Source organism: Brevundimonas sp. FV1ye28 (assembly GCF_058681135.1).
Window position 1 is genome coordinate 2,787,993 of the sequence record NZ_CM178731.1, and the last position, 55,759, is coordinate 2,843,751.

General features: G+C 67.4%; 55 protein-coding genes (2 of these 55 only partly in view). 37 read left to right on the forward strand and 18 right to left on the reverse strand.

Annotated elements, in window-relative coordinates; genetic code table 11:
• On the reverse strand, nt 1-397 hold the 5' portion of the coding sequence (locus ACW171_RS13725; protein WP_492093911.1) for a pyridoxamine 5'-phosphate oxidase family protein. Its footprint begins 35 nt before the window's first position; 397 of the gene's 432 nt are visible here — the first part of the coding sequence; its start codon is at nt 395-397; its stop codon lies off the left edge, out of view.
• 55 nt (nt 398-452) lie between these two features.
• On the reverse strand, nt 453-1,157 hold the full coding sequence (locus ACW171_RS13730) for a glutathione binding-like protein (protein ID WP_492093912.1): 705 nt from the start codon (nt 1,155-1,157) through the stop codon (nt 453-455).
• A 168-nt stretch (nt 1,158-1,325) separates the two neighbouring features.
• Between ACW171_RS13730 and ACW171_RS13735 the strand changes: the two genes are divergently transcribed.
• Together ACW171_RS13735 and ACW171_RS13740 are read left to right on the forward strand one after the other, a co-directional pair.
• Nucleotides 1,326-1,502: a YegP family protein gene (locus ACW171_RS13735; RefSeq protein WP_492093913.1), complete on the forward strand. Its 177-nt coding sequence runs from the start codon at nt 1,326-1,328 to the stop codon at nt 1,500-1,502.
• A gap of 176 nt (nt 1,503-1,678) precedes the next feature.
• Nucleotides 1,679-2,602 (forward strand): YHYH protein, encoded by a 924-nt coding sequence (locus tag ACW171_RS13740; RefSeq protein WP_492093914.1) that lies wholly within the window; start codon nt 1,679-1,681, stop codon nt 2,600-2,602.
• Between the two features lie 16 nt (nt 2,603-2,618).
• On the opposite strand, the gene rimM is transcribed toward ACW171_RS13740, so the two are convergent.
• The 3 genes from rimM to ffh all read right to left on the reverse strand — a co-directional run bounded on the left by rimM (nt 2,619) and on the right by ffh (nt 5,465).
• Entirely contained in the window at nt 2,619-3,152 is a 534-nt protein-coding gene (gene rimM, locus ACW171_RS13745; RefSeq protein WP_492096634.1) for a ribosome maturation factor RimM, read from the reverse strand.
• Between the two features lie 168 nt (nt 3,153-3,320).
• The gene (gene rpsP / locus ACW171_RS13750; RefSeq protein WP_492093915.1) at nt 3,321-3,905 is read right to left on the reverse strand and encodes a 30S ribosomal protein S16; all 585 of its coding nucleotides are present in this window, start codon (nt 3,903-3,905) and stop codon (nt 3,321-3,323) included.
• Between the two features lie 21 nt (nt 3,906-3,926).
• A complete protein-coding gene (gene ffh / locus ACW171_RS13755) occupies nt 3,927-5,465 on the reverse strand; it encodes a signal recognition particle protein (protein WP_492093916.1) in 1,539 nt (512 codons plus the stop codon).
• A gap of 287 nt (nt 5,466-5,752) precedes the next feature.
• On the opposite strand from ffh, the gene ppc reads away from it, so the two are divergent.
• The 3 genes from ppc (at nt 5,753) to ACW171_RS13770 (ending at nt 9,421) form a co-directional block, all read left to right on the forward strand.
• Nucleotides 5,753-8,452 (forward strand): phosphoenolpyruvate carboxylase, encoded by a 2,700-nt coding sequence (ppc, locus tag ACW171_RS13760; RefSeq protein WP_492093917.1) that lies wholly within the window; start codon nt 5,753-5,755, stop codon nt 8,450-8,452.
• Between the two features lie 170 nt (nt 8,453-8,622).
• Complete coding sequence (locus tag ACW171_RS13765; RefSeq protein ID WP_492093918.1) at nt 8,623-8,934, forward strand: UrcA family protein; 312 nt, start codon at nt 8,623-8,625, stop codon at nt 8,932-8,934.
• A gap of 172 nt (nt 8,935-9,106) precedes the next feature.
• Nucleotides 9,107-9,421, forward strand: coding sequence for a UrcA family protein (locus ACW171_RS13770; RefSeq protein ID WP_492093919.1), 315 nt, complete (start codon nt 9,107-9,109; stop codon nt 9,419-9,421).
• A gap of 116 nt (nt 9,422-9,537) precedes the next feature.
• On the opposite strand, the gene ACW171_RS13775 is transcribed toward ACW171_RS13770, so the two are convergent.
• Nucleotides 9,538-11,718, reverse strand: coding sequence for a M3 family metallopeptidase (locus tag ACW171_RS13775; protein WP_492093920.1), 2,181 nt, complete (start codon nt 11,716-11,718; stop codon nt 9,538-9,540).
• 120 nt (nt 11,719-11,838) lie between these two features.
• On the opposite strand from ACW171_RS13775, the gene ACW171_RS13780 reads away from it, so the two are divergent.
• A complete protein-coding gene (locus ACW171_RS13780) occupies nt 11,839-12,690 on the forward strand; it encodes a glutamate racemase (RefSeq protein WP_492093921.1) in 852 nt (283 codons plus the stop codon).
• Nucleotides 12,691-12,970: 280 nt separating this feature from the next.
• Here the strand turns inward: ACW171_RS13780 and ahpD are convergent, their stop codons facing one another.
• Entirely contained in the window at nt 12,971-13,504 is a 534-nt protein-coding gene (ahpD, locus tag ACW171_RS13785; RefSeq protein ID WP_492093922.1) for an alkylhydroperoxidase, AhpD family, read from the reverse strand.
• Nucleotides 13,505-13,640: 136 nt separating this feature from the next.
• Nucleotides 13,641-14,195 (reverse strand): peroxiredoxin, encoded by a 555-nt coding sequence (locus ACW171_RS13790; RefSeq protein ID WP_492093924.1) that lies wholly within the window; start codon nt 14,193-14,195, stop codon nt 13,641-13,643.
• Nucleotides 14,196-14,431: 236 nt separating this feature from the next.
• On the opposite strand from ACW171_RS13790, the gene katG reads away from it, so the two are divergent.
• The gene (gene katG, locus ACW171_RS13795; RefSeq protein ID WP_492093926.1) at nt 14,432-16,675 is read left to right on the forward strand and encodes a catalase/peroxidase HPI; all 2,244 of its coding nucleotides are present in this window, start codon (nt 14,432-14,434) and stop codon (nt 16,673-16,675) included.
• A 101-nt stretch (nt 16,676-16,776) separates the two neighbouring features.
• Nucleotides 16,777-17,664: a hydrogen peroxide-inducible genes activator gene (locus tag ACW171_RS13800; RefSeq protein ID WP_492096635.1), complete on the forward strand. Its 888-nt coding sequence runs from the start codon at nt 16,777-16,779 to the stop codon at nt 17,662-17,664.
• A 62-nt stretch (nt 17,665-17,726) separates the two neighbouring features.
• Here the strand turns inward: ACW171_RS13800 and acnA are convergent, their stop codons facing one another.
• The gene (acnA, locus tag ACW171_RS13805; protein ID WP_492093928.1) at nt 17,727-20,456 is read right to left on the reverse strand and encodes an aconitate hydratase AcnA; all 2,730 of its coding nucleotides are present in this window, start codon (nt 20,454-20,456) and stop codon (nt 17,727-17,729) included.
• A gap of 341 nt (nt 20,457-20,797) precedes the next feature.
• On the opposite strand from acnA, the gene ccmA reads away from it, so the two are divergent.
• On the forward strand, nt 20,798-21,421 hold the full coding sequence (gene ccmA, locus ACW171_RS13810) for a heme ABC exporter ATP-binding protein CcmA (protein ID WP_492093930.1): 624 nt from the start codon (nt 20,798-20,800) through the stop codon (nt 21,419-21,421).
• A complete protein-coding gene (ccmB, locus tag ACW171_RS13815) occupies nt 21,418-22,083 on the forward strand; it encodes a heme exporter protein CcmB (RefSeq protein ID WP_492093932.1) in 666 nt (221 codons plus the stop codon). The genes ccmA and ccmB overlap by 4 nt, the downstream gene beginning before the upstream one ends.
• A gap of 18 nt (nt 22,084-22,101) precedes the next feature.
• Here ccmB and ACW171_RS13820 read toward each other — a convergent pair whose 3' ends face one another.
• Nucleotides 22,102-22,416, reverse strand: a complete 315-nt coding sequence (locus ACW171_RS13820) for a hypothetical protein (protein ID WP_492093933.1) — start codon at nt 22,414-22,416, stop codon at nt 22,102-22,104.
• 178 nt (nt 22,417-22,594) lie between these two features.
• Here ACW171_RS13820 and ACW171_RS13825 point away from each other — a divergent pair, with 178 nt between their 5' ends.
• The 3 genes from ACW171_RS13825 to ACW171_RS13835 all read left to right on the forward strand — a co-directional run bounded on the left by ACW171_RS13825 (nt 22,595) and on the right by ACW171_RS13835 (nt 27,129).
• The gene (locus ACW171_RS13825) at nt 22,595-24,667 is read left to right on the forward strand and encodes an AsmA family protein (RefSeq protein ID WP_492093935.1); all 2,073 of its coding nucleotides are present in this window, start codon (nt 22,595-22,597) and stop codon (nt 24,665-24,667) included.
• Between the two features lie 59 nt (nt 24,668-24,726).
• Nucleotides 24,727-25,599 carry an alpha/beta hydrolase gene (locus ACW171_RS13830; RefSeq protein ID WP_492093936.1) on the forward strand — a complete coding sequence of 291 codons (873 nt, stop codon included), beginning with the start codon at nt 24,727-24,729 and terminating at the stop codon, nt 25,597-25,599.
• A gap of 75 nt (nt 25,600-25,674) precedes the next feature.
• Nucleotides 25,675-27,129, forward strand: a complete 1,455-nt coding sequence (locus ACW171_RS13835; protein ID WP_492093938.1) for an AMP nucleosidase — start codon at nt 25,675-25,677, stop codon at nt 27,127-27,129.
• A gap of 286 nt (nt 27,130-27,415) precedes the next feature.
• On the opposite strand, the gene ACW171_RS13840 is transcribed toward ACW171_RS13835, so the two are convergent.
• Nucleotides 27,416-28,162 (reverse strand): SAM-dependent methyltransferase, encoded by a 747-nt coding sequence (locus ACW171_RS13840; protein ID WP_492093940.1) that lies wholly within the window; start codon nt 28,160-28,162, stop codon nt 27,416-27,418.
• A 166-nt stretch (nt 28,163-28,328) separates the two neighbouring features.
• Here ACW171_RS13840 and ACW171_RS13845 point away from each other — a divergent pair, with 166 nt between their 5' ends.
• From ACW171_RS13845 to ACW171_RS13860, 4 genes are read left to right on the forward strand one after another with little or no spacing between them, the layout of a single operon-like run.
• A complete protein-coding gene (locus ACW171_RS13845; RefSeq protein ID WP_492093941.1) occupies nt 28,329-28,955 on the forward strand; it encodes a hypothetical protein in 627 nt (208 codons plus the stop codon).
• 2 nt (nt 28,956-28,957) lie between these two features.
• Nucleotides 28,958-29,260 (forward strand): winged helix-turn-helix domain-containing protein, encoded by a 303-nt coding sequence (locus ACW171_RS13850; protein ID WP_492093943.1) that lies wholly within the window; start codon nt 28,958-28,960, stop codon nt 29,258-29,260.
• A 19-nt stretch (nt 29,261-29,279) separates the two neighbouring features.
• Entirely contained in the window at nt 29,280-30,059 is a 780-nt protein-coding gene (locus tag ACW171_RS13855; protein WP_492093944.1) for a tyrosine-protein phosphatase, read from the forward strand.
• A complete protein-coding gene (locus ACW171_RS13860) occupies nt 30,056-31,354 on the forward strand; it encodes an anthranilate synthase component I family protein (RefSeq protein ID WP_492093946.1) in 1,299 nt (432 codons plus the stop codon). Before ACW171_RS13855 ends, ACW171_RS13860 begins: the two co-directional genes overlap by 4 nt.
• On the opposite strand, the gene ACW171_RS13865 is transcribed toward ACW171_RS13860, so the two are convergent.
• From ACW171_RS13865 to ACW171_RS13875, 3 genes are read right to left on the reverse strand one after another with little or no spacing between them, the layout of a single operon-like run.
• Complete coding sequence (locus ACW171_RS13865; RefSeq protein WP_492093948.1) at nt 31,351-31,899, reverse strand: TadE/TadG family type IV pilus assembly protein; 549 nt, start codon at nt 31,897-31,899, stop codon at nt 31,351-31,353. The genes ACW171_RS13860 and ACW171_RS13865 overlap by 4 nt on opposite strands.
• Nucleotides 31,896-32,447 (reverse strand): TadE/TadG family type IV pilus assembly protein, encoded by a 552-nt coding sequence (locus tag ACW171_RS13870; RefSeq protein WP_492093950.1) that lies wholly within the window; start codon nt 32,445-32,447, stop codon nt 31,896-31,898. Before ACW171_RS13870 ends, ACW171_RS13865 begins: the two co-directional genes overlap by 4 nt.
• A gap of 3 nt (nt 32,448-32,450) precedes the next feature.
• Nucleotides 32,451-32,873: a pilus assembly protein N-terminal domain-containing protein gene (locus ACW171_RS13875; protein WP_492093952.1), complete on the reverse strand. Its 423-nt coding sequence runs from the start codon at nt 32,871-32,873 to the stop codon at nt 32,451-32,453.
• Nucleotides 32,874-33,164: 291 nt separating this feature from the next.
• On the opposite strand from ACW171_RS13875, the gene ACW171_RS13880 reads away from it, so the two are divergent.
• From ACW171_RS13880 to ACW171_RS13920, 9 genes are all read left to right on the forward strand, one after another.
• Nucleotides 33,165-33,329 (forward strand): Flp family type IVb pilin, encoded by a 165-nt coding sequence (locus tag ACW171_RS13880; protein ID WP_492093954.1) that lies wholly within the window; start codon nt 33,165-33,167, stop codon nt 33,327-33,329.
• A gap of 131 nt (nt 33,330-33,460) precedes the next feature.
• Nucleotides 33,461-33,973 (forward strand): A24 family peptidase, encoded by a 513-nt coding sequence (locus ACW171_RS13885; RefSeq protein WP_492093956.1) that lies wholly within the window; start codon nt 33,461-33,463, stop codon nt 33,971-33,973.
• 103 nt (nt 33,974-34,076) lie between these two features.
• Nucleotides 34,077-35,012, forward strand: a complete 936-nt coding sequence (gene cpaB, locus ACW171_RS13890) for a Flp pilus assembly protein CpaB (RefSeq protein ID WP_492093958.1) — start codon at nt 34,077-34,079, stop codon at nt 35,010-35,012.
• Nucleotides 35,009-36,724 (forward strand): type II and III secretion system protein family protein, encoded by a 1,716-nt coding sequence (locus ACW171_RS13895; RefSeq protein WP_492093960.1) that lies wholly within the window; start codon nt 35,009-35,011, stop codon nt 36,722-36,724. The genes cpaB and ACW171_RS13895 overlap by 4 nt, the downstream gene beginning before the upstream one ends.
• Before the next feature lie 8 nt (nt 36,725-36,732).
• Nucleotides 36,733-37,410, forward strand: coding sequence for a CpaD family pilus assembly protein (locus ACW171_RS13900; RefSeq protein WP_492093962.1), 678 nt, complete (start codon nt 36,733-36,735; stop codon nt 37,408-37,410).
• A 6-nt stretch (nt 37,411-37,416) separates the two neighbouring features.
• The gene (locus tag ACW171_RS13905; RefSeq protein ID WP_492093964.1) at nt 37,417-38,934 is read left to right on the forward strand and encodes a CpaE/TadZ family protein; all 1,518 of its coding nucleotides are present in this window, start codon (nt 37,417-37,419) and stop codon (nt 38,932-38,934) included.
• Between the two features lie 3 nt (nt 38,935-38,937).
• Complete coding sequence (locus ACW171_RS13910; RefSeq protein ID WP_492093967.1) at nt 38,938-40,569, forward strand: TadA family conjugal transfer-associated ATPase; 1,632 nt, start codon at nt 38,938-38,940, stop codon at nt 40,567-40,569.
• A gap of 6 nt (nt 40,570-40,575) precedes the next feature.
• Nucleotides 40,576-41,556 carry a type II secretion system F family protein gene (locus ACW171_RS13915; protein ID WP_492093969.1) on the forward strand — a complete coding sequence of 327 codons (981 nt, stop codon included), beginning with the start codon at nt 40,576-40,578 and terminating at the stop codon, nt 41,554-41,556.
• 21 nt (nt 41,557-41,577) lie between these two features.
• On the forward strand, nt 41,578-42,573 hold the full coding sequence (locus ACW171_RS13920; RefSeq protein ID WP_492096636.1) for a type II secretion system F family protein: 996 nt from the start codon (nt 41,578-41,580) through the stop codon (nt 42,571-42,573).
• Between the two features lie 3 nt (nt 42,574-42,576).
• Here ACW171_RS13920 and ACW171_RS13925 read toward each other — a convergent pair whose 3' ends face one another.
• Together ACW171_RS13925 and ACW171_RS13930 are read right to left on the reverse strand one after the other, a co-directional pair.
• The gene (locus ACW171_RS13925) at nt 42,577-43,008 is read right to left on the reverse strand and encodes an SRPBCC family protein (protein ID WP_492093971.1); all 432 of its coding nucleotides are present in this window, start codon (nt 43,006-43,008) and stop codon (nt 42,577-42,579) included.
• 87 nt (nt 43,009-43,095) lie between these two features.
• Nucleotides 43,096-44,385, reverse strand: coding sequence for an MFS transporter (locus ACW171_RS13930; protein WP_492093973.1), 1,290 nt, complete (start codon nt 44,383-44,385; stop codon nt 43,096-43,098).
• Nucleotides 44,386-44,771: 386 nt separating this feature from the next.
• On the opposite strand from ACW171_RS13930, the gene ACW171_RS13935 reads away from it, so the two are divergent.
• From ACW171_RS13935 to ACW171_RS13975, 9 genes are all read left to right on the forward strand, one after another.
• Nucleotides 44,772-45,674, forward strand: a complete 903-nt coding sequence (locus ACW171_RS13935) for a class I SAM-dependent methyltransferase (protein WP_492093975.1) — start codon at nt 44,772-44,774, stop codon at nt 45,672-45,674.
• Between the two features lie 34 nt (nt 45,675-45,708).
• Entirely contained in the window at nt 45,709-46,443 is a 735-nt protein-coding gene (locus tag ACW171_RS13940) for a pseudouridine synthase (RefSeq protein ID WP_492093977.1), read from the forward strand.
• A gap of 27 nt (nt 46,444-46,470) precedes the next feature.
• Nucleotides 46,471-46,674: a type II toxin-antitoxin system Phd/YefM family antitoxin gene (locus ACW171_RS13945; protein ID WP_492093979.1), complete on the forward strand. Its 204-nt coding sequence runs from the start codon at nt 46,471-46,473 to the stop codon at nt 46,672-46,674.
• Nucleotides 46,671-47,303: a phosphoribosylanthranilate isomerase gene (locus tag ACW171_RS13950; RefSeq protein WP_492093981.1), complete on the forward strand. Its 633-nt coding sequence runs from the start codon at nt 46,671-46,673 to the stop codon at nt 47,301-47,303. Before ACW171_RS13945 ends, ACW171_RS13950 begins: the two co-directional genes overlap by 4 nt.
• 80 nt (nt 47,304-47,383) lie before the next feature.
• A complete protein-coding gene (trpB, locus tag ACW171_RS13955) occupies nt 47,384-48,568 on the forward strand; it encodes a tryptophan synthase subunit beta (protein WP_492096637.1) in 1,185 nt (394 codons plus the stop codon).
• Between the two features lie 2 nt (nt 48,569-48,570).
• Nucleotides 48,571-49,023: a hypothetical protein gene (locus tag ACW171_RS13960; RefSeq protein WP_492093983.1), complete on the forward strand. Its 453-nt coding sequence runs from the start codon at nt 48,571-48,573 to the stop codon at nt 49,021-49,023.
• Nucleotides 49,020-49,850, forward strand: a complete 831-nt coding sequence (gene trpA / locus ACW171_RS13965; RefSeq protein WP_492093985.1) for a tryptophan synthase subunit alpha — start codon at nt 49,020-49,022, stop codon at nt 49,848-49,850. The genes ACW171_RS13960 and trpA overlap by 4 nt, the downstream gene beginning before the upstream one ends.
• A gap of 10 nt (nt 49,851-49,860) precedes the next feature.
• Nucleotides 49,861-50,760 carry an acetyl-CoA carboxylase, carboxyltransferase subunit beta gene (gene accD / locus ACW171_RS13970; protein ID WP_492093987.1) on the forward strand — a complete coding sequence of 300 codons (900 nt, stop codon included), beginning with the start codon at nt 49,861-49,863 and terminating at the stop codon, nt 50,758-50,760.
• Nucleotides 50,761-50,769: 9 nt separating this feature from the next.
• On the forward strand, nt 50,770-52,047 hold the full coding sequence (locus ACW171_RS13975; protein ID WP_492093988.1) for a bifunctional folylpolyglutamate synthase/dihydrofolate synthase: 1,278 nt from the start codon (nt 50,770-50,772) through the stop codon (nt 52,045-52,047).
• 149 nt (nt 52,048-52,196) lie between these two features.
• On the opposite strand, the gene ACW171_RS13980 is transcribed toward ACW171_RS13975, so the two are convergent.
• Nucleotides 52,197-53,855, reverse strand: coding sequence for a thiamine pyrophosphate-binding protein (locus tag ACW171_RS13980; RefSeq protein ID WP_492093989.1), 1,659 nt, complete (start codon nt 53,853-53,855; stop codon nt 52,197-52,199).
• Between the two features lie 116 nt (nt 53,856-53,971).
• On the opposite strand from ACW171_RS13980, the gene ACW171_RS13985 reads away from it, so the two are divergent.
• Together ACW171_RS13985 and ACW171_RS13990 are read left to right on the forward strand one after the other, a co-directional pair.
• Nucleotides 53,972-54,109, forward strand: coding sequence for an entericidin A/B family lipoprotein (locus ACW171_RS13985; protein WP_428150727.1), 138 nt, complete (start codon nt 53,972-53,974; stop codon nt 54,107-54,109).
• 125 nt (nt 54,110-54,234) lie between these two features.
• Entirely contained in the window at nt 54,235-54,627 is a 393-nt protein-coding gene (locus ACW171_RS13990; protein WP_492093991.1) for a YidB family protein, read from the forward strand.
• Between the two features lie 4 nt (nt 54,628-54,631).
• Here ACW171_RS13990 and ACW171_RS13995 read toward each other — a convergent pair whose 3' ends face one another.
• Nucleotides 54,632-55,759, reverse strand: partial view of a glutamate--cysteine ligase gene (locus ACW171_RS13995; RefSeq protein ID WP_492093993.1) — the 3' portion only. The gene runs 234 nt beyond the window's last position; 1,128 of the gene's 1,362 nt are visible here — the last part of the coding sequence; its start codon lies off the right edge, out of view; it ends in the stop codon at nt 54,632-54,634.

The window sequence follows — 55,759 nt, forward strand, 5'->3', positions numbered from 1 at the left end:
AGTAGGCGATCCGGTTGGCGTGGGCCTTGATCAGGACCAGACCGGGCGTCTCGACGCCTTGGGGGAACCAGCGGTCGAGACCCTTGGTCCAGTGGGCCTGGAACTCGGCCTTGTCGCGGATCAGCTCGGCCGTGGCCTCGACGGCGATGAAGATGCCCGGCTTGCCCAGCAGTCCCTTGTCGCCGGTCAGGGTCAGACCCACGATCGGATCGGCAGCGATGTCGGTGACCATGCCTGCGTCCTCGGTGGTGAAGAACCAGCTCTCGCCGTCGTAATCGACCTCGCCGTTGTTGCTCATCGGCCGGGACGTCAGGGCACCGGAGGCGGTGCGGGTCGTCAGCATGGTGAAGTCGATGCTGCGCATCTTCTTCGACAGCTCTTTGAGGATCAGTTTCATCGGGGCATCCTTTGTTGCCCCGACCAAACCCCCAACCCGCCGGTATGATCCCGCGTCAGGACCGCGCGGGGATATTCAGTCCGCGCCCGACCGCCGGACGGGCCAGGCACCGCTCGACCCAGGCGGGCACGGCCTTGAGCGTCCCATAGTCCACCAGGTCGCCCGCGCCGTAGAAGGTCACGAGGTTGTTCACCCAGCCGATCAGCGAGATGTCGGCGATGGTGAAGTCGTCGCCCATGATGAAGGCGCGGTCATTCAGCCGGCCCTCGAGCACCCCCAGCAGGCGTTTGGCCTCGGCGGCGTAGCGATCGCGCGGACGCTTGTCGTCGTAGTCCTTGCCGGCGAACTTGTGGAAGAAGCCGAGCTGGCCGAACATCGGACCCACGGCACCCATCTGCCAGAAGACCCACTGCAGGGTCTCGTAACGGGCGGCCGGATCGGCCGGGATCAGCTTGCCGGTCTTGTCGGCGAGGTAGACCAGGATGGCACCGGATTCCCACAGTCCCATCGGTTTCCCGCCCGGACCGTCGGGATCCAGGATCGCCGGGATCTTGCCGTTGGGGTTCAGCGACAGATAGTCGGGCGTCCAGGTCTCGTTCTTCATGATGTCCACCAGGTGGACCTCATAGGGCAGGCCGATCTCTTCCAGCATGATCGAGGCCTTCACCCCGTTGGGCGTGGGCAGGCCGTAGTACTGCAGGACCGTGGGATCCTTGGCCGGGTACTGGTTTGTGATCGGGAAGGCGGAGAGGTCGGCCATGGGACACCGTCGCGGTTGCTGTTAGCCGGCATGTCGGGTCGCGGCCTGTCCGCCGCAAGGGGCATGGCGTGGCGGCTTCACGTGCCTGTGTACGCCGTCAGACATTGTCGGGTTGTCGTCCGGGCTCAAGCGGGGCCTTATCGGCCGTCAACAAAGAGGAGGCGCCCGATGGCCCACAAGTTCGAAGTCTACAAGGACAAGGCAGGCGAGTTCCGCGTCCGGTTCAAATACAATTCCGAAGTCATCTTCTCGACCGAGGGCTACTCCGACAAGTCGGGCGCCAAGCGCGCGATCGAGTCGATCAAGAAGCACGTCGGCGACGCCGAGACCGTCGACGTCGAGTAGTTCGTTTCAAGATCGTAGTTTTACCTCTCTCACTCAGGCGACGATGGGGCCATTAGAGTAAAGGGGGCTCGCGCATGGGCGGCCCCCTGCTTTGCATGCGTTCGCTTCGAAGGCTTTCGACCCCGACGGAACGGCAACGCTTGGCCGTTGAATGAATTCCACAACAGGAGTTCGTCATGAAGCGTATCGTCTGCCTTACCGCCATGGTTCTGATAGCTGCCCCCGGAACGGGTGTAGCGCACGAGCGAAGCCTGCAGAGCCTGCCCCTGGGAGATGGGAGGCTCAGCGACAAAGCGGTCGCCGGGCATGTCTATGCCTGTCAAACCCAATTTAGGACCGGCGGGGCGCGTCATGACGGGCCTTGGATTCATGGCGAGACCTGGAACCCTCTGGAGAAACCCAGGGTCGAAGGGCGGGTGATGTGGCCGGAGGCCGAATTCAGCCTGACGGATCAAGAACAGAGCCAGCGTGCCCAGGGCAACGGCCTGCCGGTCGGACAGCCGACAGGCGTCTTTCCCATCACGCCCGATCAGCCAGTCTATCAGTACGACACCAATCCGAATAGGATCGTGGCTCAGACGCTGGACTTCAATATCCCTGCCCAGCCCCAGCGGGCGCCCTCGCCCCAGTGCCTGCCGATGGGAATGATCGGTTTCGCCCTGACCGGGGTCGCATTCTACAATGCCCTGGACGCCGCCGGTCTGGATGCGGCCGCCCACGAGATTCAGGACCTTTGCGACGGCCACCCGCAAGGGCGTGGCCAGTATCACTATCATAGCTCTTCGCCCTGCATTCCGGGGGCCGAGCGCAATGAGGTCGTGGGTTGGGCTCTGGACGGATATCCCATCATGGGCATGGTCGATGCGACCGGCGCCACCCTGGTCAACGCCGATCTCGACGACTGCCACGGACGGGCGGAGCAGGTAGTCGTGGGCGATCGAACCTATGACTACGCCTACCGCCTGACCCGCGAATATCCCTATGTGATGGGCTGTTTCACCGGTCGGGTCGCCGAGGAGACGCAGCAGTCGATCCGGGATGGGCAGGCACCACGCCAGAACGACAACCCAAGACGCCTCAGACAGCGTTCCGGCGGCTGAGCGTCCCGTCGATCGATCAGTCCGGCTCGCGCTCGCCGGTCTCCTGCGGGGGGTAGGCGAGCAGCCAGCCATCCGACAGGTGCAGGTCCGGCACGGCCTCTTTCGTGAACGGCAGATACCAGGTCTGGCCGCCGGCGACGGGGGTGATCTCCAGCATGTCGTCGGCGCCGAAATTCTGGACGGCCTTGACCGTGCCGAGCACGACGCCCTCGCCGTCGCGGGCCTCCACGCCGATCAGGTCGGCGAGATAGAACTCGTCCTCCTGCGGCTCTGGGAAGGCGTCGCGCGGGACGTAGAGTTTCAGGTTGCGGAGGGCGTCGGCCTCTTCCTTGGTGGCGATTTCCTTGGCCCGGCCGACGACCCCGTCCTTGGTCGCGCGCGTCTGCGTCAGGGTCAGGCCGTGCGACCCGTCGGCGCGCAGCAGGGGTCCATAGGTCGTCAGCGCCAGCGGATCGGCCGTATAGGCCGTGATCCGCACCTCGCCCTTGACCCCGAACCCGCCGGAGACATGGCCTACGAGGATGAGTTTCTGATCGTTTGCCATCACCAAATCTCCGTTCATCCCGGCCCCGGGTCCGGCTCGGCCGGCCCGAGGATAGCCAAGGGCCGGGATCCAGAACCGCGCACGGTCTCTGGATAGCAGAAGGGCAGTGCTCGATGTCGAACACTGCCCTTCGTCATCTGTACCCCGGCTTTCGCCGAGGTGCACGGTGAGGTTTTAGGCCTCGGTCTTCTCTTCTTCGCCGGCGTCAGCAGCCGGGGCTTCAGCGGCGGCTTCTTCGGCAGGAGCGTCTTCAGCAGCGGCTTCCGGAGCGGCGTCTTCAGCCGGGGCTTCTTCGACCGGAGGCGCGTTCTTGGCGGCCTCTGCGGCTTCGGCAGCTTCCTGCTTGGCGCGCTCGGCGGCTTCGGCGGCTTCTACCTTGGCTGCAGCCTCTGCTTCCGCGCGGTCGGCTTCGCGCTGGGCGCGCTCGGCGGTGCGTTCCTGGGCCTTCTTGCCCGGGGCGCCCTTGTTCGGGTTGTTCGACTGGGTCCACTTGACCTTGCCGGTCAGGGCTTCGTCGGTGCTCTGCGAGATGAAGCGCGCGACGCGGTCGGTCGGCTGGGCGCCCTTGGCGAGCCATTCCGAAATGCGGTCGGCCTTCAGGGTGACGCGCGGCTTGTCGCCGTCCTTGGCGAGCATCGGGTTGTAGGTGCCGACGCGCTCGATGAACTTGCCGTCACGGGGAGCGTGGGAATCGGCAACGACGATGTAGTAGTAGGGGCGCTTCTTGGCGCCGCCGCGGGCCAGACGAATCTTCAGCATTTCGGTCTTCTTTCTACGAGATCAGTTTTTCTTGGTGGGTAGGCCGGGAAGACCCGGAAGGCCTCCCGGAAGCTGTCCGCCGCCCAGGCCGGCGAGCCGGTCCTGAATGGCTTTCATTTCGTCGGCCGAGGGTTCGGGCATCTTGCCGCCCCCCATGGCCTTCAAACGGTTGAGGTCGGGGCCGCCCATGCCGGGCGCACCGCCGCCGCCGCCGAGACCGCCCAGCATGGCGGCCATCTGCTGCATCTTGCGCGGGCCGCCCTTGGACATGGACTTGACCATATCGGCCATCTGGCGGTGCTGTTTCAGCAGGCGGTTGAGCTCCTGAACCTCGACCCCGGCGCCGGCCGCGATGCGCTTGCGGCGCGAGGCGTTGAGCAGGTCGGGCTTCTTGCGCTCGGCCTTGGTCATGGAACTGATGATGGCTTCCTGGCGCAGGATCATGCGGTCGTCGACGCCGCTCTCGGCCATCTGGTTCTTCATCTTGGCCACGCCGGGCAGCATGCCCATGATGCCCTGAAGACCGCCCATCCGCTTCATCTGCTGCAACTGGGCGGCGAGGTCGTTGAGGTCGAACTGGCCCTTGGCCAGCTTGCGCGCCATGGCCTCGGCCTTGGACTGGTCGAGCTCCTGGGTGGCCTTTTCGACCAGGGCGACGATATCGCCCTGACCCAGGATGCGGCCGGCGACGCGGCGGGCGTCGAAGACCTCCAGCGCGTCGACCTTCTCGCCGGCGCCCATGTATTTGATCGGCAGGCCGGTGACGGCGCGCATCGACAGCATGGCGCCGCCGCGACCGTCGCCGTCGACGCGGGTCAGGATCAGGCCGGTGAGGGGCAGGCGGTCGTGGAAGGCTTTGGCGGTGCGGACCGCGTCCTGGCCGGTCAGGCTGTCGGCGACCAGCAGGGTCTCGACGGGCTGGGAAATGTCGGCAACCTCGGCGACCTCGGCCATCAGGCCCTCGTCGAGGGTGATGCGGCCGGCGGTGTCGAGGATCAGGACGTCGAAGCCCTGCAGCTTGGCGGACGTCAGGGCCCGGCGGGTGATCTGGACCGCGCTCTCGCCCGCCACGATGGGCAGGGTCACGACCTCGATCTGTTTGCCCAGTTGGGCCAGCTGTTCCATGGCGGCCGGACGACGCGTGTCCAGCGAGGCCATCATGACCTTCTTGCGATCGAACTTGGTCAGGCGCAGCGCCAGCTTGGCCGAGGACGTCGTCTTGCCCGAGCCCTGCAGGCCGGCCATCAGGATGACGGCGGGCGGCGTGGCGTTCAGATTGAGCGGGGTCGGCTCGTCGCCGCCCAGCATCTCGACCAAGCCGTCATAGACGATCTTGACGACCTGATCGGCCGGCTTGACCGAACGGATGACCTCTTCGCCGGTGGCCTTCTCGGTGGCGAAGGCGATGAAGTCCTTGACGACCGGCAGGGCGACGTCGGCCTCCAGCAGGGCCACGCGCACTTCGCGCATCGCCTCGGAGACGTCCTTTTCAGACAGGGCGCCGCGACCGGTGATCCGGTCGAAGACGCCTGTCAGCCGCTCGTTCAGAGCCTCGAACATACAAACCTCATATGGGCGGTCGAACCATGCTCCATAGCGAAACGACCTCTGGCGACGATCACGTCGGCAGAGGGTTCTCGCCATCCTCGTCCCGTCGAAACGGGGGGCGTGATGGTGGAGACGCAGGTTCAATTGCGCCGGAAGGCGCGGCTTATGAGGGAAAAGCGGCGGTTTGTCGACTCTGGCAGGGACCGCACTTTCCGTTTCAGCGTTGGCTTGGGGCTGGCCCGGCGGGAAACCGCTGATACGGTCACGCTCCCCAGCCTCCCCCGCTGAAAGAGATCGCCATGCCCGCTGTCGCCGAACCCGCCGCTGATGACCGCCTGCGCGAAGAAGTTCGCCTGCTGGGCGGCCTGCTCGGCGATGTCATCCGGGTCGAGGGCGGTCAGGATCTGTACGACCGGATCGAGGCGGTGCGGGTGGCGTCGGTCGGCTATCACCGCCACGCCGGAGCGCGCGGTTCGGCGGAGCTGGAGCGGTTGCTCAGCGAACTGTCGCTCGATGACGCGGTCGGTCTGGCGCACGGATTCGCCGTCTTTTCACTTCTGGCAAACGTCGCCGAGGACCGGGCGGGCAAGCGGCGGGCGCGGATGCAGACGGCCGAGGGCGCGCGTCCCGACACGCCGGAGGGTGCGCTCGCCCGGCTGACGGCGGCGGGAAGGACGGTCGAGGAGGCACGGGCCCTGTTGTCCGACGCCCTGATCTCTCCGGTGCTGACCGCCCACCCCTCGGAGGTGCGCCGAAAGAGCGTGCTGGACCGGATTGCGGCGGTGTCGGACCTGCTGGATGCCCGTGATGACAGCGAGACGCCCGAGCGCGAGGATGACGGCCTGCGCCGCCAGACGGTGATCCTGTGGGCCACGCGGCTGGTGCGGACCACGGGGCTGGTGGTGCAGGACGAGATCGACACCGTCGTCTCCTTCCTGGAGCGGGTGTTCCTCAAGGTCGCGCCGGAGCAGCTGATCGACTGGAGGCGGCGCCTGGACGCGCCGGACATGGCGCCCTTCATCCGCATCGGTGCCTGGGTCGGCGGCGACCGGGACGGCAACCCCAATGTCGACGCGAACGCATTGAGGGCCGCCTTCGCCACCCCGGCCAAGGCGGTGCTGCGTCACTATCTGGAGGCGGTGAACACCCTGGGCGCAGAGCTCAGCCTGTCGGCGTCCCTGGCCGCGATCACGCCGGAGCTGAAGGCGCTGGCGGACGGGTCCGGAGACCTGTCGCCACACCGGGCCGACGAGCCCTATCGCCGGGCGCTGAGCCAGGTCTATGCGCGGCTGTCGGCGACCCATCCGGTCCTGACGGGGCAGAGGGCGCCGCGTCCGGCGCCGTTCGCCGCCCCGGCCTACGCCGGACCGGGCGAGTTCCGGGCCGATCTGGCCGTGCTTCACGACAGCCTGGTCGCCAACCACGGACAGGTCTTCGCCGACGACAGTCTGTCTCGCCTGATCGCCACGGTCGATGTGTTCGGCTTCCATATGGCGACCTTGGATCTCCGCCAGAATTCCGACGTCCATGCCCGCGTGGTCGGTGATCTGCTGAAGGTCGCGGGCGTCTGTCCCGACTATGGGGCGCTGGACGAAGAAGCGCGCCTAGCCCTGCTGGCGGCGGAACTGGCCGCGCCGCGACCGCTGTACAGTCCCTATGCGACCTACGATCCCGAAACGCTGAAGGAGCGGGCCATCCTGGAGGCGGCGGCTCAGGCGCTCCGAATGTTCGGCCCGGACGCCATCCGTACCCATATCGTGTCCAAGACCGATGCCGCCTCCGACATGCTGGAGGTCTATCTGTTGCTGAAGGAGGTCGGCCTCTATCGACCCGAGGCACCCGGCGAATGCCCCATCCAGGCCGCGCCCCTGTTCGAGACCATCGACGACCTGCGCGCCGCCAAGCCGACGCTGGAGCGATTGTTCAAAGAACCGTCCGCCCTCGCCGTCGCCAAGGCGCGCGGGGTGCAGGAGGTAATGATCGGCTACTCCGACTCCAACAAGGACGGGTCGTATCTGACATCGACCTGGGAGCTGCATGAGGCCTCGCGCGCCCTGCTCAGCGTGACGCAAGGCGCGGGTCTCAGGCTTCAACTGTTCCACGGTCGAGGCGGTGCGGTGGGGCGTGGCGGCGGGTCGAGCTTCGCCGGCGTCCTGTCCCAGCCGACAGGGACGGTCGCGGGCCGCATCCGCATCACCGAACAGGGCGAGGTCATCGCCAACAAATACGGCGAGCCCGACGTAGCGCGCCGCAACCTCGACGCCCTGACGGCCGGGACGCTGATCGCCTCCCTGGCGCCGCCGCCGGACGAGGCGATGACGAAGAAGCATGGTGAGACGGCCTCGGCCCTGTCGGTCGCCTCGATGGCCGCCTATCGGGCGCTGGTCTACGAGACTTCCGGCTTCGTCGACTTTTTCCGCGCTGCCACCCCGATCAACGAGATCGCCGAGCTGAAGATCGGCTCGCGCCCGACCTCGCGATCCAAGTCCATGGCCATCGAGGACCTGCGCGCCATCCCCTGGGTGCTCAGCTGGTCGCAGAGCCGGGTCATGCTGCCGGGCTGGTTCGGCTTCGGATCGGCCGTCCGGGGGCAGGATATGGCCGAGCTGCAGGCCATGGCGAAGGAGTGGCCCTTCTTCCGGACCCTGATCCAGAACATGGAGATGATCATGGCCAAGTCGGACATGACCATCGCCCGCCGCTACGCCTCGCTGGTTCCTGATCAGGCCCTGGCCGCGACCATCTTCGGCGCATTGCAGGCGGAGTGGGACCGGACGCGCGACGCGGTGCTCGCCATAACGGGGCAGGCGGACTTGTTAGGTGGGCAGCCCGAGCTGGACCGGCTGATCCGCCTGCGGATGCCCTATGTCGAGCCGCTGAACCACGTGCAGATCGAGCTGATCCGCCGCCGTCGCGCTGGCGACGACGATCCGCTGGTGCGCGAAGGCATCCTGCTGGCCATCAACGGGGTGGCAGCGGGGCTGCGAAACAGCGGCTAGGCCGCGAAACGATCGTGCCCGTCCGTGGGCTGAATGAACACGATTTAACGCTCAAGGCGCGATTGTCCGAAAGGATTCATCGCAGCGTCACCGTGGACGAGCCGCCCTGTCACGCTTGGAAGTCATAGGGGCGGCGTCGCCTCCCCACGACGTTCAGCAGGATCACCGCCATGAAGACGTTTGCCGTCGCCGCCCTTTCGGCCGCCCTCCTTCTCTCCGCCGGCGCCGCTTCGGCCCAGGACTACCGGATCGTGATCCGCGACCTGGACCTCGGTTCGGTCGCGGGCGCCGCTCAGTTCGACGCCCGCGTCAACGCAGCCGCCGACCGCGCCTGCAACCTCGGCGCGCCCATGCCCGACGCTCGCTGCGTCCGACGGTTCCGCGCCGAGGCCATGCGCCTTCTGCCGGCCGCCCGCCGCGACGACTACGCCCGCGCTCGCTCCAGCCGTGTCATGGCCATGGTCCCGGTCGTCTACGGCTGACCCCGACGCGACCTCCGGGGCGAGCAGCCTTGGAGGTCGCCAACGGCCACGCTTCATGGCCGCGAATTCATCAAGCGTCGCTATTCCGCCGCCGATTGCTCACGGCGAGGAAACAATCGGATCTCACTCAGGTGGGGTCGCCGCCAAGAGCGATAGCTCAGGAGTGCATGTCATGATCCGTCTCGCTTTCGCCTCGGCCGCCCTTGCTACGGCCATTCTCTCCGCTGGAGTCGCTTCGGCCGCCGAATGGCGCGTTCCGATCGGCGACCTCGACCTGTCCACCCCACAAGGCGCCGCCACCCTGGACCGCCGGATCACCGGCGCCGCCCACGGAGCCTGCAACTCCGGCGGCGCCTTGGATCAGGCGCGCTGCCGCGTCCTGTTCCGCCGCGAGGCCATGGACAACCTGCCCCCGTCGCTGCGCGACGACTACGCCCGCGCCCGGTCCAGCCGCGTGGTGGTCCGCACCCCCGTCGATCCGAGCTAGCCGACACGCCGATCAGGTCCGATCGCGCGAACGAAAAAGCCGTCGCAGCCTGAGCTGCGACGGCTTGATCGTCCCGGCGCTTCGCTTCGCGAAGGCCGGGATGACAAGGTCCTGCCTTAGCTGACCGGGAAGCCCCGGACCCGCAGCAGGGCGGCGACATCCGGGTCGCGACCGCGGAAGGCGCGGTAGGCGTCGCCCCGGTCCGTTGTGTTGCCCGGAGCCAGGATGACCGACTTGAAGCGGCCGCCGATGTCCGGATTGAACACGTCGCCCGACTGCTCGAAATAGGCCCAGGTGTCGGCGTCCATCACTTCCGACCACAGGTAGCTGTAGTAGCCGGCCGAGTAGGCGTCGGACGTGAACAGGTGATTGAACTGCGGCAGGCGGTGCCGCATCACGATCTCCTTGGGCATGCCCAGACGGTCCAGCGAGGCCTTCTCGAAAGCGTCGATGTCTGTCGGCGGCGTCGCCTGGGTATGCAGGTCCATGTCGACCAGGGCGGACGACAGGTAGCTGACGGTATCGTAGCCCTGGTTGAAGGTGGCCGAGGCCTCGACCTTGTCGACCAGTTCCTGGGGCATGGCGGCGCCGGTCTCGTGGTGCTTCATGAAGCGGTCCAGGATCGGACGCGACAGCACCCAGTGCTCGTGCACCTGGGACGGATATTCCACGAAGTCGCGCGGCGTGTTGCCGTAGCTCGGATAGGTCACGACCGACGAGAAATAGTGCAGGGCGTGGCCGAATTCGTGGAACAGGGTGGTGGCGTCGTCGAGCGAGATCAGCAACGGCTCGCCCGCGCCGGGTTTCACGAAGTTGTTGTTGTTGGAAGCCAGGATCGGCTTCGAACCGTCCAGCGTCGAGAACGACCGATAGGTGGTCATCCAGGCGCCCGAACGTTTGCCCGCCCGCGCGAAGTCGTCGGCATAATAGAGGCCGATCAGCTTGCCGGAGGCCTTGTCGGTGACCTCGTACAGGGTGACGTCTTCCTGGAAGACCGGGGCGGTCGACTGCGGCTTCTGGGTGAAGACGAAGCCGTACAGACGCTCGGCCATGTAGAAGGAGGCGTTCCGAACAGCGCCCAGCTCGAAGTAAGGCTTCAACTGGTTCTGATCGAGGTCGTACTTCTGCTTGCGGACCTTCTCGGCGAAGTAGAGGTAGTCCCAGGGCTCGATGTCGTAGCCGGCGATCGCCTTCATGTCGGCGACCTCTTCGACGACGCGGGCCTTGGCCGGCGCCCAGACCCGTTCCATCAGCGACATGGCTGCGGCCGGGGTCTTGGCCATGGTGTCCTGCATCCGCCATTCGGCGTGGCTGCCGTAGCCCAGCAGGGTGGCGCGCTGCTTCCTCAGGCGGACGATCTCGGCGATGGTCGCGTTCGTGTCGTTGCGGTCGCCGTTGTCGCCCCGGTTCACGAACTTCTTCCAGACCTGTTCGCGCAGGGCGCGGTCGTCGGCGAAGGTCAGGAACGGATCCACGCTGGAGCGGGTGTTGACGATGACCCAGCCCTGGAGATTGCGCGATTGGGCGGCGGCGCGGGCGGCCGCCTTGTTCGAGTCGGGCAGGCCGGCGACACCCGCCTCGTTCGAGATCACGGTCCAGGTGTTCTCGTCGGCGACGACCTTCTGGCCGAAGCTGGTGAAGGCGTTGGACAGGGCGGTGTTGATCCGGCCCAGTTCGGCCTTGCCGGCGGCATCCAGATTGGCGCCCGAGCGGATGAAGGCGTCGCGGCGGCGTTCGGCCAGACGCTTCTGCTGGGCGTTCAGCCCGTCGCGATCGGCATTGTCGGCCACCGTCTTGATGCGCTGGAACAGGGCTTCGTTGAAGGTGATCTCGTCACCGGCGGCCGACAGCAGAGGCGAGACCTCCACGTCCATCTGCTCATAGGCTTCACCGCCGACGTTCGACGTGGCGACGCCATAGAGGTTCGACGCCAGGTCCAGCGGACCGCCGGCCAGTTCCAGCGCCACGATGGTGTTGGCGAAGGTCGGGGCCTCTGGGTTGTTGGCGATGGCGGCGATGTCGGCACGCTGAAGCTCGATGCCTTCGACGATCGCGGCCTTCAGCTTGGGCGCGGTCATCGCGTTCCACGGCGGCACGCCTTCATAGGGGCCGGTCCAGGGTTGCAGCAGTTCGGCGCGCGGGGTCTGGGTCGGCAGGACGGCGCGGGCGATGCGCGCTTCCTCGGCGACCGAGGCGGGATCGGGGGCGACGAAGCCTGCCGCGCCGGCGCCGGCGGTGGCGCATCCGGAAAGGGCCATCAGGCTCGCGCCTCCGATAAGGACCTGGCGTCTGTGCATGGGGATATCCTGTTCATCTGACTCAATTGCGCGGCACCCTAGGCTTCAGTCGCCTGACCGTCACATGAACAGCAAGTAATCCCGTTGGACGAGGAAGCAAGGCGACGCTACAGCACGGGCATGGCGATTGGTGTTTTCGATAGCGGCGTCGGCGGGCTGACGGTCCACCGCGAACTGACCCGGCGTTTTCCCGAGAAGGACTTCGTCTATCTGGCGGATCAGGCCAATGCGCCGATCGGCTCCCGGACCGGCGAGGAGATCGTCGACATCACCCGGAACGGCTGCGAACGGCTGTTCGAGGCAGGGGCCAGCATCGTCGTTCTGGCCTGCAACACGGCATCGGCCGTGGCGCTGCGCCGTTTGCAACAGACCTGGGTGCCCGAGGCGTCGAAACGGCACGGCCGTCCGCTGAACGTGCTGGGCATCATCGTCCCGACCATCGAGGCGGCCACGGGCCTGCCCTGGACCTATGAGGCCGAGCGGCGCGGAGACAAGGTTGAAGCCGTCGACATCACCGGCGTCTTCTGCACCGCCGCCACGGCCATCAGCCGCGTCTACGAGATCGAAATCGACAAGCGACGCGAGGATCTGGCCGTCTTTTCCGAGCCCTGCCCAGGCCTGGCCGGTCTGATCGAACTCGGGGCCCCCGCCGAGGAACTGACGGTGGTCATCGGCAACCACGTCGACGCCCTGCGGCGCCGGATCGGTCGCCACCCGGACAAGGCGATCCTGGGCTGCACCCACTATGAGATCGTGGCCGATATCTTCGCCAAGCATCTTCCCCCCGGCACGCCGCTGATCCACCAGCCGACGGCGGTTGCCGACTCGCTGGAGCGGTACTTCGAACGCCATCCCGAATATGCGCTCGGCGACAGCGGCCGCCGCATCTTCCTGACGACCGGCAAGACCGGCCCGCAGTCGGACATGGTCAGCCAGTTCTGGGGCGCGCCGCTGAGCTTCGACGCGGCCTAATCCGCAGAAAAAATAAACCCATCGAGATCAGGACCGGGCGGACGGGCGGTTTTGGCATGGTGTCCGAAACACCCTGACAAAACGGACATAACCGACTAGCCCGATCAATAAAAACAATGACTTGGGTCGCCGGAAATGTCCGCCGTGACCTTGTTCCGGCCAGCAACCGTTCCGAGATGCGATTGTCAAAGACCTGACCAGGACATGGGCAGGCCAGGCGACGCATTCAAGAGCGGCCTAAGAACAAATTCCTGGACCTGAACGCGCCGCTGGTTGGACGCTAGCCTTGAAGTGCAGTCTCCGAGGCCGCGATGCGGCTGGCGGCATGGACCACGGCGCCGATGCGAAGCGCGGTCTGGACCTGGGCGGCCGGGACGCCGTGCTTGCGCAACTCGCTCTCGTGGGCGTCCATGCAGGCGCCGCAGCCGTTGATGGCCGAGACCGCCGTCGACCACAGCTCGAAGTCCATCTTATCGACGCCCGGATTGGCCAGGATGTTCATCCGCAGACGCGCCGGGATGGTGGTGTACTCCTGGTTCTTCATCAGGTGCAGCGAACGATAGTAGATGTTGTTCATGCCCATGATGGCGGCGGCGGCCTTGGCGGCGGTCATGGCCTCGGGCGACAGCTTCTCGGCGGCGGCGGCCTCGATGGCGCGCACGACCGGGGCGACGCCGACGGCATGGGCCGAGGCGAGGAAACAGCCCCACTTCTGCTGGTCGCTCAGAACCGTTTCGGAGGCGAGCGAGCCGAGGTTCAGCGAGATGTCCTTGGCATAGGTCGGCATCAGGTCGCGCAGGGTGTCGATGGACATTCTTGTTCTCCTTCGGAGAGGGCGGCTACCGCTCGCGCCGCGGGCGCTCGCTGCTTGAGCCGGATCGGTGGGAAACTGAAAAGGGCGGCGGCGTTGACCGCCGCCGCCCTTTGTTCGTCTGGTCTTCGGACCGGCCTTAGGCGGCCAGGGTCTCGCCGCCGACCGGGCGGTTGCAGGCGCACAGTTCGTCGGTCTGCAGGGCGTCGACGACACGCAGGGTGTCGGCCGGGGCGCGACCCACGTTCAGGTTGGTGACATAGACGTGCTGGACGACATTGTGCGGGTCGACGACGAAGGTCGCGCGCAGGGCCACGCCTTCTTCTTCGTTCAGGATGCCCAGCTGACGGGCGAACTTGCCGCCGTTGTCGGCGAACTGCCAGATCGGCAGCTTTGACAGGTCGGCGTGGTCACGGCGCCAGGCCAGCTTCACGAACTCGTTGTCGGTCGAGCCGCCCAAGACGACGGTGTCGCGGTCATCGAAGTCGCGAGCCAGCGAGGCGAACTCGGCGATTTCGGTCGGGCAGACGAAGGTGAAGTCCTTCGGATAGAAGAAGATGACCTTCCACTTGCCCTCGAACGACTCGTTCGTGACGGCTTCGAAGGCCGAGACGCCGTTTTCTTCGTGGTTGTTGAAGCCGGGCTTCACGCCCATCACTTTGAATTCAGGCAGTTTTTCGCCAACGCCGAGCATGCTCGTATCCCTCTGGATTGTGTGATGACGCAGCCGAACTGGGGAGGAGGGCCGCTGACGCGGCCGGAGATGCGCCTTCGCACTTGCGAAGTCAAATAGATCGCGTTGCATGGTCGTATAGATAATTTCGATGACCCGGCGATAAATTCTTTTGTCGTCAGAAACAGATTTTATCGATTTGGCTTTGCCTCGCGAGAGGATCAGGGTGGCTCCGAACAACAGCCCGGGAGGCCATGATGGACGGCGAAAACACAAGCTCACCCCTTCACGATCCGAAAAAGGAGAAGGCCGCGCTGCGCTCTCTGCTCGGCCGAACCAACCGCGACTGGTGGCCGAACCACCTGTCGGTCGACATCCTGCATCAGCAGGGTCGCACGGGCGACCCGATGGGCGACGACTTCGACTATGCCGAGGCGTTCAAGTCCCTCGACTATCAGGGCCTGAAGCGCGATCTGCACGCCCTGATGACCGACTCCAAGCCTTGGTGGCCTGCGGACTACGGCCATTATGGTCCCTTTTTCATTCGCATGGCCTGGCACTCGGCCGGCACCTATCGCACCGGCGACGGGCGCGGCGGGGCGGGCGCGGGCCAGCAGCGGTTCGCGCCGCTGAACTCCTGGCCGGACAACGGCAACCTGGACAAGGCGCGTCGCCTGCTGTGGCCGATCAAGCAGAAATACGGCGCCAGCCTGTCTTGGGCCGACCTGTTCATCCTGGCCGGCAACGTCGCGATCGAATCCATGGGCGGGCCTGTCTTCGGCTTCGGCGGCGGCCGTGCCGACGTCTGGGAGCCGGAAAAGGACGTCTACTGGGGCACCGAAGAGAAATGGGTCGGCGAGGAGGGCAATGAGACCCGCCACCAGCCCGACAAGGACATGGTCCTGGAGGAGTCCCTGGCCGCGATCCAGATGGGCCTGATCTACGTCAATCCAGAGGGCCGCAACGGCGTGCCCGAGGCGCTCAAGTCGGCCGAAGACATCCGGCTGACCTTCGAACGCATGGGCATGAACGATGTCGAGACCGCAGCCCTGACCGCCGGCGGCCACACTTTCGGCAAGGCGCACGGCAACGGCGACGCGTCCAAGGTCGGCGTCTCCCCCGAGGGCGCAGACATCGCGCAACAGGGTCTGGGCTGGGTTTCCGGCCACGAAAGCGGCATCGGCGACCACACAATCACCTCGGGCATCGAAGGCGCATGGACCCCCACGCCCATCACCTGGGACATGACCTATTTCGACATGTTGCTGGACCACGAGTACGAGCTGGTCCGCTCGCCGGCAGGGGCCAAACAGTGGCAGCCGGTCGGCAATCCGGACGAGACCCTGGCCCCTGCCGCCCACACGCCGGGCAAGCGCGTGCCGACCATGATGACGACCGCCGACATGGCGTTCAAGGAAGACCCCGAGTACCGCAAGGTCATGGAGGCCTTCCGCGCCGACCCGGCCTATTTCGCCGACCAGTTCGCCCGCGCCTGGTTCAAGCTGTGCCACCGCGACATGGGCCCGAAGATCCGCTACCTCGGCCCGGAAGTGCCCGCCGAAGACCTGATCTGGCAGGATCCGATCCCCGCCGCGACGGGCCCCAAGCTCGGCGACGCCGACATCAAGACGCTGAAGGACAAGATCGCGGCGTCGGGCCTGTCCGTCGCCGACCTGGTCCGCACGGCCTGGGCCTCGGCCGCGACCTATCGCGTGTCCGACCACCGGGGCGGCGCCAACGGCGCACGGATCCGGCTGGAGCCCCAGCGCAGCTGGGACGTCAACGAGCCGGAGAAGCTGTCGCGGGTTCTCGCCGTCTATGAGGACATCAAGGCCTCGGCCGGCGTCACGGTCTCCATCGCCGACTTGATCGTGCTCGGCGGTTCCGTCGGCATCGAACAGGCGGCCAAGGCGGCGGGTCATGACATCGTCGTACCCTTCACCCCCGGCCGGACCGATGCGACGGCCGAACAGACCGACGCGGACGGCTTCAAGGTTCTGGAGCCCCGCGCCGACGGCTTCCGCAACTATCTGCAGGTGCGGTTCAACGTGCCGACGGAAGAACTGCTGGTCGACCGCTCACAGCTGCTGGGCCTGACGGCGCCGCAGATGACCGTGCTGGTCGGCGGCCTGCGCGTCCTGGGGATCAACCACAAGGACTCGAAGGAAGGTGTCCTGACCGAGCGTCCGGGCCAGCTGACGAACGACTTCTTCGTCAACCTGCTGGACATGCAGACGGCCTGGAAGCAGGTCGACGACCACTCCGACGAGACCTTCGTCGGGTCGGATCGCGACACGCACGAGCAGCGCTGGACCGCGACCCGCACCGACCTGGTGTTCGGCTCCAACTCACAGCTGCGGGCCCTGGCGGAGGTCTATGCCTCGGCCGACGCCGGCGAGAAGTTCGTAAAGGACTTCGTCAAGGCCTGGGTCCTGGTCATGGAGAACGACCGCTACGACCTGCCGAAGATGCGTCTGCGGGCCGAGAAGCTGGCGAGCTGACCATGATATCCCTCCTCCAGCCGACGGCCGGGGGAGGGACTTTCGCATAAGCCGCATTGATGGCGCTCGCTTCCGACCCAACGACGGCCTATCTGGGCCGCATGCTGCCCACCCTTCGCCAACTCCAGTATCTGAAGCTTCTGGCCGAGCACGGCTCGTTCAGCCGGGCGGCGGAGGCCGCCCTGGTCAGCCAACCGGCTCTCTCGGCCGGGGTTCAGGAGCTGGAGAAGGTTCTGGGCGCGCCCGTGGTCGAACGCACGCGCGGCAACGTCCAGCTGACGGCCGTCGGCGCAGAGGCCTGTCGCCGGGCCGAGGACGTGCTGGCCCGCACCGAGGACCTGGTCGAGGCGGCGCGCAACGCCGGGCGACCTTTGTCCGGCCGCCTGCGTCTGGGCGTGATCCCGACGGTCGCTCCCTTCCTGTTGCCCGCGACCCTGCCGTCGCTCAAGGAAGCCTATCCGGCCCTACGGCTCTTCATCCGTGAGGACCTGACCCCGCGCCTGATCGCGGGGCTGAAGGCGGGGCAGCTGGACTGCGCCGTCATCGCCCTGCCGTACGACGCCTCGGGCATCGAACACGCCCGCATCGGCGACGACGAGATTCTGGCCGCCGCGCCGGTGGGTCATCCGCTGGCGGCGCCCGGCGACATCCAGCCGGGCTCGCTGAGGTCCGAGGATCTGATCCTGCTGGAGGACGGTCATTGTTTGCGGGATCAGGCTCTCGCCGCCATCGATATCGAGGCGCCGCGCGGCGAGGACGTGTTCGCGGCGACGTCGCTGCATACGCTGGTGCAGATGATCTCCTCGGGGCTCGGCGTCTCCTTCCTGCCCGCCATGGCGGTGCGGGCCGGGCTGGCCGACGACAAGGGCGTGGTCATCCGCCACTTCGCCGCCGAGGCCCCGCGCCGGGAGATCGTGGTCGCCTGGCGCTCGGGTTCGAGCCGCGCGGCTGAAGCGCGTCTGCTGGCCGAAGCGATGCGGCTGGATTGAGCGCAAGCAAAAGGGCCGGCGGATCGCTCCGCCGGCCCCTTCGTGTCTCGTCTGTCAGCAGCCTATTCGGCCGCGATGGCTTCCGGGGTCGGAGCGCCGACGCCGGCGAGGTTGCGCAGCACGTAGGGCATGACGCCGCCGGCCTTGAAGTAGTCGAGCTCGGTCTGGTTATCGATGCGGCAGCGGACCGGGAAGCGGGCCATCTTGCCGTCCGACGGGCGGAACAGCTCAACCCACAGGTCCTGACGCGGACGCAGGCGACCGACGTTGACGTCCGAAAGGCCGCGGATGGTCACGATCTCCTCGCCCGTGAGGCCCAGCTTCAGCCAGCCGTCGGCCTTGAACTGCAGCGGCACGACGCCCATTCCGACCAGGTTCGAGCGGTGGATGCGCTCGTAGCTTTCGGCGATGACGGCGCGGACGCCCAGCAGGCGCGTGCCCTTGGCCGCCCAGTCGCGCGACGAGCCGGTGCCGTATTCCTTGCCGGCGAAGACGACCAAGGGCCGTCCTTCGGACTGGTAGCGCATGGCGGCGTCATAGATCGACATCGTGTCTTGCGACGGGAAGTGTTTGGTCACGCCGCCTTCGATATCGGGAGTGATCTTGTTGCGGATGCGGATGTTGGCGAAGGTGCCGCGCATCATCACTTCGTGGTGGCCACGACGCGCGCCGTAGGAGTTGAACTCCTCGGCCTCGACCCCGCGGTGGGTCAGGTACTGACCGGCGGGCGAGGTCTTCTTGATCGAACCGGCCGGGGAGATGTGGTCGGTCGTGATCGAGTCGCCGAAGATGGCCAGGACGCGGCCCTCGACGATGTCGGTGACCGGGGTCGGCTCCATCGACAGGCCCTCGAAGTAGGGCGGGTTGGCGACGTAGGTGGACGAGGCGTCCCACTCATAGGTCTGGCCGCCCTCGACCGAGATGCCCTGCCAGTGCTCGTCGCCCTTGAAGACGTCGGCATAGCGTTTGGCGAACATGGCCGGAGTGACCGACTTCTTCTGGATGGCGGCGATCTCGGCGGAGGTGGGCCAGACGTCCTTCAGGAAGACGTCCTTGCCCTTCTTGTCCTGACCGAGGGGCTGGGTCGTGATGTCGATCCGCATCGAACCGGCGAGCGCATAGGCGACGACCAGCGGCGGCGAGGCCAGGTAGTTGGCCTGGACGTCCGGATTCACGCGGCCTTCGAAGTTGCGGTTGCCCGAAAGCACGCTCGTGGCGACGATGCCGTTGTCGTTGATCGTCTGCGAGATCGCCGGAGCCAGCGGGCCCGAGTTGCCGATGCAGGTGGTGCAGCCGTAGCCGACCAGGTTGAAGCCCAGCGCGTCCAGTTCCTTCTGCAGGCCGGCGGCGGTCAGATAGTCGGTGACGACCTGCGAGCCGGGGGCCAGCGAGGTCTTGACCCAGGGCTTGGTCTTCAGACCCAGCTTGTTGGCCTTCTGGGCCACCAGGCCGGCGGCGATCAGGACCGACGGGTTCGACGTGTTGGTGCACGACGTGATGGCGGCGATGGTCACGTCGCCGTCGCCGAGGTCGAACTTCTCACCGGCGACGGGGAAGCGGGCGGCGTCGGTGGCGCGGCTGAAGACTTCGCCCAGCGCCGTCTCGAACGAGGGGGCGGCGACGTCCAGGGCGACCTTGTCCTGCGGACGCTTCGGACCGGCCAGCGACGGCACGACCGTCGAGATGTCCAGCTCCAGAACGTCGGTGAAGACCGGGTCTTCCGAGGTCTCGTCGATCCACAGGCCTTGAGCCTTCGCATAGGCCTCGACCAGGGCGACGCGCGCCTTGTCGCGGCCGGTGGCGGTCAGATAGCCGATGGTGGCGGCCGAGACGGGGAAGAAGCCGCAGGTGGCACCGTATTCCGGGGCCATGTTGGCGATGGTCGCCTGGTCCTCGATCGTCATGTTCGGCAGGGCGTCGCCGAAGAACTCGACGAACTTGCCGACCACGCCCTTCTTGCGCAGCATCTGGGTGACGGTCAGCACCAGGTCGGTCGCCGTCGTGCCTTCCGGCATGGTGCCGGTCAGCTTGAAGCCGATGACTTCGGGGATCAGCATCGGGATCGGCTGGCCCAGCATGGCGGCCTCGGCCTCGATGCCGCCGACGCCCCAGCCCAGGACGGCCAGGCCGTTGATCATGGTGGTGTGCGAGTCGGTGCCGACCACGGTGTCGGGATAGGCGACGGTCGCCTTGCCTTCGGCCAGGGTCCAAACGGTCTGGGCCAGGTTCTCCAGGTTCACCTGGTGGCAGATGCCGGTGCCGGGGGGCACGACGCGGAAGTTGTTGAAGGCCGACGAACCCCAGCGCAGGAACTTGTAGCGCTCGATGTTGCGCTCATACTCGCGCTCGACGTTCTGGCCGAAGGCTTTCGGCGTGCCGAAATTGTCGACCATGACCGAGTGGTCGATGACCAGGTCGACGGGAACCAGCGGGTTGATCTTCTTGGCGTCGGCGCCGAGCGCGGCCATGGCGTCGCGCATCGCGGCCAGGTCGACGACGGCGGGAACGCCGGTGAAGTCCTGCATCAGGACCCGAGCCGGACGGAAGGCGATCTCGTGCTCGACCGAGCCCTTGTTCTCGATCCAGGCTGCGACGGCCTTCAGGTCGGCCTCGGTGACGGACACGCCGTCCTCGTTGCGCAGCAGGTTCTCCAGCAGCACCTTCATCGAGCGCGGCAGACGGTCGATCCCGGCAAGACCGGCTTCCTGTGCGGCCGGAAGGCTGTAATAGGCGTATTTCTTGCGCCCGACGGAGAGATCGCGACGGGTGGAAAGGCTGTCGACTGACGGCATGGGAGAGGTCCTCTGGTCAAAGCCGCCCGGACATCCGGTTGCGCCGTCTCGCGGTCTACGCAGGGGCTCACAGGTCCCTTGCGCGCGCGGCGACAGCCTGCTGCGGCGAGCCGGGATATAGCCGTGGTTGCGGGGTGCGTCCATGTATCCACGTCCCCAGTGGGGACATTGAGAACGGGTCGCAGAAACAACGCTCTCCCTCCCCCTCGGGGGAGGGTGGCTGAGTGCAGCGAAGCCGGGTGGGGGCGACAAGGCGACATGGCGAAAATCCGTGTCCGGATCGCCTTGCCGCCCCCACCCCGTCGCTTCGCGACGCCCCTCCCCCGAGTGGGAGGGAGACGATGATCGCCACCCTCTCCGTCACTGACCTCACGCTCACCCGGGGCGAACGCACCCTGTTCCGCGATCTGTCGTTTTCAGCAGGCGGTGGAGAGGCCGTGGCCCTGACCGGAGCCAATGGGGCAGGCAAGACGTCGCTGTTGAGGGCGGTGGCCGGATTCCTCCGTCCGGAAGCCGGAAAGGTCGCGTTCCGCGACGCGGACGAGGAGCCGATCGAGGCCGATCTGGCGCGGGCGCACGAGGTGCATCTGCTCGGACATCTGGATGGTCTGAAGGTTCAGCGGACGGCGCGGGACGAGCTGATGTTCCAGTCGCAATGGCTGGGTCACAGCCATCATGGGATCGACGAGGCGATCGAGACGCTGGGCTTGAAGCCGTTGCTCGATCTGGAGGTGCGCAAGCTTTCAGCGGGTCAGCGGCGACGGCTGGCCCTGGCCCGGCTGATCGGCTCACCCCGCGCACTCTGGCTGTTGGACGAACCTTTGAGCCCGCTGGATGCGAAATGGCGCGAGGCCGTGGGCGCGATGATGGCGCGGCATCTGGCGGGCGGCGGCCTGATCCTCGCCGCGGTGCATGACCCCCTGCCGATCCCGACGCGATCGCTAGATCTGGGGGCGGGGCGGTGAGCGCGGCGTCGATCCTGTTCCGCAGAGAACTGGCCCTGGCATGGGGCGGCGGCGGCGGGCCCTTGCTGGCGTGCGGGTTCTTCGCCTGTCTGACGACCGTCGTGCCGCTGGCGGCCGGGGGCGATCCGAATGTGCTGAAGCCGGTGGCGGCGGGGATCGCCTGGCTGGCGCTGGCCCTGTCGTCCCTGTTGTCGCTGGAACGGCTGTTCGAGCGGGATCTGGAAGACGGAGCGCTGGATCTTCTGGCGAATGGGCCTCTGCCGCTGGAGGTGGTGTTCGCGATCAAGGCGATCAGCCAGTGGATCGCGACCGGACTGCCGCTGGCCCTGGTTGCGCCCGTCGCGGCGCTGGCCCTGGGCCAGCCGATCGAACTGGCGCCGTTGACGGCGCTGTCGGCCTTGATCGGAGGATTGGGGTTCGCCTTCACCGGGGCATTGGGCGCAGCATTGGCGCTCGGGGCGAAACGGGGCGGACTGCTGATCGCGGTGGTGGTCCTGCCGCTCTTCATTCCGCCGGTGGTGTTCGGGTCGGGCGCGCTCGACAGGGCGGCGGCGGGGCTGAGCCCGCTGTCGGCGCTGGCCTTGCTGACGGCCTATGTGCTGTTCGCGGCCGTCATCGCCCCGCCGGCGGGCGCTGCGGCGATCCGCAGCGCCCAATCCTGAAGACGCCTGCGTTAGGTCCTAGCGGACCGAGGCGTAGGTGTTCAGGGTCTGGGTCAGACGGGCATGCTCGCGGGCGGTCATGCAGCGCGGGGTCGACCATCTCTCGCCGGTGGCGCGGGCCTGCAGCGCCTGATCGGCGGTGACGAACGCCGGGGGCGTGCCGTGTTCGCGGCGGAAGGCGCTGCGGGTCGCGGCGTCATTGGTGCACATCATCACGACCCGTTGGGCGCCGGCGGGCACCTCGGTGGCAGGCCGCGTCTGTTGGGCCAGGGCGGGGGCGGCGACGGACGCCGCGAGGGCTGCGACGGCGGCGATAGTGGTGAAACGGTTCATGGCGGGCTCCTCCTCAAGACCCGAAAGATGTCTGGGTTCGGAGCAATAATGCGCGCGTTTTGACGCGTGTAAAGAAAATAAGACAACTCTGCTGCAAACGGATGAAATTGACAGCGTCTCGCAAATGGCTTCGCTTGGCGTTGGCGCCTTTCCGGCGTCTGGCGCGTTGTGATCCCTCGTGAAGCGCATTCTCCCCAACTCGCTGAAATTGCCGTCGAACTGGCAGGAGCTGCGCACCCGCGCCCTGGTCCCGGCCGGACACCGCGTACGCGAATGGCGCGACTGGGTTGTGGACAAGGATCCCGTCTACGGATCCTTTCGCCGCCCCGGCCGGACGGAAAAGATCGCCGCCTCAGTGACGCTCCTGCTGGTTCTGGCCGTCGTGGTCTTCCTCATGCTGTTCGACTGGAACTGGCTGAGAGGACCGGTCGGCCGCTGGGCCTCGGCGAAATACGACCGCGAGATCGCGCTTCAGGGCGACCTCGACGTGAACCTGTTCAGCTGGACGCCCTCGGTGATCGTCCGCGACCTCAAGTTCGGCGGCCCCGACTGGGCGCTTGAAGACGACACCGCCAATGTCGAACGGATCGAGGCCAGCTTGCGGTTGCGCAAGCTCTTCGCGGGCCAGATCGAGATGCCGCTGCTGTCGATCACGCGGCCGAACCTGGTGCTGATCTCGACCGAGGACGGTCGCCAGAGCTGGGAGCTGGAGCCGGACAAGCCGGACACCGGCGAGGGCATGAAGTTTCCGCTCATCAATCAGCTGATCATCCAAGATGGGCGCGTGTCGGTGGACGCCCAGGACCGGGACATCACCCTGGATGCCGCCGTCACGGCCCGCGAAGCGGCCGGTGCCGACGATGGGCAGTCGGGCTTCCTGCTCAGCGGCGAGGGTTCCATCAACGGATCGCCCCTGACGCTCAGGATCGAGGGCGGCCCCTTCATCAACATCCGCCGCGACCGGCCCTATGGCTTCCAGGCGACGCTGGCGGGCGCGCGCTCGCGGCTTGTGGCGGACGGCTCGATCACACGACCGTTCGATCTGGGGCGGTTCACATCTACCTTGAGCCTTCAGGGTCAGGATCTGAACGACCTCTACCTTTTGACCGGGGTGACCCTCCCGAGCACGCCGCCCTACCGGTTGTCGGGCGCCCTGGCGCGCGACGACGCGGTCTGGACGTTCAACGACTTTTCGGGCCGGGTGGGGGCGTCGGACCTGTCGGGCGATGTGCGTGTCGAGGCGGGCGAGCGGTTGCGGGTCGAGGCGCAGCTGGCGTCCCAGCGGCTCGACATCGACGACCTCGCTGCCATCCTGGGCGCCGAGACCCGGACGAACGAAGCCGGCACCCAGACGACTGTGGTTTCCTCCGGCGCCGGACCCGCCATGCTGCTGCCCGACGCGACGCTCCAGGTCGATCGCCTCCGGACCATGGACGGGACCCTGACCTATCGCGCGGCCAGCGTGAAGGCGAACGACATGGACGTCCGCACAGTCAATCTGGGTGCGGTGCTCGAAGACGGCATTCTCGATCTGGATCCCGTCTCCTTCGCCTTCAATCGTGGCGAGCTGAACGGAACGGCCAGGATCAACGCGACCCGAGACATCCCCTACAGCGCCATCGACTTCCGCCTGTCCGGCTATCCGCTGGAATCGATCGTGCCCGCGACGGGCGGCGTCGCTCCGGTCACCGGCCGGGCTCTGGGTCGGGCGCGTCTGGAAGGGCAGGGGGCGTCGATCCACCGCTTCGCCGCCGCGTCGAAAGGCTCGATCAGCCTCGTGGTGCCCCAGGGCGAGCTGCGTGCGGCCTTCGCCGAACTGCTGGGCGTCAACGCCAGCGCGGGCCTGCTGAAATTGTTGGGCGGCGACCAGTCGCGCAGCCCCATCCGCTGCGGCGTGGCCGATTTCGACGTCTCGAACGGCATCGCCCGGGCCAAGACCTTCGTCGTCGACACCGACGTGGTCCTGGCCCAGGGCTCGGGGACGATCAACCTCGGGACCGAGACCCTCGACCTGAAAATCGACGGTCAGTCCAAGAAGCCGCGTCTGCTTCGGCTCTGGACACCCATCCTCGTGCGCGGCCATCTGTCGGCGCCGAGCGTGGGTGTGGACACGGGGCAACTGGTCGCCCAGGCCGGCCTGACGGGCTTGCTGGCCGCCGTGGTCGCACCGATCGCGACCCTGTTCGCCTTCGTGGACCCGGGCCTGGCCGAGGACGCCAACTGCGGCGCCCTGATCGCCAATGCGCGGTGAGGCCGAATGACGGGCGACAGCGTATCTGAGCCCGATCCGTCAGTGAAAGCCGCCCATCCATGACCCGAAGAGGCCTGTTCGCCCCTGCGCTCGGCGCCGTCGTCGCATCGCTCGCCGCCGCCTGTAGTCCACTGGGAATGCTGAACACCCTCGGTCCGCGAGACCGGGGCGTCCGGCGCGTCGCGCGCGATGTCGATTACGGCCCCGACCCGCGCCAGCGGTTCGACATCTACGCCCCCGACGGCGCGAGCCCGACCTCGCCCCTGCCGGTGCTGGTTTTCTTCTATGGCGGCGGCTGGGATTCCGGGTCGAAGGACCTCTACGGATGGGCGGCCCAGGCTCTGGCGGCGCAGGGGTTCGTCGTCGCCGTCCCGGACTATCGCCTTGTCCCTGAGGTCGTCTTCCCGGTCTTCATCGAGGACGCTGCAGCCGCCACCGCCCGGGCTGCCGAGGTGGTGTCGGCCCATGGCGGAGATCCTGCCCGCCTCGCCGTCATCGGCCATTCCGCCGGGGCCCACCTGGCCATGATGATCACCCTGGATCGTCGGTACATGCAGGCCGTCGGCAAGCCAGACCTGATCAAGGCCGCCGCCGGTCTGGCCGGTCCCTACGACTTCCTGCCCTTCGACGTGGCGTCGTCCATCAATGCCTTCGGTCAGGCGCCGGACCCGGTCCAGACCCAGCCCCTGCATTTCGCCCGCGCCGACGCCCCGCCCCTGTGGCTGGGTCACGGAACGGCCGATGTCATCGTCCACGACGAGGACACCGTCCTCCTCGAGGCGCGGATGAGAGAGCTCGGCGGCCGATGCGAGGCCAAGCTCTATCCGGGCCTGAGCCACGAGGATCTGATTGCGACCTTCTCGCCCCTGTTCCGCAAGAAGGCGCCGGTGCTGTCCGATGTCTCGGCCTTCCTGCATCGCAATCTGGGCTGATCCCGGTAACGCTCGCTCACACAAGATGAAGCGTGGCTGTCTCGCCAGCGCCATGAACCTCGGCTAGAGGAAGTCATGACAGAACAGAAAACAGGGGCGCTGGGCGCGCCCGAGGCGCTGGACCGCCTCGAAGCCCTCTACACTGAATCCGTCGCCAGCCTGCGTGAAGCGGTGCGCACCTTCCTCGCCACCGGCGAGAAGGCGGATCCCCAGGCCCGCGCGGCGGGCCTCTTCTCCTACCCATCGCTGACGATCAGCTGGTTCGGCGACCGCCCGACCAATCTGCCGATCCGGTCCTATGCCCGGATGTCGCGCCAGGGCGTCTATTCGACCACCGTCACCCGGCCCGACCTCTATCGCCCCTATCTGATGGAGCAGCTGACCCTGCTTCAGCAGGACTACGACGTGACCTTCGAGGTCGGGCCGTCGGAGCAGGAGATTCCCTTCCCCTATGTGCTCGACGGCTCGGACGTGGTGCTGAACCCGTCCCAGACGGCGGCCATCGCGCGATACTTCCCGACCACCGACCTGGCCCATATCGGCGACGAGATCTCCGACGGCCTGTTCGACCTCGATCAGGATTTCCCGCTGTCGCAGTTCGACGGGCTGCGCACCGACTTCTCGCTGGCGCGTCTGCGCCACTACACGGGAACCCCGGTCGAGGACGTCCAGTCCTACATCCTGTTCACCAACTACAACCGCTACGTCGACGACTTCGTGCGCTGGGCCGTGGAACAGCTGAAAGACCCGAACAGCATCTATGAGACCCTGTCGTGCGCCGGCGGAGTGGTCATCACGCGCGACACCGCCGATGCCGATGCGGTGATGGACGCGGCCTGGAAGAAGCACCAGATGCCCGCCTATCACCTGACCGCGCCGGGCCATAACGGCATCACCCTGGTCAACATCGGGGTGGGGCCGTCGAACGCCAAGACCATCTGCGATCACCTGGCGGTCACCCGGCCACATGCCTGGCTGATGATCGGCCACTGCGGCGGCCTGAGACCCTCCCAGACCATCGGCGACTACGTCCTGGCCCACGCCTATCTGCGCGACGACCACGTGCTGGACGCGGTCCTGCCGCCGGACATCCCCATCCCCTCGATCGCCGAGGTCCAGCGCGCCCTCTACGACGCCGCCAAGGCCGTCTCCGGGGCTCCGGGCGAAGAGGTCAAGCGCCGCCTCCGCACCGGCACGGTCGTCACCACCGACGACCGGAACTGGGAGCTGCGCTATTCCAAGTCGGCGCTTCGCTTCAACCAGTCCCGGGCCGTGGCCATCGACATGGAAAGCGCGACCATCGCGGCCCAGGGCTATCGCTTCCGCGTGCCCTACGGGACCCTGCTGTGCGTCTCCGACAAGCCTCTGCACGGCGAGATCAAGCTGCCGGGGCAGGCCAACCGTTTCTACGAGGGGTCGATTTCCGAACACCTCCAGATCGGCATCCAGGCCATCGACCTGTTGCGCAACGAGGGTGCCAGCCTGCATTCCCGGAAGCTGCGCGCCTTCGACGAGCCGCCGTTCCGATAAGCGCGACCCTCTCCCTCGGGGGAGGGGGCCTGTCATTCGAAGTTGGCAAAGGAGGCCCGGATTTCTTCTTTGCAAACAAGGGGCCGAGCTGACGGAGCGGTTTATGTCAGGCGCCCCTCGAAACCGTGAGACACTGACAGCCGGTCTTTGACATCACGAGCGGGGGTCTTTCGGGGCGCGACTTTGTCGACTCTGTCGACTCTGCCGCAGATATTTTGGAGTCGCGTGGCCTCCCTCTCCGTCTCCGTCAGGCTCGGATATTATCCGAGGATGACGGGTGGAGGCCCTACCCCTTCCTGAACAGATACAGGCCGAAGCTGAGATAGGGCCGGCCAAAGTCGAAGGTCGCCTTGGACAGGTCCGCGCGTTGCCGGATCGAAGGCGCGGCGGGGTGGTCGGGGTTGGCGTCCAGCCAGTCGCGGACCCGCGCATCCGCGCCGCCGAAGAAGGCGTCCCAGTCGGCGTCCGGCGCGATCTCCGCCGAGACGACGGTCATCCCTGCCGCCTCCGCCGCCTCCAGCCATCCCTCATGCGTGGCATAGTCGCCTGCGGCGGCGATTACCTGTCGCAGAGGCTGGGGCGGTTCGCCCTTCCACGTCAGGTCGCCCCACAGGAGCCAGCCCGGAGAGGCCAGTCGGGCGGCCAGGGCGTTGAAGATGTCGGCGGCCGAGCGGAGGCCGGGTCCGGCCGGCTCGGTGGAGCCCAGCGCCACGATCAGGTCGGCGGGAGCGAGGCGGTCCAGCGCCGTGGCGGATCCCTCGGCGACGACCGTGACCCGATCGGCCACCCCGGCCGCCTCGGCCCGATCGCGGATCATCTCGGCCATGTCGGGATAGCGTTCGATGGCCTGGACGCCCAGCCCGTAGTCTCGCGCCAGGGCCACCGAGACCCCGCCCGCGCCCGCCCCGATGTCGAGCGCCTTGGAGCCCGGCGGCAGGGCGGTGCGGGCGACCAGGGCCGAGATGGCGTCCAGGGTCACCGGGTTGGCGACCTCGAAACCGGCGTAGGCGATGGAATGATAGGTCGGGGCCATGAGCTCATCTAGCCGAGCGGATCGCGGTCCGCACCCGCCATTTAAAAAGCACTTTACAACACAAAGTTTTTGTGAGATTGAAGCTTATCGAACCCGTTTCCACAGCCTCGGCGCCGACCCTGGCCACCGGCCGCCAGCGCTGAAACCTCAGACCGAAAGTCGAAACATGACCGACCCGCGCAGCGACACCGCCGACATCGCCTGGCTGAGAAATCTGGCCGCCGAGGGGGCCAGCACCCCGCCGCAGGGTGGCTCCATCCTGTGCGCTTCAGGATTGATCTGGGGCACGGCCAGCCTGGCGCATTGGGCCATCATCTCGGGTCTGCTCCCCGTCAGTTCCTCCGGATATGGCGTCGTCTGGGGCGTCGCTCTTCTGGTCTTCTTCACCACCCTGATCATCCTGACCCGCCGACTGAAGTCGCAGGGCGGGTCCTACACGGCCGCCAACCGCGCCTTCGGCAGCGTCTGGCAGGCGTTGGGCTGGGGCATCTTCTCGCTGTTCACGTCTCTCATGCTGCTTGATGTCGGACGGACCGGCGAGGCGAACATGGCGCAGTGGTCCCTGGTGATCCCGTCCTTCATCATCGCCTTCTACGGCATGGGCTGGGCGGTTTCGGCGACCGTGCTGCGTCAGCGGAACCTGTGGTTCCTCGCCATCGGATCCTTCGTCGCGGCGCCGCTTCTGGCTCTGCTCTCCAGTTCGACCGCCCAGTATCTGGCCTATGCCGCAGCCCTCTATCTGCTGATGGCGCTGCCCGGCTACCTGCTGATGCGCGCCGCGAAGCGGGCCTGAGCATGTCGGACGATTTCGATATCGGCCGCATCGACGACGTCATCCACGGACGGGTCCGCCTCGGCATCATGGCGGCTCTGTCCGGAGTGGAGACCGCGGATTTCGGCACGCTGAAAGCGCGGCTGCAGACGACCGACGGCAATCTGTCGGTTCATCTGCGGAAGCTGGAGGAGGCGGGGTTCGTCGCCGTCACCAAGCGGTTCGTGGGTCGAAAGCCCCTGACCGAGGCGTCCATGACCGAGCCTGGGCGCAAGGCCTTCGTGGCCTATCTGGACGCCATGGCCGGGCTGGTCGGGCCGCGCTGAAACCCCCTATAGGAAGGATATGACCTCCCGCATCCACGCCTTCGACGCGCTCGACAATTTCCGCGACTACGGCGGCTACGACACCGCCGCCGGTCGGGCGCTGAAGACGGGAAGGCTGTTCCGCTCGGCCCACCAGGCCTCGGTATCCGAGGCGGACCTTGAACGGCTGGCGGCGTTCGATCTGGGGACCGTTGTCGATCTGAGGCGGCCGGTCGAGCGGCGTCGCCAGCCCTCGAAGCGCCCCGAGGGCTTCACCGGCCAGGTGCTCGAGAGCGACCTGGATGAACGGGGTGAAGCGCCGCACATCACCTTTCTCAAGACCGCCGATCTGACCCCGGATTCGGGCCGGACCTTCATGACCGGCCTCTATCGCGACCTGCCCTTCGCGCCCGCCCACCTGGAACTGTTCGCCCGCTATTTCCAGGCGCTTGGGGAAACCGATCGGCCGGTCTTGATCCATTGCGCGGCAGGCAAGGACCGGACCGGCATGCTGGCGGCCCTGACCCATCACCTCGTCGGCGTCCATCACGACGACCTGATGGAGGACTATCTGCTGACCAACACGGCCGTGGACCTGATCGGCCGGGCGCCGGCCATCGCCGAACAGTTGAAGGGCTTCACCGGGCGCGAGGCCTCCAACGACGCCGTGGTCGCCTTCATGGGGGTCGAGGCCGCCTATCTGGACGCCGCCATCGTTTCCATCAACGACAGGCACGGGTCGCTGGACGGCTATCTGGAACAGGCGTTGGGCGTCGACGCCGTCCTGCGCGAGCGGATCGCGGAGCGGCTGGCGGCGTGACGGCCCGCGTCGTCAGGACGCTCGACTGGATCGAGCCGCTGGCCGTCGCCGCCAGTCTGGCCGATCGCGAGGGCGCGCTGTGCCTACTGTCCGACGGCGGGCCCAACGGGCGGCGCTCCTATGTCGCGTGCGCGCCCGACCGGGTGGTCACCGAACGCTTGGAGGAGGGCAGGGCGTTCGAGGCCCTGGCAGGCGGGGGGATGGACCGGTTCGTGGTCGGGCTGGCGACCTATGACGCGGGCGCGCGCCCGGCGACCGGAGACCGGGGACCCTCGTCCGGCGATTGGCCCGATCTGACCCTGGCCCGCTACCCGGCCATGCTTGTGTTCGACCATGAGGCGCGGTCGGTCTCGGCGGTCGGGCTGGGTGCGGACGAGAAGACGGCAAGCGCGGCGGCGGACAGGGCTGCCGGCTGGATCGCGGGGGCAGCGGCGCCCGTGCCCGGCGCGTCGCCGGCCTTGGTCTTCGAAGCCGAGGAGCCGGAGCGGGCCTACACCAACGCCGTGGCGGACGTGGTTGCGCGGATCGCGGCGGGGGATCTGTTCCAGGCCAATATCGCGCGGGCCTGGCGAGGGTCGCTTCGGAAAGGCGCCGATCCGTTCGAGGTGTTCATGCGGCTGGCGGCGGGCGCGGCGCCCTATGGGGCCTTCTGGCGTCTGGGGGACCGGGTGCTGGTGTCCAACTCTCCCGAGTTGTTCCTGACCTTCGACCCCGCGGACAGGCGCATCGAGACCCGACCGATCAAGGGCACGCGTCCGCGCGATGCGGACCCGGACCGGGATGCTGCGAATGCCGCCGACCTGGTCGCCAGCGCCAAGGACCGGGCCGAGAACCTGATGATCGTCGACCTGATGCGAAACGACCTGTCGCGCGTGGCCCGGCCGGGGTCGGTGGCGGTGGAAAAGCTGTTCGCGCTGGAGAGCTTCGCGACCGTGCATCACCTCGTCTCGACCGTGGTCGGCGAGGCGCATCCGGGCGTCGGGCCCGCCGAAGTACTGGCGGCGACCTTCCCGCCCGGCTCGATCACCGGGGCGCCCAAGCATCAGGCGATGCGGGTCATCGCGGCGCATGAGGAGCCGCGCGGGCCGTGGTGCGGCAGTCTGTTCGTGTTGGACGAGGACGGCGGGCTGACGGCCTCGGTGCTGATCCGGACCATCGCCTTCTGGCGCGAGGGGCAGGCCTGGGCTTTCCGGACACTGGCAGGCGCAGGGATCGTGGCGGACAGCGATCCGGCCTCGGAACTGGCCGAAACCGAGGTCAAGATTTCGGCGATCCGGCGGGCGCTCGTGGGCTAGCAGTTGTTGCAGGTAATGGTGTTCACGAGGCGCGGCCGCAGCCAGTAGGTGTGGTTGAAGGTCCGCGTCCCGGGCAGGACCTGACCGAGCGTAGAGGTGTACCTGTAGGCCCCCTCGCTCATGATGATGCTCTCGCCGTTCTCGATCAGGCCGGCGGGGACCGCGACCACGCCGCTGCGTTTCGCCAGGCTACCCTTGCCCCGGCTCCAGGTGACCCGCGCCACGCCGTTGTTGTCCCGCGTGATGGCTGTGACGCGCAACGACAGGGTGGCGTCGGAGAAGGGGGCCAGAACCAGTCCGCCGATCGCGAAGGTGTCGTCTATCAGATCGGCGTCGACCGTCTGGTACTGGGCCACGATGTCGGCGACCTGGGACGTCGAATGTCCCATCCGGCGCTGCGCCATGTAGGCCTGGCAGAACTCCGCCAGCCCGAAATAGATCAGGATCAGAACCGGCGCGATGATGGCGAACTCGACCGCCGAGGCGCCCGACAGATCGCTGCCGAACCGCCGCAGAAGACCGGGGCCGGATCGACGACGGCTCACGGATTGGGCCCGCGATAGGGTTCGTTGCGGAAGGCGGTGGTCACCGAGATGACGGCGGCGCCGGAGTTCAGCTTGGACATCGCCTGCTGCATGAACGGCGTGATCAGGGGCTGGGAATAGAAGACCCGAACCAGCATCAGGTCGCCGGGATCACCGCGATCGTATTGCATCTCGGCCTTGTCGAGGACGCCGTTCTTGATCGGGCTCTGGGGAAGGCCGGTGCTGAAATCGGGCAGGACGCGGACATCGACGTCCGCGCGACTGGCGCAGTCACCCTGAAAGACGCTCATCTCGGCGCAGAGGGCGGTCTTGAACTGTGCGGCGGAGATGTTCTGGGTATCCGCCTGGCCCGTGCGGACCAGCCGGCTTGCCTTCTGCACGGCGTTTTCCAGGACGGAATCGACCATGAAGACCATGCCGAGTTCCAGCACGGCGAAGATCATGAAGAAGAACGGGGTGGCCACCATGGCGAACTCGACGGCGGCGGAGCCGTCACGTCGAGCACCGGCTCTCGCCCGACCGCGTCTGGGAAGCGAGAGACCGGCCATGGATCAGGGTGTCGGCGTGGCGGCGGCGCCGGTGTTGCGGATGCTGGGGGCGCAGGAGGCGGCGCAGGCCATCTCGGTCGCCTGAGCGCCGCGCCACACGCGGACCGAGCCGGTCGAGCCGCCGGTGACGACGATCTCGCCCTGGAAGATGGTGCGGCCGACGCCGTCCACGGCGACAACCTCCGTCACGCCATAACCCTTGCCGGTGACGAACAGGGTGTTGGCGTCGACGACGGTCACATCGGCAATAGCCGGGTTACCGACGATGACCGAGGCGGCCGATCCGGTCAGGCCGATGCGGGCCGAACGGTCGATCTCGACATTCAGGGTCTGGGCCTGAGCCTGGCTGAGGGGGGCTGCGCCTGCGGCCAGCAGGAGACCTGCGAGAAGGGCGGGGCGCAGGCGGGCGGCGATCGATCCGGCCATGGTCGGTGTGTCCTTGAAACTCTGCACGGGCGCGCGCGAGGCGAGGCGCGAAGATCGGTCGGAAACCTCTACAAACCCTAAAGCCTGAGATCAGGCGCAGGGTTTCGCCCGCGTTTGCTGGGCCGATCAGGCTGCGGATCGGGTTTTTACAGTAAACCGGTCGGTAACCACGCCTTCTAGCCCGGTTTTAACCGATCCGGGCGATTATGCTCCTGCGTTTGGGGGAAAGCGGGCGACCGAGCCTCCCAGCCATTCGGTAGCTCGCTTCACAGATTTCAAAAGGAAGACATCATGACCAAGTTCGTTTCGCGTTTCGTCAAGGACGAGTCCGGCGCCACCGCCATCGAGTACGGCCTGATCGCGGCCCTGATCGCCGTCGTCATCATCGGTGCCGTCACCACGGTCGGCACCAAGCTCGGCAGCACCTTCAAGGCTGTTTCCGACAAGCTCGCCTAAGCCCGAATAGGGTCTTGAGATCGAGGGGCGGTGCGGAAACGCGCCGCCCCTTTGTTTTGGCGGCGTCCACCCGATCGACCGCGCCCGCATACGGCAACTCGGATTTAACTTGAGCTGTGCAGGATACCGGCATGGACATCGTCACCCTCGCCTTTCTCAGCATCTTGCCCGGGCTGGTCATCGCGGCCGCCCTGTCGGACCTGACGACGATGAAGATCCCGAACTGGCTGTCGGGATCTCTGATCCTCGGCTTCTTCCCGGCCGCCTTGGTGGTCGGACTGCCGCTGGAGGTCGTCGGACTGCACGGCGCGGTGGCCGTCGTCGCCCTTCTGGTCGGGATGGGGCTGTTCGCGCTCCGGGTCATCGGCGGTGGCGACGCCAAGCTGATCGCGGCGGCCTGTCTGTGGCTGGGGCCGTCGGCCTCCTTCCCCTTCATTCTCTGGACGGCGATCTTCGGCGGCGTCCTGTCGCTGGGCCTGATCGTCGCCCGGCGCGACTTCGCCCATCACATCAGCGGCGGGCCGGGCTGGGTCCACACCTTGCTGGAGGCCAAGGGCGACATTCCCTACGGCATCGCCATCGCGGCCGGCGCTCTGATGGCCTTCCCGGCCAGCGCGCTGCTTGCCACGTTCGCCGCAGGATAGCGGCCGTCGCGGGTTTAGGGTGGCGTTAACCCGCGGCCGCCATGGTCGTTAACGGTAGACCGCCCGCGTCACGATTCGCGCTTGGTCTAGCCGGAGACCCTTGATGAAGCCCGCCCGTATCGCCGTCATCTGCATCGCCGCCGTGGCCGCCATCGGCCTGGCCTTCGTCGTGCGCGCCATGGGGTCGTCCTCGGGCGAGCCGGTCGCTCTCGCCGCAGCCGCCGAGCCCGCGCGCCCGATGGCCAAGGTGCTGGTCGCCGCCCGCGATCTGGCGCCGGGTCAACGCCTCACCGACGCCGACCTGGAGTGGAAGGACTGGCCCGTCGACGAGGTCAATCCGGCCTTCATCACTGATGGGTCCGTGGCCCTTCCCCAGGCTGAGGCCGCCGCCGAAGGCGAAGCCGCCAAACCCGCTGAAAAGGCGGAGGGCACGGTCGCCCGTGTCACCCGCGCCGCCGAGGAACTGACCGGCGGCGGGGCCAAGTCCGAATATTTTGGATCGGTCGTTCGCGAACCGATCCTGGCCGGAGAACCCATCGTCGGCCGCAAGATCGTGCGCGCCGGGGACAGCGGCTACATGGCCGCCTATCTGGAGCCCGGCATGCGAGCCATGTCGATCGCCGTCTCGACCGAGACCGCCGCAGGCGGCTTTATCCTGCCGGGCGACCGGGTCGATGTGATCGTGACGGTCGAGCTCGACAGCTCCTCGGACGAGGACGCCAATCGGGCCAAGTTCGCCAGCCGTCTGGTGCTGCAGAACGTCAAGGTCCTGGCTATCGACCAGTCGACCCGCGCCGAGGACGACCAGCAGGCCGTGGTCGGCGCCACCGCCACCCTGGAGATCGCGCCCGGCGACACCGAGACCCTGGCCCTGGCCAAGGCGGCGGGCATCCTGTCGCTGACGCTGCGGTCCTATGCCGACACCGCCGGACCCTCGGGTCGCGTCGGGTCCGTGGCCCGCGCCGCCCCGGTCGCAAGAGGCCCCTCCGAAGTCCGCATCTTCCGCGGCGGAGAGCCCGAAGTGGTGACCCTTCCATGAGCGCCCACGTGACCCTTCCGACCTTCAAGACCATCGTCGCCCTGGCCTGCGCCGGGCTTGTCGCGGCCGGCGCCGCCGCCCCCGTGACGGCCCAGAGCTATGGCGCGCGCCAGACCGTGGCCGCCGGTTCGGGGCCGCAGCTGGTCAACCTGCCGCGCGGAACATCCTTCGCCGTCGACCTGCCCGCCGATGCGCGGGACGTCATCGTTTCGAACCCGGCCGTCGCGGAAGCCAATGTGCATTCGCCGCGCCGCATCACCGTCATCGGCATTGCGCCGGGTGAGACCGACGCGGTCTTCCTGGACGCCGCCGGTCGCGCCATCCTGACGCTGCGGGTCCGCGTCGACGCCGGCACTTCGGCGCTTCAGGACACCCTCAGCCGCATCGCTCCGGGCGCTCAGGTCCACGCCGAGGCGGTCAACGACAGCATCATCCTGACGGGGCTGGTCACCAGCGCATCGGAAGCCGAACGCATCGTCTCGGTCGCCCGCGCCTTCGTCTCGGCGCCTGAGAAGGTGCTGAACATGCTCAGCGTCGCCGGATCGGACCAGGTCACGCTGAAGGTCCGCGTGGTCGAGGTTCAGCGCAGCGCGATCAAGCAGCTCGGCATGTCTTCGGACGTGGTGTTCAACTCGGGCAACCAGTCCGTCAGCTTCGGCCGATCGAACACCTGGGGCGCCAATGGTCAGGCCATGGGCGGCGGCGGCGCCTGCTTCAACCAGGATCGCGCCCGGACGACGAACTACACAAACGAGGTTCGAACCGGTTCGAACACGACCAATGGCACGACCAACACCGTGACCAACGGCTCGACCACCACCAACACCAGCGGCACGACCAACATCAACCAGACCCAGGTGGGGGTTGAAGGTGAGCCCGGTGACTACTCGCTGGTCGGAACCTCCCTCACCAACGCAGTGACAGGGACCCTCGGCAACACCCTGACGAACACACTCGGCAGCACCGTGACAAACGCGGTCACGGGCCTCGCCTCGACGATCTACGATACGGTCACCGGCAATAACGCGGCCGCCTGCCTTCAGGCGTTTGAGCGTGTCGGTCTGATCCGCACCCTGGCCGAGCCCAACCTGACCGCGGTGAATGGCGAGAGCGCCAGCTTCCTCGCGGGCGGCGAGTTCCCTATCCCGGTGGGTCGCGACCGCGACGGCAACATCACCATCGAATACAAGCCCTATGGCGTCAGCCTGGCTTTCCGTCCGATCGTCCTGTCGGGCGGCAATATCTCGCTGCAGGTCTCGATGGAGGTTTCCGAGCTGCAGGCGGGCGGCGGCCTGACGGTGGGCGCGGGTACCGCCTCGTCTCTGACCCTGCCGGGTCTGGGCGTGCGTCGGTCGGCCACGACGGTCGAGATCCCGTCGGGCGGATCGATGATGATCGCCGGCCTGCTGCAGGAAAGCACCCGCCAGACGGTTGATTCGCTGCCCGGCGTGACCAACCTGCCGATCCTCGGCGGCCTGTTCCGATCGCGTGACTATCTGTCGGGCGAGACCGAACTGGTGATGATCGTCGAGCCCTATATCGTCAGCCCGACCTCGCCCGGCCGGATGCAGACGCCCGCCGACGGCCTGCGTATCGCCCACGACGCCCAGACCATCTTCTTCGGCCAACTGAACCAGACATACGGCTCCCCCGTCCCGGCCGCCTCGCCATCGGCCGGATGGCAGGGCCCCGTCGGCTATGTGATCGAGTGAGCGTCGCCATGACCCGTTCTTCCCTGATCGTATTCGCCTCGGCGGTCCTGCTGGCCGCCCCCCTGGCCGCGTGCAGCGGCGCCGCCGGATCCGGCCCCGTTCCCCTGACCCCGACCTCACGCTTCGCCCTGCAGGTCGAGCCGGGGATCGATCGCGTCGCGCTGGCCGTGCACGAGACGGGCCTGTCGGATAACCAGGCCCTGGCTTTGCGCGACATGGTTAATCGTTTCGCCAGCGAAGGCGCGCAGATGCTGACGGTCGAGGCGCCGTCGGGCGACGACCCCCTCTCGTCCAGCGCCGCATGGGCGATCAAGAGCGAGCTCGAATCTCAGGGCGTGCCACCGTACCAGGTGCGTCTGGTGACCTATGTCGCGCCGGACCCCAGGGCACCCGTCCTGGTCGGGTTCGACACCGTTCGTGCAGCTGTGCCGCAGTGCGGAACGAGCTGGACTAATCTCGGCCGGACCGGCACCAATGCCGGCTACGCCAACTTCGGTTGCGCCGTGAACGCCAACCTCGCCGCCCAGATCGCCGATCCGCGCGACATCGTCTCGCCGCGAGCCGTGCAGCCGGGCAGCGCCGCCCGCCGCTCGGTGGTCTTCGACAAATACCGGCTGGGCGAGCAGACCTCGGCCAACCGCGAACAGATGGTCGCGGACGACCGCGTTTCGAATGCGGTGGACTGACCGGTCATGACCAACGCCTTCGCCTCACGCCCCTTCGACGATCTCGACGACGAGTTCGACGCCGACCTGGACTTCATGCCGACGGGTGCGGCGTCACCGGACGCGGATATCAATCCGCGCGAACCGCTGCAGTTCACCGCTCCGGTCGGTGCGCCGCCGGCGCAAGGCGGCGCAGTCATGGCTCAGCCGGTAAGCCTGTCGGCGACTGCGGTTGGAGCGCCCGCGGGATACAACCCCGTCGGCGAACTGACGGCCGTCGCATCGGCGGCCCTGACGCCCCAGCTCGGCGGGTTGCAGAACGAAGTCACCGTTCCGCGCATCGCCATCCACGTCTTCGGCGAGCGTCAGGACACCCTGGCCGCTGCCGAGCGCGCGGGTCAGGATCGGCGCATGTCGCGCGCCACGACCCAGATCCACGTCGGCGGCATCCCCGGCGCGCTCGAGGCCTATTCGCACGAGCCCACGCCTCCCCTGATCATCGTCGAATGCCTGGACGATCCGCAGACCCTGCTGTGGCAAGTCGATCGTCTGGCCGAGGTCTGCGACGCGGGCACCAAGGTTGTCGTTATCGGCGCCACCAACGACATCATCCTGTTCCGCGAGCTGATGAAGCGCGGCGTCTCGGAATATCTGGTCGCCCCGATCCAGCCTCTGCAACTGATCGCGGCCATCGGCGGACTGTTCTCCGATCCGGCCCAGCCGTTCGTCGGCCGCTCCATCGCCTTCGTCGGCGCGCGCGGCGGGGCGGGTGCGTCGTCGGTCGCCCACAACACCGCCTATGCGATGTCCGAGCGGATCGGCGCCAACACCGTCATCGTCGACTACGACCTGCCGTTCGGCACGGCCGGCCTCGACTTCAATCAGGATCCGCTCTCGGGCATCGCCGAGGCGCTGGGCCAGCCCGACCGTCTGGACGCTGTCCTGCTGGACCGGATGATGGTCCGCTGCACCGACAAGCTGTCGCTGTTCGCGGCGCCGGCGACGCTCGACGCCGACTGGGACATCTCCCCGGACGCCTTCGAGGAGGTCACCGCCCAGATCCGCGGCACGGCGCCCTTCGTGGTGCTGGACCTGCCGCACATCTGGACCGGCTGGATGCGCAAGACCCTGATCTCGGCCGACGAGGTCGTGGTCGTGGCGACGCCCGATCTGGCCTCGCTGCGCAATGCGAAGAACATGATCGACCTGATCCGCTCGGGTCGTCCGAACGATGCGCCGCCGCGTCTGGTGCTGAACCAGGTCGGCGTGCCGGGTCGTCCGGAAATCCCGGCCAAGGATTTCGGCGCGGCTCTCGGCGTCCATCCTAGCCTGTCGATCCCTTTCGACGCCAAGCTGTTCGGCGCGGCCGCCAACAACGGCCAGATGATCCTGGACGCCGGCGCCAAGTCCAAGGCCGCCGAGGCCTTCCAGACCCTGGCCCAGATCGTTTCGCGCCGCGAACTGCCCATGATCGCCGCGCCCGGGAAGGCCGCCAAGGGCGAATCCAAGTCGATGTTCTCCGGCCTGTTCAAGAAGAAGACCTGACGGGTGTTCGGCAAGCGTACATCCCAGCCCGGCGGCGTCGCAACCGAACCTCGGCCGACGCCCTCGCCACAGCCGGCGCAGGCGTTCGACGACGCGTCTCCGCCTCAGCCGGCGCAGGGGACCCAGACCCAGGCTTTCGCCTTCAACGCCGAGGCGCCGGCGCCGGACAACGCCTTCGCCCACACGGGGGGTCGCGCGGCCTCGGCCCCGACATCACCTGCCGCCGATCGGCTCGACGCCCTGGCCGCCCGACCCAAGGCCGCCGCTGCGCCCGCTGCGAGTGCCGGACCCGGCCCCAAAGCGACCGCCGGCTTCGAACAGCTGAAGAAGGCCCAGGCCGTCGCGGAGATCGTCCGCGAGCAGAGCGACTACTACCACGCCACGAAGACGACGATCTTCAACGCCCTGATGAACACCATCGACCTGGCCCAGCTGGCTCAGCTGGACACCAAGGCCGCGTCTGAAGAGATCCGCGACATCGTCGCCGAACTGGTGGCGATCAAGAATGTCTCCATGTCGGTGGCCGAGCAGGAGCATCTGGTTCAGGATATCGTCAACGACGTCCTCGGCTACGGTCCGCTGGAGCCCCTGCTGGCCCGCGACGACATCGCCGACATCATGGTCAACGGCGCCGGGCGGGTGTTCATCGAGGTGAACGGCAAGGTCCAGCTGACCAATGTCCGCTTCCGCGACAACACCCAGCTGATGAACATCTGCCAGCGGATCGTGTCGCAGGTCGGCCGCCGCGTGGATGAGAGCTCCCCCATCTGCGACGCCCGCCTGCCCGACGGCAGCCGCGTCAACGTCATCGCCCCGCCTCTGGCCATCGACGGCGCGACCCTTACGATCCGGAAGTTCAAGAAAGACAAGCTGACGATGAAGAACCTGGTGGAGTACGCCTCCATCAGTCCGGAAGGGGCCCGCGTCCTGGGCGTCATCGGCGCCTGCCGCTGCAACATCGTCATCTCGGGCGGTACGGGTTCGGGCAAGACGACGCTTCTGAACACCCTGACCGCCTTCATCGACCCCACCGAGCGCGTCATCACCTGCGAGGACGCCGCCGAACTGCAGCTGCAACAGCCGCATGTGGTGCGTCTGGAAACCCGCCCGCCCAACCTCGAAGGGCAGGGCACGATCACGATGCGGGATCTGGTCAAGAACTGCCTGCGGATGCGCCCCGAGCGGATCATCGTCGGCGAGGTGCGCGGACCCGAAGCCTTCGACCTGTTGCAGGCGATGAACACCGGCCACGACGGCTCGATGGGAACGCTGCACGCCAACTCGCCGCGCGAAGCCATCAGCCGGATGGAATCGATGATCACCATGGGCGGCTACGGGCTTCCGTCGAAAACCATCCGCGAGATGATCGTCGGCTCGGTCGACGTGATCATCCAGGCGGCTCGCCTCAGGGACGGCTCGCGCCGCATCACCCACATCACCGAGGTGGTGGGGCTGGAAGGCGACGTGATCGTGACCCAGGACCTGTTCGTCTACGAGATCACCGGCGAAGACGAGAACGGCAAAATCGTCGGCCGTCACCGCTCGACCGGCATCGCCCGTCCCCGCTTCTGGGACCGCGCCCGCTATTACGGGCTGGAGCGCGAGCTGGCCGAAGCGCTGGACGCGGCGGAGTAGGCGGCGATGCTTCCCATCCTCGCAGCCGTCCTGGCCTTCATCACGATCGGCGGCCTGGGCTGGGCCTTCGTCGGCGGCGACGATTCCAGCGCCCAGGCCCTCAAACGCGCCCAAGGCTTCACCACCCCGTCCGCTAAAACGGCCCGGGCCAAGGCGCAGAAGGCCGAGGCCAACACGCCCGAGGCCCGTCGCAAGGCGATCGAGCTGCAGCTCAAGGAGGCCGATCGCCAGGAGCGAAAGGCCCGCATGACCATGGCGGCCAAGCTGAAGCACGCCGGCCTTTCGATGACGATCAAGACCTTCACCATCGTCAGTATCTCGACCGGGGTCATCGTCTTCCTCCTGGCCTTCCTGTTCGGGCCCAATGTTTTCATCGCTCTCGGGGCCGGTCTGGTCGCGGGTCTCGGCCTGCCGCGCTGGGTCGTGGGCTTCATCGCCAAGAGCCGGATGAAGAAATTCTCGGCCGAGTTCGCCAACGCCGTCGACATCATCGTTCGAGGCATCAAGACGGGTCTGCCGGTCCACGACTGCTTCAAGATCATCGGCAAGGAAAGCCCCGCCCCCTTGGGGCCCGAGTTTCAGAAACTGGTCGAGGGGATGGGCGTGGGTCTGACGCTCGCTCAGGCGCTCGACAAGATGTACGAGCGGATGCCGACGCCTGAGCTGAAGTTCTTCGCCATCGTCATCGCCATCCAGCAGAAGACGGGCGGCAACCTGGCCGAGGCCCTGGGCAATCTGTCGAGCGTGCTGCGCGCTCGCCGCCTCATGGGCGAGAAGATCAAGGCTCTGTCGTCCGAGGCCATCGCCTCCGCCGGCATCATCGGCTCGATGCCGCCCGTGGTCATGGCCATGGTCTCGATCACGACCCCCAGCTACATGTCGCTGCTGTTCACCGACTTCCGCGGCCAGATCATGCTCCTGATCGCAGGGACCTGGATGGCGATCGGAATCTTCGTGATGAAGCGCATGATCTCGTTCAAGTTCTAGGAGGGCGCCGTGGAATCCATCATGCGCGCCATCGTCGATCCGGTGAACCTGATGAGCGGGCTCGTCGCCGTGCTCGTCTTCGCCACCGTCCTGACCCTGCTCGGCGGGATGACCAGCGGCGTGAAGCTGGAAGGTCGGATGAAGGCCGTGGCTGTGCGTCGCGACGAGCTGAAGCGCCGCTCGCGCCAGGCCATCGCCGGCGGGCAGGGCGGCCTGAGACACACCGACGACGGGTTCAAGAAGACCGTCGTCGATCGGCTGAACCTGACCAAGATGCTGGAGGACCCGAAGGTCGTCGAGCAGATGAGCCAGGCGGGCTTCCGCGGGCCGCGTCCGCTGACGACCTTCTACTTCTTCCGTTTCGCCATGCCGTTCATCCTGTTCTTCGCGGCGGCGCTGTACCTGAGTCTGATCAACGACTTCGGCCAGCCGCTGATGATCCGTCTGGCGATCATGATGGGCGCGGCCGTGGCCGGGTTCTATGGGCCGAACATCTTCCTCCAGAACGTGATCACCAAGCGCAAGCAGTCGATCATGGAGGCCTTCCCCGACGCGCTGGACCTGATGCTGATCTGCGTCGAGGCCGGTATGTCGATCGAGGCGGCGATCGTGAAGGTGTCCCAGGAGATCGGGTCGACCTCCATTCCCCTGGCCGAGGAACTGGCCCTGTTGTCGGCCGAGCTGAGCTATTTGCCGGAGCGGCGGATGGCCTATGAGGGGCTGGCCAAACGGACCAATCACCCGGGCGTCCGGGCCGTGGCCACCGCCATGGTCCAGGCCGAGACCTACGGCACGCCTCTGGGGTCGGCCTTGCGCACCATGGCCAAGGAGAACCGCGAACTTCGCCTGTCGGCGGCGGAAAAGAAGGCCGCGGCCTTGCCGGCCCAGCTGACCGTGCCGATGATCCTGTTCTTCCTGCCGGTGCTGTTCACCGTCATCCTGGGCCCGGCGATCATCAAGATCCAGGACACCATGGCCTCGCAAGAGGGCCAGCAGTTGCCCAGCGAGCAGGAGTAGGGCTTAGCCGGCCTCGGACGTCGTCCGCAGCGCCTCGCCGATGGCCTCGCACGCGGTCTTGATCTTCTTCTTGTGCTTGTCGTGGAAGCCTTCGCCCATGAAGCCGGAGAAGATGAAGCCGTTGGCGACGATGCAGCTGCCGGGTTCCAGCTCCTCGATTTCGTAATATCGGACCACGTTGAACAGGAAGCCGCGCTTCTCGGTCCAGACCAACTGGGCGTTGGGCTGCCAATCGGCGACGCGGCCCGTGACCTGACGTTCGGGCAGGCCCTCGATGGCCTCGGTCAGGGTGATCACGCCGCCGAAGGCGATGGCGCCCGAGGCGGCTTTCTCGACCGGATTCCAGCGATCCCAACCCGGCAGGTCGGCGATGACCTCCCAGATCCTGTCCGAAGGGGCGCGGACGCCGACGCGTTTCTCGATCTTGAAGTTCATGCTCGTGATTTCGCAAGCTCGCCGCCGCCGTGCAAGCGCGGCATTGTTGTTGGACGACCGCCCGGCGCCTCGCTGCCCGGGCTCGGGCTATCGATTCCCCTCGGGGCCGGGTTGGGAGGCGGGCGGGGCGTCGGGCGCAGGGTTGTCCTCGACGCCCGGCGTCGGATCGTTGCGCAGCACCGGGCTGAGGAAGGCGAGGGCGACGGCGATCGCCAGCAACAGGGCGTTGCCCGCGAACGGACCCCACTCGACCAGCTCATAGAGGAAGACGCCGACGACGGGCGGGGCGAGGAAGCCGAGACCGGCCAGCGACATCATCAGGCCGGCCACCGCGCCCTGTTCGTGAGGCTTGACCGCGATCGAGGAGCCGGCCGTGAAGCCTGGCCGGGCGAAACCGACGCCCATGGAGACGATGGCGTAGCCGACGACGACGCCGAAATAGCCGGGCGAGGCGATGCTGACGAGATTGCCGAGCAGGGCCAGGGCCGCACCCCAGCGCATCAGTTCGCGCGGCTGCATCTTCAGAAGGGGGATGAGGCCCCACTGGACCATCAGGGTGGCGGCGGCGCCGGCGAACATGGCCACCCCGATGAAGGGCTGGGCCTGACGCGCGGCCAGTCCCGTCGACGCCATCTCGTCGATGATGTGGAAGCCGAGAACGGAGATGTTCACCGCCTGGGCTCCGGTGACGAGCAGGCCGTACAGTAGATAGTCGCGCACGCGCGGGTCGCGCCACAGACCCTTGTCGCCGCGATCACCGCTGGGCGAGGGTTGGCGCACCACATCGCCCGAGGGCAGCTTGAACCAGACGACCAGGAGCACGATCAGGCCGACGAGGGCATAGACGTACATTGGTCCCGCCAGTCCCACGAGCGGCAGGATGAAGAAGGGCGACAGCACCGGCCCGATCACCGTGCCCAATCCCTGCGCCGAGGCCAGCAGGGACATGGCCTGGGTCCGCTGTTCCGGGCTGGTGCGGTCGGCGACATAGGCCTGGGACGCGATCGGCGAGGCCGAACCGAACACGCCGTAGATCGTCCGCGCCGTCGCCATCAGAGCGAAGGCGATCATGGCCCCGAGCCAGCCCTCGATGCCCGAGGTCGCAGCCAGACCGAAGCCGGTCATGGACACGACGAATCCGCCGAGCCCGATCAGGATGACCTTCTTGCGTCCCAGCTTGTCAGACCAGCGGGCCCAGACCGGCGAAGCGATCGTCCACATCAGGGCCGAAATGGCGAAGGCCCCGGCGACCAGGGTGTCGGACAGACGAAACTCCCGCCCGATGGCCGGCAGCACCGACTGCAGCCCCATGTTCCCCGCCGTCGCGATCAGGCTGACGACGAACAGGATCATGAAGGCGGGAGAGCGGGGGGACATGGCGTTGTGCATAGACCAATGTTTTGGCGGAGGGAGAGGGCGCGACGCCAAAAAGAGAGTCGACAGAGTCTACGGAGTCGACATCGAGGGCGGAGCTGGTGGTGGGATGAAGAGTTTCGCACGGTTTTCGGGAGCGCCAGGAAAAGGGCCGAAAAAAATCCAGCACCATTGGATTTGCTGGTGAATTCCGGGCGTGAAGCGCCAGTATACCGCCGCTTGGCTGCGATGCTCTCGGACAAGCGGCAGCCATCCGGCAGAAGGTCGGGCGAATTACCCGTGGGGCGGGCGGTGTTCAGCGATCCGGCGATCGGGAGACGTCCCGGGGACTTGTGTCATCGGCTCGCCCCCCTCTCCCAGAAGGCGGCGAAGGGCGCTATGCACCGCCGATGACGACTTCGATCCTTTATGGCCGCCCCCCGCTCGTGTTCGATCCGCCGGGCGCGGCGACCCAGACCTCTCCGCAGATCCCCGGCTCGACGGCGCTGGAAAGCCTCGACGACGGCTCGGTCGAGACGGCCATGGTCTATGCGCCGCCGGGCGTTCTGGAGCGGCGCTATACGCTGGCGCAGACCCTCAGAGCGCTGAAGGTCGGCGGGCGTCTCGACGTCATGGCGGCCAAAGACAAGGGGGGCTCGCGGCTCAAGAAGGAGCTGGAGGCGTTCGGGCTTGAGGTGGGCGAGACGGCCAAGGCGCACCATCGGCGCTGTGTGGTGATCAAGACGGGCAATGAGACGGGCCTGGACGCGTCGATCGCGGCGGGCGCGATGCAGATGGTCGACGGGCTGGAAGCCTGGTCGCAGCCGGGCGTCTTCGCCTGGGACCGGATCGACGCCGGGTCGGCGCAGCTGGCCGCATCCCTGCCGGCGCTGAAAGGCGCGGGCGCGGATCTGGGGTGCGGGTACGGGGCGCTGGCGACGGTGGTCCTGCGGTCGGCGGCGGTGACGTCGCTGCGGTTGATCGACCTGGATCGGCGGGCGGTCGAGGCGGCGAAGAAGAACGTCGAGGACGCGCGGGCGTCGTTCGAATGGGCCGATGTGCGGACCGTCGAGGCGGCGGGCGATCTCGATTTCATCGTCTCCAATCCGCCCTTCCACGACGGCGGGGCCGAGGACCGGCGGCTGGGGCAGGCCTTCATCAGGAAGGCGGCGGAGATGCTGAAGAAGGGCGGGACCCTGTGGCTCGTGGCCAACCGGCACCTGCCCTACGAGGGCGAGCTGAAAGAGGCCTTCAAGCGGGTGACGCCGATCTCGGACGGCGGCGGGTACAAGCTGTTCGAGGCGGTGAAGTGAGCCGCGCTCAAATAGCCCGCAGGGCGGTAACGCAATGAAAAAAGTCCCCACCGCCCGCGTCGACAAGCTGCTCGGCTCGATGGGCTATGGCTCGCGGAGCGAGATCGCGCGGCTGGGCAAGGTCGGGGGGATCGTGCTGGACGGGGTCGATCTGATCGATGTGTCGAAGCGGATCGCGGTGACGGCGGACCTTCCCGAGCGGATGCGGATCGACGGGCGGCCGCTGGATCCGCCGGCGGGGCTGGTGTTGATCCTCAACAAGCCGCTGGGCATGACCTGTTCGCACAAGGAGGATGGGGCCCTGGTCTATGACGTCCTGCCCGAGCGGTGGCGTCGGCGGGACCCGGCGATCTCGACGATCGGGCGGCTGGACAAGGAAACGTCCGGGCTGTTGCTGCTGACCGACGACGGCGACCTGCTGCATCGGGTGATCTCGCCCAAGCGCCATGTGGCCAAGGTCTATCGCGCGACCCTGGCTCGGCCGCTGGTTGGGACTGAGGCGGCGCTATTCGAGGCGGGCGGCCTGGTGTTGGAGGGCGAGGACAAGCCGCTGGCGCCCGCCGTGCTGGAGGTGCTGTCGCCGACCGAGGCCCGGCTGTCGGTCACGGAGGGGCGCTATCATATGGTGCGCCGGATGTTCGCCGCCGTGGGCAACCACGTCGAGGCGCTTCATCGCGAGCGGATGGGGCAGCTGGCCTTGCCGGAGGATCTGGCGCCGGGGGACTGGCGGCTGGCGACGCAGGACGAGATCGACAGCCTGTTCCGATAATCCGGCTCACCTGCGAAGGAGCCGTGTTTGGGCCTCATGATGCTTTGGTTCAATGTGGATTTCGAGTATCCTCGGGCTATGGACGAAATCGCGATCGAGGAAGCGCAGCAACGGTTCGAGGAATTGATCGCACGCGTCGAAAACGGCGAAACCTTCGTCATTCGTCGAGGCGAGGACCTTTGCCGACTTGTGCCGCATGAAGCGCCTGTCGAGGCGGACCTGTCTCTTTGACCCATGTAAAAATCTGCGGCCTGACCACCCCCGAGACGCTCGACGTCGCGCTCGACTACGGGGCGGCGTTCGTCGGGGCGGTGATGTTCGCCAAGAGCCCCAGGAACATCTCGCCGGAGGATGCCAGGCCGCTGTTCGAGCGGGCGCGGGGACGGGCCGGGATCGTGGCGGTGACGGTGGATGCCGACGACGATCTGCTGAGCCGGATCGGGGCGCATCTGAGGCCGGACTTCGTGCAACTGCATGGGCGAGAGACGGTGGCGCGCGCGCATCAGGTGCGCACCCTGACCGGGGCGGGGCTCATCAAGGTGCTGTCGGTGGCGACGGCGCAGGATCTCGACGCAGCGGGGCCTTGGGAGGATCACGTCGAGCATTTGATGTTCGATGCCAAGCCCCCCGAGGGCTCGGCCCTGCCCGGCGGGGTGGGGGCGTCGTTCGACTGGTCGATGCTGGCCGGACGGACGTTCCGCAAGCCCTGGTTCCTCGCCGGCGGGCTGACGCCGGAGAATGCGGCCGAGGCTGCGGCGATCAGCAGCGCGCCTCTGCTGGATGTGTCCTCTGGCGTCGAAAGCGCGCCGGGTGTTAAGGACGCGGCCCGGATCGCGGCCTTTCTTAAGGCCGTCGTCTGAACCCTCCGCCCGGCCGTATTTCGGGCATACGCCTGCGTGAAAGCTGACCCGTGAACGCCATCATCCCCAACCAGTACGCCATGCCGGACGCGGAGGGCCGTTTCGGTCCCTATGGCGGGCGGTTCGTGGCCGAGACCCTGATGCCGCTCGTGCTCGAGCTGAACCAGGCCTATGAGGCCTGCAAGGCGGACCCGAGCTTCCAGGCCGAGCTGGATGACTACCTGACTCACTATGTGGGCCGGCCCAGCCCGCTTTATCATGCAGAGCGGCTGACCGAGCACCACGGCGGCGCCGACATCTGGTTCAAGCGCGACGAGCTGAACCACACCGGCGCGCACAAGATCAACAACTGCATGGGCCAGATCCTGGTCGCTATGCGGATGGGCAAGAAGCGGATCATCGCCGAGACCGGCGCGGGCCAGCATGGCGTGGCGACGGCGACCGTCTGCGCCCGATTCGGGCTGGAATGCATCGTCTATATGGGCGCGGCGGACGTCGAGCGGCAGTCGCCGAACGTGTTCCGCATGAAGCTGCTGGGGGCCAAGGTCGTGCCGGTGACCTCGGGGCGCGGCACGCTGAAGGACGCGATGAATGAGGCGATGCGCGACTGGGTCACCAATGTCGCCGACACCTACTATCTGATCGGCACGGCGGCGGGACCGCATCCCTATCCGGCCATGGTGCGGGACTTCCAGTCGGTGATCGGCAAGGAGACGCGGATCCAGATGCTGGCCCGCAAGGAAAAGCTGCCGGACGCGGTGGTCGCGGCCATCGGCGGCGGATCGAACGCCATCGGCCTGTTCCATCCCTTCATCGCGGACGCGGGCGTGCGGATGATCGGGGTCGAGGCGGCGGGACGCGGACTGGACGGCCCGGACCATGCGGCCTCGCTCCAGGGCGGACGGCCGGGCGTGCTGCATGGCAACCGCACCTATCTGCTGCAGGATGAGGACGGACAGATCCTGGAAGGCCACTCGATCTCGGCGGGCCTGGACTATCCGGGTATCGGGCCGGAACACGCATGGCTGAAGGACATCGGCCGGGCCGAGTATCGGTATGCGACGGATGTAGAGGCGCTCGAGGCTTTCCAGCTGTGCTCGAAGCTGGAGGGGATCATTCCGGCGCTGGAGCCCAGCCACGCCCTGGCGCGCGTCGGCGAGATCGCGAACGAGGTCGGCAAGGGCGGCGACGTGGTGCTGAACATGTGCGGGCGGGGCGACAAGGATATCTTCGCGGTGGCGAAGCATCTGGGCGTGGAGTTGTGACGATGAAGACGATCCTGCTGGCGGCCGTTCTGGCCGTCCTGCCGATGACGGCCGAGGCCCAGACGACGGGCGCGACCGGTGCGACGGGCATCGGCGTACCGGTCGAGGCCCCCGTGATGGACGGCGCGACCGTCGATGCGACCTGCGGCAATCTGTATGGGCTCGCGGGCCATGCCTTCTGCGTGACGGCGCCGCTGGCGTCGGTGGGGGCCATCGCCGAGGCCTACATCACCCATTTCGAGGGCTTGGGCTGGATCGCTGCGGGCGGCGACGACAACCGTGTGGTCTTCGTCAAGCGTCGCGAGGGCGGCGGTTGCGACGGGATGCAACTGCAAGCCTTCTATGATCCCAACCGTCCGGCGGGGCCCGATGTGGCCGGCTATATCGGCATGGCGACCATTCCCGGCGACGTCTGCGCCGGCCAGACAGCGCCCGCGACGCCGCCCGCCCAATGACCACCGCACGCATCGACGCCCGCTTCGCCGCGCTGAAGGCCGAGGGCCGCGCAGGGTTCGTGACCTATGTCATGGCCGGCGACCCCACACGTGACGAGGCGCTGGAGATTTTGCGAGGCCTGCCCGCCGCCGGGGCCGACATCATCGAACTGGGCTTTCCGTTCAGTGATCCGATGGCCGAGGGGCCGCCGATCCAGCGCGCGGCCCTGCGCGGGCTGAAGGCCGGGCTGACGCTGCGGGGCACGCTCGATCTGGCCGCCGCCTTCCGGGCCGGTGATGCGGACACGCCTCTGATCCTGATGGGGTATCTGAACCCGATCGAGAGCTACGGCTACGAGGCCTTCGCGCGCGACGCGGCGGCTGCGGGGGTGGACGGCTGCATCGTTGTCGACTGCCCGCCCGAAGAAGCCGATCCGCTGACGGATGCGCTGGATGCGGCCGAGGTGTCGCTGATCCGGCTGGCTACGCCGACGTCGGACGACGCGCGTCTGGAAGTGATTGCCAGACGAACCTCGGGCTTCGTCTATTACGTCTCGGTCGCGGGCGTGACCGGGGTCAAGGAGGCGCAGTCGGCATCCGTGGCTCCGGCGGTGGAACGGGTGCGCAAGGCCTCGGGTCTGCCGGTCGCGGTCGGGTTCGGGGTCAAGACGCCGGAACGGGCCGCCGAGATCGCACGCGTCGCCGACGCCGTGGTCGTGGGCTCCGTGCTGGTGGAAGAGGTTGCGGCCGCCCTCGACGCGAACGAACCGGCCGCGCCCCGCGTTCTGACCAAGGTGAAGGCGCTGGCCGACGCCGTGCGCGGTGCGCGCGTCAGCGAAACCGTCTAGAGACACCAAAATGGCTGACAAAACTCCTCCCAAGGCTCCTCAGGAAAAGCGCGGCGGCTGGCTCAGCCGGTTCGCGCCGGGCGTCCGCAAGATCGTCAGCCGGCGCGAGACGCCGGACAATCTGTGGGTCAAGGATCCCGACACCGGCGACATGCTGTACCGCGTCGATCTGGAGGCCGCCCTGTGGGTGACGCCGTCCGGCCGGCACATGCGGATCAATGCGACCCAGCGTCTGGGCTGCACCTTCGACGGTGGCGCTTACGAGACCATCTCTTCGCCCGACGTGGTCGAGGACCCGCTGAAATTCTCGGACGGAAAATCCTATCGCGATCGCCTGACGGCGGCGCGCAAGGCGACGGGCTCCAAGGACGCCATGTCGATCGGCTTCGGCGACATCGGCGGCACGCCGGCTGTCGCGGTGGTACAGGACTTCGCCTTCATGGGCGGATCGCTGGGCATGGCGGCCGGTGAGGGCTTCATCGCCGCCGCCCGCGCCGCGATCGAACGCAAGGTCCCGCTGGTCTGTTTCACCGCCGCCGGCGGAGCGCGGATGCAGGAGGGGGCGCTGAGCCTGATGCAGATGGCGCGCACGACCCTGGCCGTGCAGGAATTGAAGGACGCTCAGCTGCCCTATGTCGTGGTCCTGACCGATCCGACGACCGGCGGCGTGACGGCCAGCTATGCGATGCTGGGCGACGTTCACCTGGCCGAGCCGGGCGCCCTGATCGGGTTCGCCGGACCGCGCGTGATCGAGACGACCATCCGCGAGAAGCTGCCGCCGGGCTTCCAGCGCTCGGAATATCTGCAGGAAAAGGGCATGGTCGACCGCGTCGTCGCCCGCGCCGACCTGCCGGAAACGCTCGGCAAGCTGCTGTCGATGCTGATGGGCGGGAAGCGTCTGGCGGCGTAAGACGCCGCAATGGATCCCGTCTCCGAACGCCTGCGCGCCCGCCACCCCCAGAAGATCGACCTGTCGCTGGACCGGATGCGGACTCTGTGCGCGGTCTTGAGCAATCCTCAGGATCGGCTGCCGCCGGTGATCCATGTGGCCGGGACGAACGGCAAGGGATCGACCATCGCCTTCATCCGCGCGATGGCCGAGGCCGCCGGGTTGAAGGTGCATGTCTACACCTCGCCTCATCTGGTGCGGTTCAACGAGCGGATCCGGCTGGCGGGGGAGCTGATCTCGGACGCGCGGCTGTCGGCGATCCTGGACCGGATCGAGGCGGTGAAGAGCGTGCAAGCCACGGTGTTCGAGAGCACCACGGCCGCCGCCTTCGTCGCCATGGCCGAAACGCCGGCGGACCTGTGCATCATAGAGGTCGGCCTGGGCGGGACGCTGGATGCGACCAATGTGATCGAGCGGCCGCTGCTGAGCGTCATCGCGCCGGTGGATCTGGACCACGCCGAGTTCCTGGGGACCGAGATCGCCGGGATCGCGGGGGAGAAGGCAGGGATCCTGAAGGCCGGCGCGCGCGGGATCGTGGCGCGGCAGTCGGAAGAGGCCATGGCGGTGATCGAGGTGAAAGCCTCGGCGGCGGGTGTTCCGCTGACCGTCATGGGAGTGGATTTCGACGCCTGGGACGAGCGGGGCGGGATGGTGTTTCAGGATCAGGAGCAGTTCTTCGACCTGCCGGCGCCGGCGCTGAGAGGGCCGCATCAGGTGGCCAATGCAGGATTGGCCGTGGCGGTGGCGCTCGAGCTGGATCTGCCGGCGGAGGCGATCGCCGAGGGCGTGGCCGGGGCGACCTGGCCGGCGCGGATGCAGCGGCTGTCGGCGGGACCCTATGGCGAGATGGCGCGGGCGGCGGAGGCCGAGCTGTGGCTGGACGGCGGGCATAATCCCCATGCCGGGCGGGCGCTGGCGGAGGCTCTGGCCGAGCGTCAGAGGAAGGCGCCGCGACCGCTGGCGCTGATCGTCGGCATGCTGGCCAACAAGGATCACGGCGGCTTCTTCGAGGCGCTGAAGGGGTCTGAGGCGCACGTCTTCACCGTCGGCTTCGAGGGAACGGCGGCGGACCCGGCGGCGCTGGCGGCCGTCGCGCGCGGGCACGGCCTGGGGGCGCAGAGCTCGTCGTCGGTCGAGGCCGCGCTGAGCCGGGCGCTCAGGCTCGGCGCCGGCCGGGTGGTGATCTGCGGGTCGCTCTATCTGGCCGGCGAGGTGCTCGGGGCGTCCGAGGAGACGTGGCCGAAGTGATCCTTCTCCTCTCGGGGGAGAAGGTGGCCCGAAGGGTCGGATGAGGGGGCTGGTACCGCTACCTCGATGTCGAAAACGATGAGGCCGACAAAGCCCCCTCATCCGACTTCGCTTCGCTCAGCCACCTTCTCCCCCGAGAGGGAGAAGGGTCACTTTTTGCGCAGCCCCGTGATGGTCCGATTGGGCGCGATGTCCTCGGCCGAGGTGATCAAGTGGACGAGCGCGGGGCGGCCCTTGGCGGCGTCGCGAGCGGCCTGGAGCGCGGCGGGGAAGTCGGCGGTGGTCTCGCAGCGGACGGCGAAGGCGCCGAAGGCCTCGGCGTATTTGACGAAGTCGGGGTTCTTCAGATCGGTTGCGATGACGCGGGCGGGGTAGTGGCCCTCCTGGTGCATGCGGATGGTGCCCAGGGTCCCGTTGTCGACGACGATGACGACGACGTTGATGCCGTATTGCGCGGCGGTCGCCATCTCCTGGCCGGTCATCAGGAACTCGCCGTCGCCGGCCACGCAGATGACCTCGCGCTCGGGATGCAGGGACTTGGCGGCGATGGCGGCCGGGTAGCCGTAACCCATGGCGCCCGAGGTCGGGCCGAGCTGGGTGCGACAGGCGCGGTGACGGTAGAAGCGGTGCAGCCAGGCGGCGAAGTTGCCGGCCCCGTTGGTGACGACGGCGCTGGGCGGCAGGACCTCGCCGAGGTGGGCCATGCATTCCGACATGTTGACCGCGCCGGTGACCGGCACGGGGGTCGAGAAAGCTTGGTAGTGGTCGTGGGCGGCCTTGGCGGCGTCGTGCCAGGTACGACCGGGCTCCAGCGTCGCCAAGGCGTGGGCGGCGAGGCTGTTGTCGGCGACGGCGCTGATGAAGGTGGCCCAGACGCGGCCGAGTTCCTCCGGCGACGGGTGGATGTGAACCAGCTTCCCGGCCGTCTCATCGCGGGTGAACAGGGTGTAGCCCTGTGTCGGATTCTCGCCGAACCGGGCGCCGAGAGCGATCAGCAGGTCGGCCTCGCGGGCGCGCTTCATCAGCTCGGGATTGCAGCCGAGGCCGAGGTCGCCGGCGTAGTTGGGCCGGTCGTTGGACAGGATGTCCTTGCGCCGGAACGACAGGGCGACGGGCAGGCCAATCCGCTCGGACCAGTCGCCGATGGCGGCAGCGGCCTCGTCCGTCCAGCCGGAGCCGCCGAGGACCAGCAGGGGGCGTTCGGCCTTCGACAGGCGCGCGCCGAGGTCGGCGAGTAAGGCGGGGTCCAGGCCGCCCTTCGCGGGCGTCACGGCGCGGACGGGGGCAGGCCCGCCGGGTTCGTGCAGGATGTCCTCGGGCAGGGCGATGACGACGGGACCCATCCGACCCTGCTGGGCCGTGGCGAAGGCGCGTTCGACGATCTCGACGGTGCGGTCGGGGCTCTCAAGCTCGGTGGCCCATTTGGCCAGGCCGCCGAAGACCTCGCGATAGTCGATCTCCTGGAAGGCGCCGCGGCCCCGGTCGGTCAGGGCGATCTGCCCGACGAACAGGATCATCGGGGTCGAGTCCTGATGCGCGGTGTGCACGCCGATGGAGGCGTGGGTGGCGCCCGGTCCGCGCGTGACCATGCAGACGCCGGGCCGCCCGGTCATCTTGCCATAGGCCTCGGCCATGTTGGCGGCGCCCGCCTCGTGGCGGCAGGTGATGACCTCGATCTCGGGGTGGTCGACGAGGGCGTCGAGCACGGCGAGATAGCTTTCGCCCGGGACACAGAAGACGCGGGTCACGCCGTTAATCGCGAGGGTCTCGACGAGGCGACGGGCGGCGGTTCCGGCGGGCTGGGTCATGCGCGATGGACTAGCAGATCGTCGGCGCGGTTGGCGACCTCCACAGCCTTGCCGCAACCATGGAACCCGTGGTGAAGCTTGGAGTTATCGGAGCTTCACCATTGGGGAACTCCACCATGAAAAAGATCATCACCCTGTCGCTGGTCGCCGCCGCCCTGGCCGTCTCGGCCTGCAACACCATCTCGGGCGTCGGCCGCGACGTCTCGGCCGCCGGTTCGGCCGTCTCGACCGGCGCAGAGCAAGCCAAGAACTAGGATCAAGGCCGAAACGTCGATCGACGAGAGCCCGCCGGAACCCGGCGGGCTTTTCCGTTTTCGCCGCCGACACGAAATCGTAGCGTCACGGCGGCAGACTGGTCTCGAAACAAGGGAGACTGCGAATGGGTATCTTCGACAGCGTGCTGAACGGTCTGGGCGACCAGGCCGCGGGTGGCCTCGGCGACCTGCTGAAGGGGCAGGGCGGGGTTGCGGGTCTGGCCGAAAAGTTCGGTGGCGCAGGCATGGGCGACACGGTCCAGTCGTGGATCGGCACGGGCGGCAACGTCAACATCACGCCGGAACAGATCCGGCAGGTGCTGGGATCAGGCCCCATTGCGGATTTCGCCGCGCGTCTCGGAATCTCGCCGGAACAGGCGTCAGAGACCCTGGCCGGCCTGCTGCCCGAGGCGGTGGACCGCCTGACCCCAAACGGCCAGCTTGCCGAAGCCGGCGGGCTGCTGGATCAACTTCCGGGTGGCGTGGGCGATATGCTGGGCGGCTTCCTGAAACGCTGAAGCCTCAATAGGCGAAGTCGCGATAGATGCGGTCGACATCGCCCTTCCAGTCACCGTGGTACATGTCCAGCATCCGTTCGGCGGGGGTGACGCCGGTGTCGGCGATGTCTTCCAACTCGGCCAGATAGCCGCGCTCATCGACCATCCCGCCCGAGAATTTGGCGCGGTTCTTCAGCCCCTGGCGGGCGATCGCGACCATGTCGACGGCGATGTCGCGCACCGACCGGCCGGCCACTTCGGCGCGCAGGCCCAGACGGGTGACGTCGCGACGCAGGCGTTCGTGGTCCTCGATGTCCCAGTCCTTGCAGAGGTCCCAGGCGGCGGCCAGCGAGGGCGCGTCATAGAAGATGCCGGTCCACAGGGCGGGCAGGGCGCAGATGCGGCTCCACGGACCGCCGTCCGAGCCGCGCATCTCCAGATATTGTTTGAGGCGGACTTCGGGGAACAGGGTGGTCAGGTGATCGCCCCAGTCCTTCAGCGTCGGCCGTTCACCCGGCAGGGCGGGCAGTTTGCCGTCCATGAAGTCGCGGAACGACTGGCCCGAGGCGTCGACATATCTCTCGCCGCGCTTGGCGAAATACATCGGGGTGTTCAGGGCGTAGTTCGCATAGGTCTCGAAGCCGAAGCCGTCCTGGAAGACGAAGTTCAGCATGCCGGTGCGGTCGGGATCGGTGTCGGTCCAGACGTTGGCGCGCGCGGACAGGAAGCCGTTCGGGCGACCTTCCGTGAACGGACTACAGGCGAACAGGGCCGTGCCGATAGGCTGGAGCGCCAGACTGGTGCGGAACTTGGCGACCATGTCGGCTTCGTCGGAGAAGTCGAGATTGGCCTGGATGGTGCAGGTGCGCAGCATCATGTCGAGGCCGAGATTGCCCTTCTTGGGCATGTAGGACCGCATGATGTCGTAGCGGCCCTTGGGCATGACGGGCACGTCTTCGCGCGTCCATTTCGGGTCGAAACCGGCACCGAGGAAGCCGAGATTCAGCTCGTCGGCGACCATCTTGACCTCCATCAGGTGCTGGCCGGTCTCCGAGCAGATGTCGTGGATGGTCTGGAGCGGGGCGCCGGACAGTTCGAACTGGCCGCCGGGCTCAAGCGAGATGGAGGCGGTGAAGCCTTCGGCGTTCTTGCG

Bases quoted from the DNA above. Each gene is read 5' to 3' on its own strand.
- ACW171_RS13730 (WP_492093912.1), bottom strand. From the start codon at position 1,157: ATGGCCGACCTCTCCGCCTTCCCGATCACAAACCAGTACCCGGCCAAG.
- ACW171_RS13735 (WP_492093913.1), top strand. From the start codon at position 1,326: ATGGCCCACAAGTTCGAAGTCTACAAGGACAAGGCAGGCGAGTTCCGC.
- ACW171_RS13740 (WP_492093914.1), top strand. From the start codon at position 1,679: ATGAAGCGTATCGTCTGCCTTACCGCCATGGTTCTGATAGCTGCCCCC.
- rpsP (WP_492093915.1), bottom strand. From the start codon at position 3,905: ATGCTGAAGATTCGTCTGGCCCGCGGCGGCGCCAAGAAGCGCCCCTAC.
- ffh (WP_492093916.1), bottom strand. From the start codon at position 5,465: ATGTTCGAGGCTCTGAACGAGCGGCTGACAGGCGTCTTCGACCGGATC.
- ppc (WP_492093917.1), top strand. From the start codon at position 5,753: ATGCCCGCTGTCGCCGAACCCGCCGCTGATGACCGCCTGCGCGAAGAA.
- ACW171_RS13765 (WP_492093918.1), top strand. From the start codon at position 8,623: ATGAAGACGTTTGCCGTCGCCGCCCTTTCGGCCGCCCTCCTTCTCTCC.
- ACW171_RS13770 (WP_492093919.1), top strand. From the start codon at position 9,107: ATGATCCGTCTCGCTTTCGCCTCGGCCGCCCTTGCTACGGCCATTCTC.
- ACW171_RS13775 (WP_492093920.1), bottom strand. From the start codon at position 11,718: ATGCACAGACGCCAGGTCCTTATCGGAGGCGCGAGCCTGATGGCCCTT.
- ACW171_RS13780 (WP_492093921.1), top strand. From the start codon at position 11,839: ATGGCGATTGGTGTTTTCGATAGCGGCGTCGGCGGGCTGACGGTCCAC.
- ahpD (WP_492093922.1), bottom strand. From the start codon at position 13,504: ATGTCCATCGACACCCTGCGCGACCTGATGCCGACCTATGCCAAGGAC.
- ACW171_RS13790 (WP_492093924.1), bottom strand. From the start codon at position 14,195: ATGCTCGGCGTTGGCGAAAAACTGCCTGAATTCAAAGTGATGGGCGTG.
- katG (WP_492093926.1), top strand. From the start codon at position 14,432: ATGGACGGCGAAAACACAAGCTCACCCCTTCACGATCCGAAAAAGGAG.
- ACW171_RS13800 (WP_492096635.1), top strand. From the start codon at position 16,777: ATGCTGCCCACCCTTCGCCAACTCCAGTATCTGAAGCTTCTGGCCGAG.
- acnA (WP_492093928.1), bottom strand. From the start codon at position 20,456: ATGCCGTCAGTCGACAGCCTTTCCACCCGTCGCGATCTCTCCGTCGGG.
- ccmA (WP_492093930.1), top strand. From the start codon at position 20,798: ATGATCGCCACCCTCTCCGTCACTGACCTCACGCTCACCCGGGGCGAA.
- ACW171_RS13820 (WP_492093933.1), bottom strand. From the start codon at position 22,416: ATGAACCGTTTCACCACTATCGCCGCCGTCGCAGCCCTCGCGGCGTCC.
- ACW171_RS13830 (WP_492093936.1), top strand. From the start codon at position 24,727: ATGACCCGAAGAGGCCTGTTCGCCCCTGCGCTCGGCGCCGTCGTCGCA.
- ACW171_RS13835 (WP_492093938.1), top strand. From the start codon at position 25,675: ATGACAGAACAGAAAACAGGGGCGCTGGGCGCGCCCGAGGCGCTGGAC.
- ACW171_RS13840 (WP_492093940.1), bottom strand. From the start codon at position 28,162: ATGGCCCCGACCTATCATTCCATCGCCTACGCCGGTTTCGAGGTCGCC.
- ACW171_RS13845 (WP_492093941.1), top strand. From the start codon at position 28,329: ATGACCGACCCGCGCAGCGACACCGCCGACATCGCCTGGCTGAGAAAT.
- ACW171_RS13850 (WP_492093943.1), top strand. From the start codon at position 28,958: ATGTCGGACGATTTCGATATCGGCCGCATCGACGACGTCATCCACGGA.
- ACW171_RS13855 (WP_492093944.1), top strand. From the start codon at position 29,280: ATGACCTCCCGCATCCACGCCTTCGACGCGCTCGACAATTTCCGCGAC.
- ACW171_RS13870 (WP_492093950.1), bottom strand. From the start codon at position 32,447: ATGGCCGGTCTCTCGCTTCCCAGACGCGGTCGGGCGAGAGCCGGTGCT.
- ACW171_RS13875 (WP_492093952.1), bottom strand. From the start codon at position 32,873: ATGGCCGGATCGATCGCCGCCCGCCTGCGCCCCGCCCTTCTCGCAGGT.
- ACW171_RS13880 (WP_492093954.1), top strand. From the start codon at position 33,165: ATGACCAAGTTCGTTTCGCGTTTCGTCAAGGACGAGTCCGGCGCCACC.
- ACW171_RS13885 (WP_492093956.1), top strand. From the start codon at position 33,461: ATGGACATCGTCACCCTCGCCTTTCTCAGCATCTTGCCCGGGCTGGTC.
- cpaB (WP_492093958.1), top strand. From the start codon at position 34,077: ATGAAGCCCGCCCGTATCGCCGTCATCTGCATCGCCGCCGTGGCCGCC.
- ACW171_RS13895 (WP_492093960.1), top strand. From the start codon at position 35,009: ATGAGCGCCCACGTGACCCTTCCGACCTTCAAGACCATCGTCGCCCTG.
- ACW171_RS13900 (WP_492093962.1), top strand. From the start codon at position 36,733: ATGACCCGTTCTTCCCTGATCGTATTCGCCTCGGCGGTCCTGCTGGCC.
- ACW171_RS13905 (WP_492093964.1), top strand. From the start codon at position 37,417: ATGACCAACGCCTTCGCCTCACGCCCCTTCGACGATCTCGACGACGAG.
- ACW171_RS13915 (WP_492093969.1), top strand. From the start codon at position 40,576: ATGCTTCCCATCCTCGCAGCCGTCCTGGCCTTCATCACGATCGGCGGC.
- ACW171_RS13920 (WP_492096636.1), top strand. From the start codon at position 41,578: ATGCGCGCCATCGTCGATCCGGTGAACCTGATGAGCGGGCTCGTCGCC.
- ACW171_RS13925 (WP_492093971.1), bottom strand. From the start codon at position 43,008: ATGAACTTCAAGATCGAGAAACGCGTCGGCGTCCGCGCCCCTTCGGAC.
- ACW171_RS13930 (WP_492093973.1), bottom strand. From the start codon at position 44,385: ATGTCCCCCCGCTCTCCCGCCTTCATGATCCTGTTCGTCGTCAGCCTG.
- ACW171_RS13935 (WP_492093975.1), top strand. From the start codon at position 44,772: ATGACGACTTCGATCCTTTATGGCCGCCCCCCGCTCGTGTTCGATCCG.
- ACW171_RS13940 (WP_492093977.1), top strand. From the start codon at position 45,709: ATGAAAAAAGTCCCCACCGCCCGCGTCGACAAGCTGCTCGGCTCGATG.
- trpB (WP_492096637.1), top strand. From the start codon at position 47,384: ATGCCGGACGCGGAGGGCCGTTTCGGTCCCTATGGCGGGCGGTTCGTG.
- ACW171_RS13960 (WP_492093983.1), top strand. From the start codon at position 48,571: ATGAAGACGATCCTGCTGGCGGCCGTTCTGGCCGTCCTGCCGATGACG.
- trpA (WP_492093985.1), top strand. From the start codon at position 49,020: ATGACCACCGCACGCATCGACGCCCGCTTCGCCGCGCTGAAGGCCGAG.
- accD (WP_492093987.1), top strand. From the start codon at position 49,861: ATGGCTGACAAAACTCCTCCCAAGGCTCCTCAGGAAAAGCGCGGCGGC.
- ACW171_RS13975 (WP_492093988.1), top strand. From the start codon at position 50,770: ATGGATCCCGTCTCCGAACGCCTGCGCGCCCGCCACCCCCAGAAGATC.
- ACW171_RS13980 (WP_492093989.1), bottom strand. From the start codon at position 53,855: ATGACCCAGCCCGCCGGAACCGCCGCCCGTCGCCTCGTCGAGACCCTC.
- ACW171_RS13985 (WP_428150727.1), top strand. From the start codon at position 53,972: ATGAAAAAGATCATCACCCTGTCGCTGGTCGCCGCCGCCCTGGCCGTC.
- ACW171_RS13990 (WP_492093991.1), top strand. From the start codon at position 54,235: ATGGGTATCTTCGACAGCGTGCTGAACGGTCTGGGCGACCAGGCCGCG.